Below are 55,415 nucleotides of genomic sequence, written 5' to 3' on the forward strand. Positions count from 1 at the left end.
TCACCGTCGTCGAGATGGCCGGGCTCGGCCGCAGCGAGTCGGCCCGGCTGCCGGAAGAACTCGGCACTCTCGCCGGGGACCTGTTCCCCCAGGCCCCGCCGGCCCCGGACGCCCCGCCCGCTCCCGACGCCCCCGCCCCTGCCCACGACACCGAAGACCCCGCGGAGCCCACTGACTCTGACGGACCTGCTGACCCCTCCGAAGGAGCGCGCGCGTGAACATCGCTGCCGCAGCCAACGAGACACTGGCGCACAACAGCAACATGCTGGTCTATTCCGCGATGGCGGTCTATACGCTCGCCTTCCTCGCGCACATGGCCGAGTGGGTGTTCGGCAGCCGCAGCAAGGTCGGCCGCACCGCCGCCGCCCTGACCGCACAGTCCACGGCGTCCGCGACGGTCTCCGTGCAGACCTCCTCCTCCGGCGGCACGGCCGTCCTGGAGCGGCCCAAGGTCGTCACCAAGTCCGTCGCCGGCAGCCGCGACGTCCCCGACGGGCCGGGCGCCGCGGGCGACACCGAGAAGGGCGACCTCTACGGGCGGATCGCCATCTCGCTGACCGTCCTGGCCTGGGCGCTGCACGTGGGCGGCGTCCTCACCCGCGCCCTGTCCGTGGAGCGTGCCCCCTGGGGCAACATGTACGAGTTCTCCACGACCTTCGCCGCGGTCGCCGTGGGCCTCTACCTCCTGCTGCTCGCGCTCGGGAAGAAGGTCCGCTGGATCGGGCTGCCCCTGGTCACCAGCGTCCTGCTCGACCTCGGGCTGGCCGTCTCGGTGCTCTACACCGCCAGTGACCAGCTGGTGCCCGCGCTGCACTCGTACTGGCTGTGGATCCACGTCAGCTGCGCGATCATCTCCGGCGCGGCGCTCTACCTCGGCGCCGTCTCCACCCTGCTCTTCCTGTTCCGCGACTCCTACGAGAGCAAGCTCGCCGACCCCGCGGGCAAGCAGCCCGGCGCCTTCGCCTCGTCCGTACTGGAGCGGCTGCCCTCGGCCGCCTCGCTCGACAAGTTCGCCTACCGCGTCAACGCCACCGTCTTCCCGCTGTGGACGTTCACCATCATTGCGGGCGCCATCTGGGCCGAGGCCGCATGGGGCCGCTACTGGGGCTGGGACCCCAAGGAGGTCTGGGCCTTCATCACCTGGGTCGCCTACGCCTGCTACCTGCACGCCCGCGCCACAGCCGGCTGGAAGGGCCGCAAGGCCGCCTACCTGGGCCTGATCGGTTTCGCCTGCTACCTGTTCAACTACTACGGCGTGAACATCTTCGTGACGGGCCTGCACTCCTACGCGGGAGTCTGATCCGCACACCCCCGGTGCCGTACGGGACGCCTCCACACGAGGCCGGCCCGTACGGCACCGTCGTTTCCCGGGGAGAGAAGGACATCCGGCCGGCTACCGCCGCCTGCGCCGCCCGCGCTCCTGGCGCGGCGGCTGCTGCCCCGCCCCCGGCAGCGTCGGCTTCGGCAGGTTCGCCACCTCCCACTGCGCCTCGACCAGCTGCTCGGCGGTGTCACGGGGCAGCCGCGGCGGGCGGGGCGCCCGGTGCCGGAAGCCGAACGCCGACGTCAGATCGCCGAAGGCAGCCCGCCGCCAGTCGCTGATGTTCGGCTCTTCCACACCCGTCCAGCGCTCCAGGAACTGCAGCACCGAGGTGTGGTCGAAGGGGTCGCCGGCGGCCCAGCCGCCCACCGTCCACGGCGAGATGATCAGACACGGCACACGGAACCCGCCGCCGATCGGCAGGCCCCGGACGAACTCGTCCTTGGTCCCGGCCGGCGGCACCGGCGGCGGCACATGATCGAAGAGCCCGTCGTTCTCGTCGTAGTTCAGGATGAAGACCGTCTTGGCCCACAGCCTCGGGTTGGACGCGATCGCCTCGATCTTCTTCGCGACATAGTCGGCGCCGGCGGCCGGCAGATAGTCCGGGTGCTCGGACTGGTGGCTGGTGGGGATCAGCCACGACACGGCCGGCAGCCGGCCGGCCCGGGCATCGTCCTCGAACGTCCCGGCCGGCAGCGCCCGCATCCCGCGCTCGTACAGCGGCTCACCCGGCTTGGCGTCCCGGAAGGTCTGGAACTGCTCCAGCAGGTTGCAGCCGTAGTCGTCCTCCTCCTGGTAGACCTTCCAACTGATCCCGGCCGCCTGCAGCCGCTCGGCGTAGGTCGTCCAGCGGTACGGCTTGGGCGCGGTGTTGTTCAGCACCGGACCGCCCAGGGTGCCGCCCGGGTCGAGGGTGCCGGTCATCCAGTACAGCCGGTTGGGCCAGGTCGGGCCGAAGACCGAACAGAAGTAGTTGTCGCACAGCGTGAACGCCTCGGCGAGCGCGAACTGGAAAGGGATGTCCGCACGCGTGTGATAGCCCATCACATACGGCCCGTTGATCCCGTCGGCCTTGCGGTGCGCGGGCAGCCAGCGGTCCATCTTGCCGCCGTTCCACGCCTCGTGCTGCACCGACCAGGCATGGCTGGTGGAGGGGATGGCCTGGGCGCTGGTGGTGTGCGTGTTGAGGCGGAACGGCAGCAGATAGCCGTCCGGGTTCTCCGCGTCCGGCTGATGGAAGACGGACCGGCCGTCCGGCAGCGTCAGCGCGTCCGGGTCGGCGAAGCCACGGACGCCGCGCAGGGTGCCGAAGTAGTGATCGAAGGACCGGTTCTCCTGCATCAGCATCACGACGTGCTCGACGTCGTGCAGCGAACCGTGACGCGCCGGTCCGGCGGCGACGGCCTTTTGCACGCTGGGCGGCAGCAGCGACAGCGCGGCGGCGCCGCCGACCGCGCCGGCCGCCGAGCCGAGGAGTCTGCGTCGGGTCATGTCGGGCATATGTGCCACTCTCCCTGAGTCGCGTGAGCCCTCAGTGGGCCGACATGACTGTGGCGGCGGGCGAGTTTCCCGGGCAGGGGGAGGTTGCTGAACGATGCATCAATTGGCTGTGAACGGTCGAGAGTTGGCCGGGGACCGCTACGTCCCGTACGTCACACGCACCAGTGCCCGGCGGACCGTGCGGCGGCCGGATCTACGCGTCCGGAAAGGTGTATCAGGACACGCGGCCGAGCCCCGGAGTTCCCCCGGGTGCCGGGTAGGGGCGCTCCTCGGGCAGCAGCGCGGCGGCCGCCGCCCTCTCCCCGGCACGCACCAGCGCATGGATCTCCCGGGCCAGCGGCGTGACATCCGTGATCGCCACCGTCCACTCGTCGGCATACCGGCGCGACGCCTCCCCCGCCAGCCCCAGCTGCAGCGACCGGTACGGCAGCGCCTGCAGCCGCAGATCCCGCTCCGGATCCCACTGCACCCGCGCCGGCGACTCCTTCAACTCCCGCTGCCAGGCCTTGCGGTCGGCGTGCTCGTCGGGGTCGTGATGCGACAGACAGGAGTTCCGCAGCGCCCAGTCGAACCCGGCCCGCTCGATCTCCACGGCGAGCACGGTCTCCTGGTCGGCCTTGGCACCCCACCCGCAGCGGTACATCATCCACAGGAACGAGGGCTTGATCCATGTCATCCGCTCCCGCTTCCAGGCCGCGGGGAACCGCCCGTCCCGCGCCGCCGGAACCCCCAGCGCAGGGGAGTACGCCTGATAGACGGTCACGGTCGCTTCGGTGTACAGGGCGCGGATGCGGCGGGATGGTTCGGTGGGGCGGGCGGGGATGTGCCCGGCCTCTACGGGGGCGTGCTCGGCCTGCGCGGGGGCGCCAGGGGCTTCGGGGGTGGTGCTCATGGTGGATCATCCTGGCGGAGGGCGGGTGTGCGGGCCAGCGAATTGCGGGGCTGCGGGTGCGGCAGGCCGAGAGCAGCCCTTGATCGTCGACGGCCGCCCGGTGACGTTCTGGCACTTGACCGAGGAGAGCGCCCGGAAGGCGACGTACCAGGAGCTGGGCGTGGTCCTCCGGGACCTGCACTCGCTCAGCCTGCCGGACCCGCTGTCCCCGGCACATCGAATTCTCGCGGGAAAAGCTACTCCGGTTCCGGGTAGATATTCAGGCGGCCAAGGTGGCGCTCCCCCAGCCATGACAAGGCGACGGCCCCGGTCGCTGCGCGCTCGCCCAGCTCCATTTTCAGGTGGCGCACACCCAGCAGGAAAGCTTGTAGGGAGTCAACCCCGAATGCTGCCATGACGCTTTCGTCGCCCAGGCCCAGAATCTGATGCGGACAGCACCAGTCTTCACCGGTCCCCAGAGGGTCCGGATGCGGTTTGCCGAGCTTCACCACCACGGGCGTGCGCTCGCCGTCGATGTTGATGGCCTCCAGCTCTCGCTCGGCTACCACCTCGCCGAGCTCATGGATCATCGTCATGGGTTCCCCGCCTCGTCGGCTCCAGCTCCGTGCCGCACGATAACAAGGGCCGGTCTTCGGCCCGGAAAGGGCGTCCAGAGGCATGGAAATCGCGGCCGGGCCGCCCTGCCCGACCGCCCCTCACTCGCCCCCGATGTCCTCCTGCCACAGCTCCGGCCGCTCCCCGATGAAGTCGCGCATCATCGAGGCGCAGTCGGGGTCGTCCAGGAGGATGATCCGGACGCCGTGGCGCGCCAGCCAGTCGTGGCCGCCGTGGAAGGTGCGGGCCTCGCCGATGACGACGCGGGAGATGCCGAACTGGCGGACCAGGCCGCTGCAGTACCAGCAGGGGGAGAGGGTGGTGACCATCGTGGTGCCGCGGTAGGTGCGTCGGCGGCCGGCGGCGCGGAAGGCCGCGGTTTCGGCGTGCAGGGTGGGGTCGTCGTCCTGGACGCGGCGGTTGTGGCCGCGGCCGAGGAGGGTGCCGTCCGGGCCGTAGAGGGCTGCGCCGATCGGGATGCCGCCTTCGGCGAGTCCGGTGCGCGCTTCGGCGATCGCGGTCGCCAGCATGGTGCGGGCCTGTTCCTGCACATGGGTGGGGTGGCCGGCCGGGTCGCTGTGGCCGTCGACGTGGCCGTGCAGCCGGAGTTCGTCGCGGTCCTGACCCCAGTCCTGCGTACGGTCCATGCGCTCACCGTACGCCGGGTGGCCGGTCCGGGCGTGTTCGGCGCGGACGGGCGGACGGGCGGACGACGAGCGGATGACGGGCGGAAGCCCTAACCGTGGGCGGGCGGCGGGGTGTCCTCGGGGCCGTCCGCCGCCCCGCCGCTCTTGCGCCGCAGTTCCTCCTCGCGGCGGCGCAGGTCCGCCTCCCAGTCCTTGAGCAGCGCCTCGTCCTTCTTGTTCTCGTGCCGGAGGGAGCGAAGGAACTCGGGGTTGTCGTCGGGCGCGACGAACTTCGTGCGGTGGTTGCGGTGCCAGGCGGAGGGCGTGGAGCCGCCGTCCGCCGCCGGCTGCCGCTGCTTGCCCGCCACCAGCCAGGCGACCGGGCCGACCAGCACCTCGCCGAAGAGCAGGATGATGATCACCCAGATGACCTTGGGCAGTCCGCGCACCTGGGATTCGGGGGTGTTCAGGCAGTCGATGAACGCGTAGATCCACAGTGCGAGCACCAGGAGGAACGGCAGATACCTGAGCATTGCGGACGAGCCCCCTGCGCGCGACGGCGGGCCCGCGGCGGGGCCCGGTGACCCGTCCAGGGTAGTGCGTACCCGATACTGGACGGCATGGCTTACGACGATCTTCGCTCGTTCCTGCGTGCACTGGAGCGGGAGGGCGACCTCAAGCGCATCAAGGCCGAGGTCGACCCGTATCTGGAAGTCGGCGAGATCGTGGACCGGGTGCAGAAGTCCGGCGGCCCGGCGCTGCTCTTCGAGAACGTCAAGGGCTCGGCCATGCCGCTCGCCATGAACGTCTACGGCACCGACCGACGGCTGCTGAAGGCGCTGGGGCTGAAGGCGTACGAGGACATCAGCGGCAAGATCGGCGGGCTGCTCAAGCCCGAGCTGCCGCAGGGCTTCGTCGGGGTACGCGAGGCGTTCGGGAAGCTCGCGGGGATGACGCACGTACCGCCGAAGAAGGTGAAGGGGGAGAGCGCGCCCGTCCAGGAGGTCGTGCTCCAGGGCGACCAGGTCGATCTGGACCAGCTGCCGGCGCTGTTCACCTGGCCCGAGGACGGCGGTTCCTTCTTCAACCTGGGGCTGACGCACACCAAGCACCCGGAGACCGGGGTGCGCAACCTCGGTCTGTACCGCCTGCAGCGCCACGACAAGCGCACCATCGGCATGCACTGGCAGATCCACAAGGACAGCCGCAACCACTACCAGGTCGCCGCCAAGCGCGGGGAGAAGCTGCCCGTCGCCATCGCCTTCGGCTGCCCGCCGGCCGTCACGTACGCCTCGACCGCGCCGCTGCCCGGTGACATCGACGAGTACCTTTTCGCGGGCTTCCTCCAGGGCAAGCGGATCGAGATGGTCGACTGCAAGACCGTGCCGCTGCAGGTCCCGGCGCACGCCGAGGTCGTCATCGAGGGCTGGCTGGAGCCCGGCGAGATGCTGCCCGAGGGCCCGTTCGGCGACCACACCGGCTTCTACACGCCGCAGGAGCCGTTCCCGGCGCTGACCATCGACTGTGTGACGATGCGTAAGCGGCCGCTGCTCCAGTCGATCGTGGTGGGCCGCCCGCCGACGGAGGACGGGCCGCTGGGCCGGGCGACGGAGCGGTTCTTCCTGCCGCTGCTGAAGATCATCGTCCCGGACATCGTGGACTACCACCTGCCGGAGTCCGGCGGTTTCCACAACTGCGCGATCGTCTCGATCGACAAGAAGTACCCCAAGCACGCACAGAAGGTCATGCACGCCATCTGGGGCGCGCACATGATGTCGCTGACCAAGCTGATCGTGGTCGTGGACGCGGACTGCGATGTCCACAACCTCCACGAGGTCTCCTGGCGGGCGCTCGGCAACACCGACTACGCCCGCGACCTCACCGTCGTCGAAGGCCCCGTCGACCATCTCGACCACGCCTCCTACCAGCAGTTCTGGGGCGGCAAGGCGGGGATCGACGCGACGGAGAAGTGGCCCGAGGAGGGCTATACGCGCGACGGGGGCTGGCCGCACATGGTCGAGTCCGACCCGCGGACGGCGGCGATGGTCGACCGCCGCTGGAAGGAGTACGGACTCTGATGAGCAGTGCATCCGCGGCGGTCCCGCAGCCGGGCCGCACCAAGGCCTTCCTGCGCCTGGTGATGATCGAGCACTCGGTCTTCGCGCTGCCCTTCGCCTATATCGCGTCCCTGACCGCGATGTACGAGTGGGACCGGCAGATCCACTGGGCCCGGCTGCTCCTCGTCACCCTCGCCATGGTCGGGTTGCGCACGTTCGCGATGGCCGCGAACCGGATCATCGACCGCGAGATCGACGCCCGTAACCCGCGCACCGCGCACCGTGAACTGGTCACCGGCGCGGTGTCGGTGAAGTCGGCGTGGACGGGCGCGGTGATCGCGCTCGTCGTCTTCCTGGGCGCGGCGGCGCTGCTGAACTTCCTGTGCCTGGCACTGGCGCCGCTCGCGGTGGTGCCGATGGTGGTCTACCCGTACGGCAAGCGGTTCACGAACTTCCCGCAGGCGATCCTCGGCCTGGCCCAGGCGATGGGCCCGATCGGCGCCTGGCTCGCGATCACCGGGTCCTGGTCCTGGGAGGCGGTGATCCTCGGCCTCGCGGTCGGCATCTGGATCGGCGGCTTCGACCTGATCTACGCCTGCCAGGACGTGGAGACGGACCGTGAGGTCGGGGTGAAGTCGGTGCCGGCCCGCTTCGGCATCCCGGCCGCGATCCGGGGCGCGCGTGGCTGCCACCTCGTCACGACGGCGCTCTTCGCCTGGTACGCGCTGGCGACCGGTGCGGGCGTGTTCTTCTGGCTGGGTCTGGTGATCGTGGCGGCGGCCTTCCTGTACGAGCACACGATCGTGAAACCGCACGACCTGACCCGGCTGAACCGGGCGTTCTTCCAGGTCAACGGCTTTATCGGCATCGCGCTCTTTGTGTGTGCGCTGCTGGATCTGCTGGTGCGGGGGCTGACGGTCTGAGGGGCTGAGGCTGCGGCGGTCTCTCCGTTCTTGGCGGCCCGTGCATCAGCGGGCCATTTTCACCAGGAACCGACGCTGTCCTCTCCGTGGTCTTGTCGGTGCTCTTGCCTTCCTGTGTGTGCGGCTCCCGGGGCCTCGCGTGGGCCTCTTTTACTCGCAACGATTACGGAGAGTAATCGGTTCCTGGTGAATCGGTTGCGTGGTCGGGCGTGGCCGGTCTATGTGCCGGGTCGGATACCCGCCCCGGCAAGGTCGTTGCCGCGCGGGCGCTCCCGGAAGACGAAGGCCGCCAGCACCCCGCCGATCAGCCCGAACAGATGCCCCTGCCAGCTGATCCCGTTGTCGGACGGCAGCGCGCCCCACAGGATCGACCCGTAGAGCACGCCGATGACCAGGCCGATGCCGATGTCGAGAACGCTGCGTTCGATGAAGCCGCGTACCAGCAGATAGCCGAAGAGGCCGAAGACGACGCCCGAGGCGCCCGCGGTGTTGCTGTCCGGCGCGGCGGTGAACCATACGCCCAGCCCGCTGGCGAGGATGATCAGCAGGACGACCGCGAGCAGCCGGCCGATCCCGCTGCGCAGGGCGGCGACGAAGCCGAGCAGCAGCAACGGCAGGGTGTTCGCGGCGAGATGGGCGAAGCCGAAGTGCAGGAACGCGGCGGGCACCACATCGAGCAGTTCGGCGGGCTCGCGCGGCTGGATGCCGAAGGTGTCCAGGCTGCCGCCGGTGGCGACGTCGACGCCCTCCAGCAGCCACAGCAGTGCGACCCAGCCCAGCATCAGGCAGATCGCGGGCTTCGCGCGTGATCTCATCTCCGGCCGTCCCTTCTCGTCCCCCCGGCGGGGCGGCCCTCGGCGGGGCCGCGCGCGGGGTGCACAGGTAAGAACGGCCGTGGTGGGGTCCGCGGTTCCGCCGGATAGGCTCGATGCGTGGAGCCGCCGCACAACGACACCAGTAAGCAGGGCCCGGGCCGACGCCGTCCGTGGGTCGTGGGGATTTCCGGCGCGTCCGGGACACCGTATGCGGCGTCCGTATTGCGCGGGCTGCTCGCCGCCGGGGAGGCGGTGGATCTGATCGTCAGCCGGGCGTCGCGACTGACCCTGCTGGACGAGACCGGCATCGCCTTCCGGGATGCCCACTGGCGCGCCGGCCTGCGGGAATGGCTGGCGCGCGGGGCGGACGGCAAACCGTCGACGTTTCCGGTGACGGAGGCGGACCTGGCGGAGGTGCGGTACTGGCCGGCCGGGGATCTGGCGGCCGGGCCCTCGTCGGGTTCGTATCCGGTGAAGGGGATGCTGATCGTCCCGGCAAGCACGGCGTGTGTGGCCGGGGTGGCGCTCGGGCTCTCGAAGGATCTGCTGCAGCGGGTGGCGAGCGTGACGCTCAAGGAGCGGCGGCGGCTGGTGGTCGCGGTGCGCGAGACCCCGCTGAACGGTCCGACGCTCAAGCATCTGGTGACGCTGGACGAGGCGGGCGCCGTGGTGCTGCCCGCCTCACCGGCGTTCTATGCGGGGGCGACGCACATCCAGGACCTGGTGGACTTCGTCGCCGGCCGGGTGCTCGATGCGGCCGAGGTGCCGCACGGGCTCTACCGGCGCTGGGAGGGCGAGCTGCGGGGCGGCTCCAAGGAAGCGGAGGAGGCCCCGGACGCCGGCTAGCGCTTCTTCGCTGCGGCGGCGCGGCCGAAGAGACTGCGGGTCCGCGGTGCCGCGGCCCGGTGGGCACGTGAACGATTGGCCTGGTCCTGCAGCTCACGCATGCGGGCGTAGGCCATCTCGATCGAGTACACGGTGACAACTCCTGAGATCGTCTGTGATTGTCGTGATCGGCTGAAAGATCGCAGGGTCAAGGCCCTGTATGCCTTAGATTCTACATGCAGAACCCGAATATGCGTAAAGATTGGAAGGCTTGAGGGCATGGACGCGGTGGATAGGCAGCTCATCCAGGCACTTCGCGAGAACGGCCGGGCCTCGTACGCGGAGCTCGGCCGGCTCGTCGGCCTCTCCGGGCCCAGCGTCACGGACCGGATCAACCGCCTCGAAGCGGCGGGTGTGATCACCGGTTACCGCGCGACGGTGGACGCCGCCTCGCTCGGCCTCGGCGTCACGGCGCTGGTGGGCATCTCGCTGTCGGACGCCACCGACCACGAGGACGTCGCGCAGCGGCTGCGCGACCTCGAAGAGATCGAGGACTGCTGGTTCATCGCCGGCGACGACTCGTACATGCTCAAGGTGCGCGTGGGGGACGTCGACGGGCTGGAGCGCACCATCCGGCGGCTCTCCGGCACCAAAGGTGTCTCCCGTACGCGCACCACGATCGTGCTCTCCACCAAGTGGGAGAACCGCGTCGGCCAGCTGCCCGAAGAGGCGGAGTAGGGCGCGTAGGGCGAATAAGCCGAGTAGGGCGAGTCGGCCCACCGGACGCCGGTCGGCGCCGGGTGGCGCCCGGGGCGGACGGGCGCGCCAAGGGGCCCCCGTCCGCCCCGGCCCTGGGGGAGTACGCTCGTCGGAGCCCGTTTCCGGCTCCGGACAGGCACCGGAACGGCACCGAATACGGCAGAGACTGGGAGGCGACCGGATGGCTGCGTCGATGGATGTGGGCCTCAAGCGTGAGCTGGAGGCGAAGGTCCACGCCGGGGAGCGGCTGACCCGCGAGGACGGTATCGCCCTCTACGAGTCCGACGACCTGGCATGGCTGGGCGGCCTCGCCCATGAGGTGCGTACGCGCAAGAACGGCGACGTCGTCCACTTCAACGTCAACCGCCACCTCAACATGACGAATGTGTGCACCGCGTCGTGCGCCTACTGCTCCTTCCAGCGCAAGCCGGGCGAGAAGGATGCGTACACGATGCGCATCGAGGAGGCCGTCCGCCTCGCCAAGGCGATGGAGAACGACAACCTCACCGAGCTGCACATCGTCAACGGGCTCCACCCCAACCTGCCGTGGCGCTACTACCCGCGCTCGCTCAGCGAGCTGAAGAAGGCCCTGCCGGACGTCTCCCTCAAGGCCTTCACCGCCACCGAGATCCACCACTTCGAGACCATCTCGGGTCTGTCCGCCTCCGAGATCCTCGACGAGCTGATCGACGCCGGCCTGGAGTCGCTGACCGGCGGCGGCGCCGAGATCTTCGACTGGGAGGTCCGGCAGCACATCGTCGACCACCGCACCCACTGGGAGGACTGGTCGCGGATCCACCGCCTCGCCCACGAGAAGGGCCTCAAGACCCCCTCGACGATGCTCTACGGGCACATCGAGGAGCCGCGCCACCGCGTCGACCACGTCCTGCGGCTGCGTGAGCTCCAGGACGAGACCGGCGGCTTCCAGGTCTTCATCCCGCTGCGCTACCAGCACGACTTCGTGGACATGCAGGACGGCAAGGTCCGCAACAAGCTCCAGGCCCGTACGACCATGGCGACCGGCGCCGAGGCCCTGAAGACCTTCGCGGTCTCCCGCCTCCTCTTCGACAACGTCCCGCACGTGAAGTGCTTCTGGGTGATGCACGGCCTGCAGACCACCCAGCTCGCGCTGCAGCACGGCGCGGACGACATGGACGGCTCGGTCGTCGAGTACAAGATCACGCACGATGCGGACAACTACGGCACGCCCAACAAGCTGACCCGTGAGGACCTGCTCGACCTGATCCGCGACGCCGGCTTCCGCCCCGTCGAGCGCAACACCCGCTACGAGGCGATCCGCGAGTACCCGGGCCCCGACCCGGACCGCCGCGAATCCCCCCAGCCGATGCGGGTCTGACCTGCGCGGGGGCGCTGCCACAGCGGAAGTTAGGGTCCGGGTCATGGACCTGCGTTTCGACCTGGACCCTTCCGTCACCCCCGGACTCCGCGACGGGATATGCGCGTTGTGGGCCGATGTCTCCAACGCCGGGGGCGCGGTCGGTTTCCTCCCGCCGGTGTCGCCCGAGGAGGTCCGCCCCGATCTGCTCACGCACCTGACGGCCATGGCCGAGGGCCGTACCCGTCTGATGGCCGGCCGGGACGCGGACGGCCGGGTGCTGGCCACGGCCTTCCTCACCTTCAACGGCCACCGCCTGATGACGCACTGGCTGTGGGTCTACACGGTCATGGTCCACCCCTCCCTCCAGGGACAGGGCGCCGGCCGCCGGCTGATGGCCGCGGTCGCCGACGCCGCCCGCACCTTCGACGGCGTCACCGCGCTCCGTCTCACCTGCCGCGGCGGCACCGGCGTCCACCGCTTCTACGAGGCCTGCGGCTACCAGGAGGTCGGCCGCGTCCCCGGCGCGATCAAGCTGGCCGACGACGACTTGCGCGACGACATCACCATGTGGCTGGAGCTGGGCTGACCGGGGGCGGGGCGGCCGACGGGGGCGCGGCCGGCCGGTTCGGGGCGGGTCTGCGGCAGGGGCCACGAAGATCGCCCGAAGCGCTGTGCTTGACTGGATGCAGACCCTTTAGGTTGCCGTTGAGGAGAAGGTCCCATCCGTGAGTAGCCACCACTTCGCCACGCTCCGTTACACCGCCCTTCGCATCGGCCTCTTCGTCGCCTCGTTCGCCGTGGTGTGGGCGCTGGCGTACGTCCACGTCATCCCGATCACCATCGGTGCCTCCAACACCGTCTGGCTGCTGCTGCTCGCCATCGTGATCTCCGCGCCGCTCAGCTTTGTGCTGCTGCGCAAGCAGCGGGATGCGATGTCCGAGCAGATCGTCGCGAAGGTCGACCGGCAGCGCGAGCGCCTGATGGCCAACGCCGGCCAGGAGGACGGGGCGCAGTAGCCCGCAGTAACCGGCCGCAGCAGCAGGCCGCAGTGACGGTCTGCCGTTAAAGGCCTGGACCTTATGTAAGACGCCTCACAGCCGCTTCTCCGCGACAGGCGCCCGGCGCCATGGATTCGCTCCATGGCCGGGCGCCTGCCGCGTTTTTGACGGAGGGTCCGGTGTGCCCGCCTCCCCGCCGGTCTCTCCGGAACTCAAAGATTTTCTTTGGGTTCCTCAAAGTTCAAGTGTTAATGTACTTGCCATGAAGACAGCAGCCGCGCCCTCGTCCCCCAGGAGCACTCCGCTCGTGGCGCGCCTGCACGTCGATCTCTGCCGCTGTATGTCCGCGGCCTGTTGCCGCCGCTGACCGCTTTCCCCAGCGGCCGGAGATCTTCTCCCCGACCCCTCCGGGCGGGAGAGGCCCCCGTCGCGCCTGCCCTGCAGCCGCTCCCCTCCCTGACGCGCTTCTTTTCGCCGTCCCCGCCGTCCCTGCCGTCCTTGACGTTTTTGGCGTCTCCCCTGTCCCCGGAGTGTGTCCGTTGTCCACGTCTGCCGACACCGCCGAGCCCTCACAGGCTCCCCAGCCCCCCAAGTCCTCCCGCATACCCAAGGTCCCGTTCTGGGTGCAGATCCTGGCCGGCCTCGCCCTGGGCGTGCTGCTCGGCTGGATCGCCAAGAGCGGTGACCTCGGCTGGCTCACCACCACGCTGCAGCACATCGGCGACCTCTTCGTCCAGCTGCTGAAGCTCGCCGTGGCCCCGCTGGTCTTCTTCGCGATCCTGGTGTCGATCACCAATCTGCGGCAGGTCAACAACGCCGCCCGGCTCGCCAGCCGCACCCTGCTGTGGTTCATGGCCACCTCGCTGATCGCCGTCGCGATCGGCCTGGCGATCGGCCTGCTCACGAACCCGGGCGCGGGCACCGGCCTGACCCCCAAGGACGGCAAGCTCCCCGACCACGCGGGCTCCTGGATCGACTTCCTGACCGGCATCGTCCCCACCGACATCATCACGCCGTTCACCGAGCTCAACGTCCTGCAGATCGTCTTCATGGCCGCCGTGGCCGGTATCGCGGCCCTCCAGCTCGGCGAGAAGGCCGAGCCGGTCCTCACGATCAGCCGCTCGGTCCTCGAACTGCTCCAGAAGGCCCTGTGGTGGGTCATCCGCCTCGCCCCGATCGGCACCGTCGGCCTCATCGGCAACGCCATCGCGACGTACGGCTGGAACCTGATCGGCAAGTACGCGACCTTCACCGTCGACATCTACGTCGGCTGCGCGCTCGTCCTCTTCGGCGTCTACCCGCTGCTGCTGTCGACCGTCGCCAAGGTCAACCCGCTGCAGTTCTTCCGCGGCGCCTGGCCCGCCATCCAGCTGGCCTTCGTCTCCCGCTCCTCGGTCGGCACCATGCCGGTCACCCAGCAGGTCACCGAGCGCCTTGGCGTGCCGCGCGAGTACGCCTCCTTCGCGGTGCCGTTCGGCTCGACCACCAAGATGGACGGCTGCGCCTCGATCTACCCGGCGATCGCCGCGATCTTCATCGCCCAGATCTTCGACGTCCCCCTCGGCATCGGCGACTACGTCCTGATCGCCTTCGTCTCCGTCATCGGCTCCGCCGCCACCGCCGGTCTCACCGGCGCGACGGTGATGCTGACGCTGACCCTCTCCACGCTGGGCCTGCCCCTGGAGGGCGTCGGCCTGCTGATGGCCATCGACCCGATCCTGGACATGATGCGCACGGCCACCAACGTGGCCGGCCAGTCGGTCATCCCGATCCTGGTCTCCGCCAGGGAGAAGATCCTGGACCGCGACGCGTACAACGGCGCCACGAGCATCACCCTCGATGCGACCGGCGCCGAGGGCCTGGAGGAGAACAGCCCCGTCCCCGCGCCGGCTGCTGCCTAGCCCGAGCTGCCTTCCGGCTGCGCCCCGGTCTCCTGGAAGCGCTGTGGCCCGCACCCTTCTTGGGTGCGGGCCGCTTGTTTTTCACTCATCGCTGGGCGGGCACAACTCACTTCTTCGAGTGCTCCAGAATGCAAGCGGACAACAGGCACGCCCCCACGACACCAATCGCCAGGCTGATGAGGGTGCTTGTCAGGCCGCGAGCCTCCGCAACGCCCAAGATGAATCCGCCGATACCTGCAAATGTTGCCATCCCGCCAAGGATGACCAGGTGGAAGGATCTGAGGTTCAGAAATGACCCAAGAATCTCGTTCAGAACCCACAGGGGGGCGAACCTCCTGTGTGGAGAGCTAGGTGATCGGTCCGCTTCCTCCACGAGATTTCCCCTCTCCGTACAGCGGGTTGAACCTATCGGGGCCTACGTTCCGACTCTGCTGTTCCAGCTTCTTCGAATCGCTCTCGGGGCTGTAAGCGTAGTCAACAAAGGTTGCGGCAATGGAGACAGGTATGCCGAAAATCTTCCCTGCCCCCTTGATGATCCCGTTGCCGATCTTGTTGGCCACAGGTCCGTCACCCGCGCCGATCTTCATACCTGCCGTTTTGGCCATTCCCGCGACAGCGTTCGGCGGGGTGCCGCCCACGAAGTAATCCCATGCTTCTCCGACCCTGCCGTGCAATAAGGAATCTCCAGCATTGATCCACGACTTATAGCTGAGGAATTCTGCCACCGGCTTGATGGTGTCACTACCCCAGGGCTTGGCTCCCAGTGTGTGCGTGCGGACGTGGTCAGGCTTTTGGAAAGCCTTCTTGTGAAGCCTTGGATCTTTTTCTTCTGCAGGGTGCGTATCTCTTCGTTGTCGGGGTCGTCCTGGTTGGGAAGGTCCTGCGTGGTGTCGTTGCGGGCCTCGACATGGCCGGTGCTGCTGACCACCAAACCCCGGTCCGGCGCCTCTACATCGGCGAGCTTGTGAAGGTCCGCTTTGTTCTTCTGCAGCCTGCTGTGGGCATCGCGCAAGATGTCATAGACGCCTTTCGCCTCAGTGACCGCATCCGTGATCTCCTTGTCTGCGTCCTCGATCTGGCCGGCTGCCGTCGCCGAGGTGAGGTCGAGACTGTTCCAACCGGCCTGACTGAATCTCTTCGAGACATCCTGTGTGAATGCGTCGTCCAGCGATTCGAGATGGTGGATCTGGGTGCGCCATGCCTCGACGGCACTCTCCAGCCTGCTCAGATCGAGGTGGTAGAGCTGTTCATAAGTCACCATGTACCGTCACCTCATCCGAAGGGCGTCTTGGGCGTGGACGTGAATTTCTCCGCGTTCTCGGCCTCCGTCCGCTCGTAATTTTCAGCGGTGTTGGTGCACTTGCTGTGTATCTCGCGTAATGTTCTGACGAGCCGTGCCACCTGGTCGTCCCAGATATCCACCGTCTGGTCCAGGGCCTTGCCCAGCCTTCCGTTCCATGAAGCGTTCTTGAAATCTGCGGCTGCATGCGCGGTCTCGTCCTTGGCGCCACGCCCCTTGGTGTGCAGCTCACCTGCGATTTCCAGGGAGTTGTTTCCGGCCTGACGCAGTTCCGCCGGGCTTTTGATCCGGGCAGCTCCGTTCCCTCCCGAATGGGGAGGTGTGGGTGTGGTTCCCCAGCCCATTACATGATCCCCCTTCATGTCGATGCTCTTTCTGTGGGTGCCCCGTAGTGCTGCGCGGAAATTTTGATCATACATGCGTTCCCTGTGTCGCCAATGGCGATTCGATAGGGTGCCGAAGGTTGGCTGGTAAGTGGGCTGGTGAGTGGTGGCCTCGCCGCCCCTTGGAGCTGCCCATTACGCAGTCGGGCGCGTAACTTTTTTATTTCGCCGAGGCTCTTCGTTCGGCTCGATTCGTACGCCTTCTTAGCGCATTTTTGAGGGCCGGTTGACCTCGGCTATCCATTCAGGGGCTTGACGGGTCTGCGGAGGCTTAGGCCTACCTGCCGGCCGCCTGGGGCCGCATCCGCCAAGAGGGGCTTGATTCACTCACTTCGCTCGTTCGGAGCGGCTGTCGGGTGGTGTTGGGCGGCATCGAGTGGCGTCGGGCGGCATCGAGTGGCTCAGCCTTTTGTCGCTCCCGTATGGGCCAGGATCGCCGTGGCGAGTGGCTCCAGTACGGCGGGCGGCAGTGCGTGCCCCATCCCCGGGATCTCGACGAGGGACGCGCCGCGGACGCACTGCGCGACGTGCTGGGGGTGCGGCGGCGGGAAGACCGGATCGGCGGGGGCGCAGACCACGAGCGCCGGCACCTCGTTTGTGGCGAGCCGGTCCGTGCGGAGCATCCCGTCGTGTTCCGCACGGCCGTGTGCGGTGCTCGTCCGGTAGTGCCCCGTGTGCTCGATGACGCGCTGTGCAAGCGTACGGAAAGAGTCGGTGTCGAAAGGGAGTTGGCCACCGGCGAGTACCCGACAGTGTTCGATCTGGCGCTGTACCTCTTCCGCCTGGCCGTGATCCTCGACCGGGCGGGCCCACAGCTCCAGGAGCTCGGGCGCGATGCCCGGCAACTCGTCGACCGGGACCGTGCCGCCGTCGGGGCGGGTGTACGGGGTGCTGCTGAGGGCGCTGGTGCTGATGAGAGTGGCGCTGAGCAGTCGGTCGGGGTGGTCGGCGAGCACCATCTGGGCCAGCATGCCGCCCAATGACATGCCGACGATATGAGCCCGGTCGATGCCCAGCCCGTCCAGGACCGCGATCACGTCATCCGCGAGATCGGCGATCCGGTACGGCTGCTCCTCGAAGGGCCAGGTCGAGCGGCCGGTGTCGCGGTGGTCGTAGCGGATGACCCGGTGGTGGGCGGCAAGCGCATCCACCAGTGGCTCCGGCCAGCCGATGCCGCTCGCCTGGGCGCCCATGATCAGCAGCAAAGGGTCCGTATCGGCGGCTCCGCGCTGCTCGGTCCACAGGCGAATGTTGGGGGCGGCGTCGATGAACTGCTGCATGGGGGCTGTCCTCCAGGAGGGGAGCGGGCGCACGGGCACCGCATCCGCGTCTGCGTCCGGATGTGCAGGCGCGTCAGTACGTGACGACGCGACGAGACGTATCGTCTCGCTATGGCGGGAACGCGTCAAGGGAGAGGGGTCGGGAGGCGAAGATCGTAAACTTACTTTGCAGTAAAGGGGCGGGACGGAGGGACATTCAGGGTGGGAGCTGTGAAGAGCAAGCGGGTGCCGCGCGCGATCCGGGAGCAGCAGATGCTGGACGCCGCGGTGCTGACGTTCGCACGGCGTGGTTATGCGGCGGCCTCGATGGACGAGATCGCCGAGGTGGCGGGGGTCTCCAAGCCGCTGGTCTACCTCTACCTGAATTCGAAGGAAGACCTGTTCAGTGCGGTGATCCGGCGGGAGTCGGAGGCGCTGGTGGCGGCCGTGACGGCGGCCGTCGAGCCGGGGGCGACGGCCGACCGGCAGCTGTGGAGCGGTCTGCGCGGGTTCTTCGCGCACACCGCCGAGTATCCGGACGGCTGGGCCGTACTCCATCAGCAGGCGCGGACGCACGGTGAGCCGTTTGTGCGCGAAGTGGCCGTGGTGCGGGCGGAGATCGTCGCATTTGTGACGGAGCTGATCGGTGCGGCCGCAAAGGAGGCGGGCTGCGTCGGCGAGCTGGCCGAACGAGAGGTCGCCGGCCTTGCCCATGCCCTGGTCGGTGCGGCCGAGTCCCTTGCCGGATGGGCCAATATCCGTACGGACGAAGGTCCTTCGGGGGAGTGTGAGCATCCGTCGGCGAAGGACACGGCGGCCACGATGATGAACTTCGTCTGGGCGGGCCTCGGCCGGCTGATGGAGGGCGAACGGTGGGTGCCCGGCGGGCTCATCGGCAGGCAGGGGCGTTCGGCGGCCAGGGGGTGAGGCGGTTGCTGTGCCTGTGCCTGCCTGCCTCCCTGGGCGTCCTGACTCTCTGACCGGCCCGACTCTCTGACCAGCCCAGCTCTCTGGCCGATCCAACTCTCTGACCGGCCCAGCTCTCTGGCCGATCCAACTCTCTGACCGGCCCAGCTCTCTGACCGATCCAACTCTCTGGCCGGTCCGGCTCGCTGACCGTTCCGGCTCCCCGGTCGGCCAGGCTATGGATCCGGCCCGGGTGGGTTCGGGCGGCGGCGCGGGCTGCGGCAGACCGGGACGGTCAGGGGCGAGGCGGGCGAAGGGGCGGCCCAGGGGCGCCCGATGGGGCGTCCGACGGGGTGTCCGGGCCCGGAATTGCCGAGATCAAGGGAGTTACGGCCATTGGCCAACTCCTGGTCCTCGCGTAGATTTACTTCGAAGTAAGGTTACTGTCAGGTCAGAAGCTGGGGCGAGGATGTGTTCCACGGATTCCCCCGCCGGGGGCGAGCCTTCCGCCATCGGCCGTTATCGCCGTTCCCGCGCTGCCGTAACGCACCCTGCTCCAGCGGGCGTCCGGACCTGACGTCCCCAACGCCACGATGACGTCCGGCAGTCCGGCAGTCCGGCCGTCCGGCGCCACGGACAGGACGAGCACGGGCTTCGTCTGCGGCTGCCCGGTGGGGGCGGCCCCCTTCACCTCCGTTACCCGTCGGCCTCACGGTGCGGGCGGCGGCCCTGGCTATCGGCGGGCCCCGCCATAGCCAACTCCGGCCCTGCGGACGGCCCGTGCATGCCCCGCCCCCTCTCCCACCCCCTCCCAGCCCCTCCCCGCACTCCACAGGAGAAACGAGGACCCGCTCGTGTCCAACCAGGAAAGTGCACCCCCCGCCTCAGCCGCCGCCCACCCGGCCGACACCCCCACTGCCCCCATCGCCTCCACCGGCCCCATCGCCCCTGCAGCCCCCACCGCCCCGCACCCCGCCCCCACCCTCGTAGAACCACAAAAAACCCTGGTGGACGGCACGGTCCGCGAGGTCTACGTCCCGGCACTGGCCCCGCCCGTCCACAGCGGCTCGCTCGGCGACCTCCCCTTCCACAACGCGGTCGAGGCCCCCGCCGACATCGTCCTGGCGCGCAAGCAGCCCAGCGGCACCTGGCGCGACATCACCGCGGCGGAGTTCGGCGTCGAGGTGCGCGCGGTCGCCAAGGGCCTGATCGCGCACGGCCTCCGCCCGGGCGACCGGCTCGCGATCATGGCCCGTACGACCTACGAGTGGGCCCTCATCGACTTCGCCGCCTGGGCGGCCGGCCTGGTCACCGTCCCCCTCTACCCGACGTCCTCCGCCCACCAGGCGCAATGGATCCTGCACGACTCCGGCGCCCGCGCCTGCGTCGTGGAGAACGTCGAGGAGACCCGGCTGATCAGCGGTCTGCGCAATGAGCTCCCCGGCCTCGACCACCTCTGGCAGTTCAACACCGGCGCCGTCGCCCAGATCGTCGCCGAAGGCCGCGCCCTGCCGGACTCGGTGGTGGACGAGCGCCGTGCCGCCACCGGCCCGTACGACCTCGCCACGCTCATCTACACCTCGGGCACCACCGGCCGCCCCAAGGGCTGCGCCCTCACCCACGCCAACTTCTTCGCGGAGGTCGACAACGCCGTCGAACTCCTCCACCCCGTCTTCAAATCGGCCAGCGAGGAGCCCGCCTCCACTCTCCTCTTCCTGCCCCTGTCGCACGTTTTCGGCCGGATGGTCGCCGTCGGCTGCCTGCGCGCCCGGGTCCGCCTCGGCCACGCCCCCAGCATCCAGACCGACGACCTGCTGACCGACCTGGCAGGCTTCCGGCCGACCTTCCTCCTCGGCATCCCGTACGTCCTGGAGAAGGTCTACAACACGGGCCGGGCCACCGCGGAGAAGATGGGCCGCGCCGCCTCCTTCGACCGTGCGGCCCGTATCGCCCGCTCGTACGGCGAAGCGGTGGAAGCCAAGGAGCACGGAACGGGCTCCGGCCCCGGCGTCGCCCTCAAAGCCGCCCGCAAGTTCTACGACCCGCTCGTCTACCGCCGTATCCGCGCGGCCCTCGGCGGCAAGGTCCGCTACATCCTCAGCGGCGGCTCGCCCCTCGGCCACCGCCTCGCCGCCTTCTACACCGGCGCCGGCATCGAGATCTTCGAGGGCTACGGCCTGACGGAGACGACCGCCGCGACGACCGTCACCCCGCCCCTGCGTCCCCGCATCGGCACGGTCGGCTGGCCGCTGCCCGGCACCGCCGTCCGCATCGCCGACGACGGCGAGATCCTGGTCCACGGCGGCCATGTCTTCTCCGGCTACTGGGACGCGGCCCTCGGCGCGGCCCGCCCCGTCACCGACCACGGCTGGCTGGCCACCGGCGACCTCGGTGCCCTCGACGCCGACGGCTACCTCACCATCACCGGCCGTAAGAAGGAGATCCTGGTGACCACGGGCGGCAAGAACGTCGCTCCGGCCCCCCTGGAGGACCGCCTCCGCTCGCACCCCCTCGTCGGCCAGTGCCTGGTCATCGGCGACAACCGCCCCTACATCACCGCCCTGATCACGCTGGAACCGGACGGCCTCGCCCACTGGTGCCAGATGAACAAGAAGCAGAATCTGCCGCCGGCACGCCTGGTCCACGACGAGACCCTGCTCGCCGACCTCCAGCGCGCCGTCGACGACGCCAACGAACTGGTCTCCCGCGCCGAATCCATCCGCAGGTTCGCCGTCCTCCCGGTGGATTTCACCGAGGAAACCGGGCATCTCACCCCGTCCCTGAAGCTCCGCCGCGCCGCCGTCACCCGCGACTTCGCCAAAGACATAGCGGGCCTTTACGAAAGCAGGTGACCCCTGCTCTGGAGCCCGAGCCCTCGGCGCGTCAAACTGGAACCCCGTGTCACCTCTGTGGGGGAGGTGGCACGGGGTCTGACGTGCGTTGTCGTGGCGTTTTACGCCCGGCTGACCTCGCAGGGCCGCCCGACCTCGCACCACACGGTCTTGCAGGCGCCCTCCCGCCGCACCCCCCACCGCAGCGAGACGGCCTCCATCAGGGCCAGGCCCCGCCCGCGCTCGTCGTCGCCGCCCGCCCGCAGCAGCACGGGCAGCGCCCGCGCGTCGGGGTCGGTGACCTCCACCCGGATGCTGTCGGCGGCCCCGCCGATGACGCGGATGACGACCGGGGTGCCCTCCCCGACGTGCCGGATCACATTTCCCACTATTTCGCTGACACAGAGCTGTACCTCGGCGCACGGCCCGCCCAGGTGCTCGCGCACGGTGCGCCGGAGCACAGGCACTTCCTTGGGCAGGGCAAGCAGCTCCAGCGTGAGCGGCCTGGAAGAGGGCTCGGAAGACGTGCTCATCGCGCGGCCGCCGCCTTACGAAGCGCCTCGGCCAGCTTGCGGGCGGTGGCCGTGTTGCAGTTACCGAGCGCGACAAGCGGCACCGCGTAACTGCCGGCGAACCCCGGCAGGTCGATCCCGAGGGACGGCAGCGTGATCCCGTTGTCCCTGAGCGCGCTACGCAGCAGCTCGGTGCAGTCCTGCACGTCGTCGTGGTGGTGGAGGTGGCTGGGCATGGGGCGTACGCCTTCCTGTGCGCATGGTGACGAAGTGCTCACAGCGTGACGTCACGGGGCGTAGCGTGGAAGGGAATCGGGTTGCGCAGAGCAACGTGCGGATAGTGGTGGTGAGTTGTGCCCCCTCGTAAGGATCCCGACGCTTCGGCGAGCGTTCCGGCCTTCTACGGAGCCGAGCTGCGCTATCAGAGAGAGGCGGCGGGCCTCACGCTCGAACAACTGGCGGAGGGCAGCTACCGCGGTATCTCGTTCCTCAGCCAGATCGAGCACGGCGAACGGCGGATGCCGGAGGACCTGGCCCGGCACGTCGACGACAGGCTCGGCACGGACGGCTTTTTCACCCGCCGCTGTGAAGATGCGCGGAAGGCGCGCAACGTGGGGCATCCGCTGTACTTCGCGGAGATCCCGGATATGGAGAAGGCCGCGACATCGATTGAGGACTGGGCGCCTGCTGTCATCCCGGGACTGCTCCAGACCGAGGCGTACATGCAAAAGCTCAACCAAAGAGTCACGCCCTGCGAGGAGCCTGCGGCTGTTGAGAAGCTGGTTCGTGCACGGGTGGGACGCGCAAAGCTCTGGCAGAACGAGAACCCTCCGACGTACTGGGCGATCGTGCGGGAGGCGCTGATCCGCCGGCCGTTGCTTCCGCCGGAGCACATGGCTGACCAGTTGGAACACATCCTCGACGTGATCCGGTCCACGAGGAGCGTTTTGCAGATCGTCCCGGAAACGACAGTGGCCCACCCGTTGATGATGGGGCTGGTGAAGATCATGACCTTTGCGGATGCACCACCGCTCGTCTGGACCGAAGCCGATCACAGTGGCCAAGTCGTGGACTATCCGCCGACCGTGACGAAGTATCGAAGGTCGTACGATCTGCTCAGGGCCGTCGCACTGCCGCCCGAGGCGTCCCTGGCCATCATCGAGGAAGCGGCAAGGGGTTACAGAGATGAAGCGCAGCACCCGGATTGATCTCAACTCTGCCCGATGGCGTAAGAGCAGCTACAGCAACGCTGAAGGGGCCGACTGCGTCGAGATCGCCGACGGCGTCCCCGGCGTCGTCCCGGTCCGGGACTCCAAGGCTCCCACGGGTCCTGCCCTCCTGATCCCCGCCGACGCCTGGTGCGGATTCATCACGGCCATGAAGGCCGGCTCGCTCGTCAACTGAACGCCCGCCCAACGACGTCGCCGGCCCTGCCCCATCCATCCCGCTCCGAGACGGCTCACTGCGGGGGCAGGGCCACAGCCGTCTGCATCTCACACGAGTTGCACCAGAACGCCCACCCATTGGCGTCCACGGACCGCGACCCGCACGCCAGGCAGGGGTCGCCCACAAAGCTGGCCGCCACCCACGCGCCGGCCGTCGCCGCGCGACGCCCCGCGGTCGCGCACTCATCCGCATAGCAGGGGATGCACAACCCGCCCTGCTGACCGGGCAGTTTCATCGACCGTATCCCGCAGGTCGCGCACGGAAGCCGGTCGACGTACTGCGCGTCCAGGCCGACCGGCTTGCCGTTCCTCTCGAAGGCCGCCACGCCTGCCTCCGCCTCCTCTACGCCAGGACGGTTCCGGTGCCACCGCACCCGGAACACTGCGTGGTGACCGCATCGCCCGTCGGCGTCTCCCACTCCACGGTGCCTTGGCCGCCACAGTCGGGGCAGGGCTTCTGTGGGGGCATGTCCTCGCTCATCTTGCCCAAGATAGGCCGCTCCATGTTGTCATGTGAGCACTTTCCGTGATCACTTCGTCCATGGGCACCGCCCCGGCAGCGGTCGGTTTGGCGTCGATGCTCGATCGCAGGTCGGCACTGTCATGGGCCCTCGTCGACGGTCCCGGCCGGGGAGAGGCCGTGCCAGGCGGGGGTGCCCAGGACGGCACCCGCTGCGCCTCCCGTCCCGCTGCTTCGGCGCGGGTGTTCTCGCAGGCTTAATCAGGCTTATTGGTCTTGAAGCAAGCGGATTCGACCGTTACCGCAATCAGGGACGTGTGCTTACTGCCTGCTGGCTCCTCCAGCAACCGTACCTTGACAGAGAACTCTCCTCCCTTGGAGTTCGCGATGATCTCCGGAGTCTTTGCCGGACTCTTATCCGGTCCGTCCTTCGCGATTTTCCAGCCATTCGCGGGGAGATTTCTCCTCAGTCGATCCATGGCTTGCTTCATGTCGTCGACCGGAACGCCGTACAGGCTCCAGGGGTGGTGAGCCCGGTACACACCTCCTGAGTACCCCGAGCGCGGCATGGTGAACGGCCCCGGTTCTGTTACCTTTCCCTTCAAATCGATGAGGCCAAGAACATCTCTGGAAGTCTTCTTGGTGCTCTCCTGGACTTCCCTGCCATCTCGCGTCTTCAGATTGTCTGCTTGCGAGCATCCTGCCATCAGTGCGCATATAATGAGCGTTTGGACTGTTCGTTGAACCTGCTTATTCATGCTCCCCCGTATTACCCTTCGCTGAGGTCATCCACGCGATTCTGTAAGGCGATCGATTCTCCGCCCTGGCAGCGAGTTTCACCGAATGGTGTGCGGGGCCTGCGGGCCCTTAAGGCTTTTCCGCGAAGCACCTGGAGTACAGAGTAATGTCCAGTAGTGGGGTGTGACTGTCGAGCCCCTTCAGCCAGGTTACTTCAAGCTGTGTGTGCGTCTTCAGGTGGACGGCCATCATTTCCAGATTTTGACTCCGGCTGGAGTCCTTTCCGTACTTCACCACTTTCCATCCCTCTTCCGGAAGTGCTCTGTGCAGGTTGGCCATCCCCTTCTCCAGGGCGTCGTTCCCTACGCCGTAGAAGGACCACGGATGACGGACTCTCTGATAGGTTCGCGAGGTGCCGTGGGGCACGTCGCATGGTGTGGCAGTGGGGCCAGGTTCGGTCGATTTTCCCTTGATGTTCAGCATCTCAAGGACTCGACTTGAAAGCGTCCCGACTTCGTGCACAACCTTTTCGCTGTCGCGTTTCTCGGGCTCGTGCTTAAGGCCGCTGGCATCGCTTTTCATCGTAGAACACCCAACTGTCAGCATCAGAGAGCCAAGGGAAGCGGAGATAGCTTTGAATTTCTTGCTCTTCAAGCCAGTCATTAATGCGCCTTACTTTCCAGGGCGACGCCGCCGTGGCGGCTCGTTGTCGCTCTGGCTTTTGTCACCCTGCAGGCGAACCAGTCACTCAAGTCATCACTGCCCATAGTCCACATATGCTTGGGGACGAATATCCAAGTACGTGGCGTGGGTCGCCTGCAACCATGACGTCGTCTGCAGGTATTGGTATCGTATTCCAGCTTGCGGTCTTGGCTGTATCGCCAATCAGCGTGCTGTCGTAGCTGTGCCCATCACGGTGGTGTTGGCCGTGATTGCTGGCCGCGCGCCGATAGTCAATGTTTTGCCTTCGAGGAAGGCGGTGGACCAGGCCACATGGCAGGGCGGCGGAGCCGTGCCACGGAGTCGACGTCCGTGGCTGAGGCTCACCATCGGTTGGGGTGATCGGTAGCCCACCGGCACTGCCCTTCGGTGAAGGAGTGCTTGTCTCGCCGTCTTGGCCTTACCTCAACGGCGGTTTCGGTCTGCTACTCAGGAGTTTTGGTCGTGAAGCACGCGGATTCGACCGTAACCTCAATCAGAGAAGGGTTTGTACTTCCTGCCGGTTCATCCAGCAACCGAATGGTGACGGAGAATTTATTCCCTTCAGAGTTCGCGATGATCTCCCGACTCTTTGACGGACTGGCGTCCGGGCCGTCCTTGGTGACCTTCCAGCCATTCTTGGGAAGGTCCCTCTTCAGTCGGTCCATGGCCTCCTTCATTTGAGGTACGGGGACGCCGTACACGCTCCACGGGTGACTGATCCTGTACGCCTTTTTGGAATATCCAGAACATGGTGCGGGTAGCGGGCCAGGCTTGGTTACTTTGCCGTTAAGATCGATGATCTTCAGGATCTTGCTGGACGTCTTGCTGGTTTCCTCCTCTACCTTTTCGAGGTTTTGGGGCGGTGGGTTTTTCTCCATCAGAGAGCATCCTGTCGTGAGCATGAATGGCACTATTACGCACGCTGCCAGCGACAGTCTCCTAATCAAGGGTTGCAACATCATGCCTTCCGGTGATGATGGCTGCCTGATTCTTCAAACTAGCCGACTCTTCGTCCCAGAAAGCGCCATGGTTCCCGGCGTCGCTTTTCAATATATTTCCGCCGAACGCTTGATCCGTGGGAATGACGCCATTGCCTCCGAGGCCCGCAAACTTGCCGCCGTAGCGGACCACGAGGTCGTCGGTTCCCCCGCCCATTGCCCACATGTGCCTTGGGTCGATGCCCAAGTCTGCGGCGCGGTCCACCTGCATGCCGGGGCTACCCGCGACCAAGATGTCATCCGCTGGGACCCCGGACTCTTTCCAGTTGGCGATCTTGGCTGTATCGCCGATCAGCGTGCTGCCGTAACTGTGGCCTATCACGGTAGTGTGGCCGGAATCCCCGGTCATTTGCTCGTGAGCGGTTCTATTGCCTTCGAGGAACTGCTGCAACTTTGGGCTGCCCTTTAGTGCGTACTCGTCACTGGTGGCCTCAGAGATGCCATCCGGGGCATCATAATCGAACCAGGTGATGGTGGAAATCTCTTTTCCGGGAAGGAGGCGGTTACTCTGCGTCCAGAGCCTTTCGCTCCGCCCGAGATCTGCATGATCAGCCCCGTCGCCAATGGTTTCGAGGCTCGTCTTGGTCCCGGGAACGTAGATGGCTGTATGGTCTGCCGTGTCGGGGTTCCCGTTGGCGATAATGACTCGGCCATTTCCTTCGCCGTCAGGATCGAACCCCAAGAGATAGCCCTCGGGTAGTCCGCGCCAGCCGGTCCGGTCGAATCGGTCCTGAATGGCGCGCATGCCGTTCAGTTTTCCCTTCAGGAGCTCATGTTCCTTGCCGTATTGACTGTTCCAGTCAAGCCATTCCGGGCTGTGCACTCGTGCACCTCGGGGGCCGGCCACAAATTTGGGTGACGGCTCCTTGGGAATCGCTTCCAGTCGCAGTTCGTACTGGCCACGGGTTTCCGCGAGGACCGTGCGGTTGGCCTCGTCGCGGGCATCGGCGGGCAGGCCGTTCATCGCCCCGATGCTCGCGGGGTGCAGGGAGATGTAGGCGTCCCGGTCCTCCGTGGACAGGTGTTTCCACCACTCCGCGTTGTCCACTGGGGAACCGTGCTGGGGCGGGGCCTTGATGCTGTCCAGATAGCGCTCGGCGCCGTCGCTTACACCACCCGTGTCCTTCTTGGCATCGACCCAGTCCGCGGCGGAAACCGTCAGATCGTCGTCAGCCTTGAGACTCCGCAGTTTGGGAGCCCACTTCTCGTCGGCCGTTGTGGCCTCTTCGAGGGCTGTGGTGATGCGGTCGGCGTAGGCCTGTGCCCGCGCGAAGTGGGGGTTGGGGTCGAAGTTGGCCGCCTGCCGGTTGAGCGCCTTGGCTGTCTCGTCCGTGACGCCGTTCGCCGTGCCACCCGGCGGGGTCTTGCCCCGGTACTCGTCACCCGCTGCCGGGTAGGTGACCGAGCCGTCGTTTCCCACAGTGAATTTCTCGCCCTCCGCATCCGCCACCGCCGCATCGAGCTTCTTCTTGGCGGTCTGCAGGTCGGCGGCAAGGGCGTTGAGCGCGGTGCTGATGACGCCGCACTCCACCTGGGTGTAGTGGAAGTCCTGTGCCAGCGAGCGGAGTTGCGTGAGAGCGGCCTCCGCTGCCTCGCCGGAGAGCGACTCCCGTAACTTGACGTTGATGCGCTGCTCAAGCGCGTCCTTGGCTGAACTCGCCATATGGCTGGCGGCGCGATATCCGTCCGCGGCGTCCTCGAACTCGGATGTCTTGAGGTTCTTGAGCGTCGAGTAGTCCATGGCTCGGGTCACTTCCCCTGCTGCCGGCCACCGACGGCGGGGGTGTCCGCGTACTGCTGGGAGAGCTTGCTGAACGAGCCCTTGACGGCTGCGTCGTTCCCGTACAGCTCGCCGCCCGCCTTCTCCATCCGAGCCTGGACGGCGCCGCACCGGCCGCTCAGGGCCTCCAGGTACCGCTTCCAGGAGCGGTAGACATCCTGCTGTGCCGCAGCGCTCTGCACGCCACTGCCGGCGGTGCCCAGACCATGCTGCTTCTGTTCCAGCTTCCCCAGGGCCTTTTTGATGTCTCCGCGTAACGACTGGACCTCGCGCCCCGCCGTGGTCCACACGGATCGCTTGGACTTCAAGTCGCCGGAGCCGCCATCCGAACCGCCTCCGCCGGCGCTCGCGAGCCGTAATCCGCGCCCTTCGCCGGCCTCCCGCTTGAGCGCGGCCCATTCTTCGTCCCAAGACACAGCGTCCCCCGTCATCCTCGCTGGTATACGGCTGGAAATCCTACGGCGATGGACCATGCGGGGCCTGAGTACGGCTACTTATGAGCCACGATGCCGAGCCGGATGGCCGTCACTCCCGCGACGCGCAGCGCTGCCATGCCTCTCCGTTTGCCCGCCGTGACGATGCGGATCGCGCGTCATCCGCTCTTGTGGCTCGGGTCCCTGGTGGAAAGACGCGGTCTCATGTCGACGACGTGGAAGGCCGAAAGGTGGTGATGTTGCCGACGCGCTGGCCCTAACCGGCGGCGGGGCATTTGAGTACAGGTACTCACGCACTGTCCTCACCTCCCCTGCTAACTTCGCAGCCGCGCGTGAGGCCGACGCACGCATGGACTGTCAGGGGGCGGAGTGACATTCGAAGCGGAGTGGGCGGAACTCAAACGGGAGAGTTCTGCCCGTATGAGCCTGGCCGGCGCAGGGGGAGAAGGCTGGAACTCGGACGGCGATACAGGGGATCTTCGTTCGTCCCGCCAGGCCTGGAGCGGAGGCGCGCAAGCCGTCGGGTCCGTCCGGGAGAACCTGAAGAGCGCTCTGCATGCGCTGGAGAGCAGGCACGATGTCTGGGAGAGCGGCGGCAGCGAAACCGAGGGCCTGCGGAGTGTTGCGTCGCATCTCAGCGCCTATCAGTCATGGCAGCGGCGGCTTGATCTGGTGAGCTGTGAGTGCGACGAGTTGAAGGACAAGCTGCAGAAAACCGGCGACGCCTTCTACAAGACCGATGCAGCGATCGGCGAAGCGTTCCATGAACAGAAGACCGTGCCGGTGAAGACGCCGGGCGCCGGCTCGCACGGCCGGGGGGAGTCCTGATGGTGAACATCTCGCAGCTGCGGAAGATCAAGCCTTCGGAGTTAGAGGAGGCTGCGGACGGGTGGCACAAGGTCAGCAGCGCCGCCGGCGATGCCAAGCATCGGGTGGACAACGAGATCGTCGGTCGGCTGCAGCGCGATCTGACAGGCAAGGCCCCTACCGCTGCGCTGGACCGGCTGCGGCGGCTGAGCCGCAACTTCCACTACACCCAGGTGGAGACCGGCCTGATCCGTACCGCATTGAACGGCCTGGCTTCGGAATTACGCGCGGCACAACGAAAGTTGAATGACGCAATAGCCGATGCCGAGACGGAAAAGTTCACGGTCAAGCCGGATGGCACGGTCCACTGGGTGTCTCAGCAAGTGAAGATGCCGTTCAGCCCCGAGCAGATCACCTCGGCGGACCGCCCGAAGGTGCTCCTCAACTCGGATCCGCAACGAGAAAAGGCCCAGGCCTGTGCGGATCGAATCGCCGCTGCCCTGGAGGAAGCCACCGAGGCCGACTCCCGCTACTCGCGGACACTCGACCGCCTCAAGGCCGATAACGACCTCAACGTCACCAGTGCGGACTGGGCCGATGCGCAGGGCGATATGAGCGCTCTTCGGAAAACTGCGGGGACGTATCTGCAGCGTGATGACATTCCAAAGGGGAAATCCCCAGTAGAGAATGCAAGGTGGTGGAAGGGACTCTCCGCGGACGAGAAGTCCGACTACGCTTCGCTGTTTCCAGCGAGCATCGGTGCGCTGGACGGAATACCATCAGAAGTTCGTGATGAAGCGAACCGCGCCATTTTTTCTGAGAAACGGGCGGAGTATAAGATCCGTCTCGGGGTAATCCCGCCGGAGCCCTGGCCCAAGTGGGTGTCCACTGACGGCCCTTACGCCAGCCAGGTGTGCAGCGATGAGTGGCAGGAGTGGAATAGAAAGTATCGCTTTGAAGAGCTCGATGCGGCCGACAAGGGAATGGATGCAATTCAGAAGCGCCTTGACGCCACAGGAGCGGATGACCTTCCCGAAGCCTACCTCCTGGGCTTCAGTCCGGCGGGCAACGGGCGCGCGATCATCGCCAACGGTAACCCCGACACGGCTGATCACACCGCGGTCTATGTGCCGGGTACGTCTTCGAATCTCAGTGGAGTCGACGGGGATATCCGGCGCATGACGAATCTGTGGAGGACAGCTGAACCAATGGCCGGCGGCCAGAGCGTTTCAACCGTTACCTGGCTCGGCTACGATGCGCCACAGAAGCTGGGCTACGCCACGCAGAGTCATTACGCGGATGATGGTGCGCCCGCATTCAACGGATTCATTGACGGCCTCAAGGCATCACATGAATCGGGGACCGGCGGGCACCTTACTGCGATTGGCCACTCCTATGGCACCACCCTGATCGGATCCGCGGCCCGTCAAGGGGAATTGAATGCCGATGACGTAGTTTTCGGTGGGAGTCCCGGTGTCCAAGTGGGAAAAGCGCTGGACCTGGACGTTCCTCAAGGGCATGTGTGGAATGAAGAAGCGGATGGTGACCCTGTTCCAGATATTGGTAAATGGGGTCATGGTGGAAGTCAATGGAGGGTTGGAGGTGGCGCTTTTATTATCCCTAGCGACGATCTCTTCGGGGCCAACCAGATGAGCACCGACACTACGGGGCACAGCGACTATTGGAAGTATGGGAGGCGTCCTACGGAGAGTCTTCAGAATCAGGCAGCCGTTATCCTTGGACAGTACGAAGAGGTGAAGCGTGCCCGTTAGCGCCATCTCGCTTCGACTGAAGCGTGCCAAGAGCCTCTTCGTCGTACTGCCCGTGGGGGCCTGGGTTATATTGACAGGATGTTCAAGCGTGAAAGACTCCGGAGCTGACCCTGGATCTGCGCCAGATATTCGCAATATCTCTGAAGTGAGGCGGGAGGCTCGGGAGATCTCAAGTGTCGTTCTCGATGTGATCGATCTGAAAGGTGAGGTGAGCAAACCTGGTCCGGGAGTTTCACCCTGCGGAGACAAGGGTTCAGACAAGTTCTATACGGTCCATCATCCCTGGTCTGTTACTGGCGTTTCGGTCGAGGACATGAAGAAGGCTATGGAACGCCTCAGAAAGAACCTCCCGGGGAAGGGGTGGAAGATTGTCAGTTACGGTCCTGACGCAAGTCCGAGCAAGAGTCTTGAGCTCGTGGCTGACTCCACGAAAAAGAAGTTCTCCATCAGCATCCGACTCCTCGACCGAACCAAGCGAGCCAACCCCGCTTCGCTCAAGGCGCTGATTTCTGCAGACCTTACTTCGGCATGCTTCCAGGTGCCGAAGGGTAAGGCTGTGGACGAGTACTGATTGCCCGGCTGTGATCCGCAGCTCACTCGTCGCAAACGGGCCAACCACCGAGGCGGACGTGCAGCGGTGGCACCTCATCGGTGCCCGAGCGCTGCATTGGAGCCGCGCGCGGCTAAATCCGTCTGAGGCCGCGCTTCCGGGTTTTGTTCTCGAATTGCAGTTGGGGTGGGTATACATCCGCTGCACACCCACCCCAAGCCACATCGGTAGTCTGTTGCTACTGGAAGAACCCAGCAGCCCGACGATCGGTGGCCCGGTAGTCGGCGCTGCCGGAGCGGATCTTGGTTGCGACCTCGTGCAGGGTGCTCTGGATGTGGCTCGCGCGGCTGTTCCACTGCCGTTCCGCGGCCTGGAAGGCCTGGTGGGCCTCGCCTTCCCAGGAGTTGGAGACGCGCTTGACCGCGCCCCAGATCCTGTCGAGTTCGGCTTGCAGTTCCTTGGCGGAACGCTCGATGTCGGCGGCGGTCTGCTCTACCGCGCCGTAGGTCACCCTGAGGTTCTCGTCGCCGGCCATTTCTCCCCCACTGCTGGTGGCTGATCGGTGGATGTCGCTTTACCTGGAGGCCTGCTCCTCAGGCGTAAGCACAGGTGCAGGCGCGGGTGTTCAGTAGTTGCTGATGCCGCTGGTGGAGCCGGTGTTGAGCTGGCCGCCGGGGGCGCCGCCGTTGACGTCGATGCCGCGGAAGCTGGAAAGCACCTCGGAGTCGTTGGACTGGCTGGTGGTGCCGGTCTGGGCGATCGCGTCGTTGATGCCGTCGAGCATGCGGCGCAGGGCGGCGTGGTCCTCGTTGAGGGCGTTCTGGGCCTGCTTGAAGGCGCTGGCGCCCTGGCCGGTCCACGCCGACTCGACGGCGGAGATGGCGTTGACCAGCGTCCGCAGCTGGGACGACATCGCCTGACTGCCGCTCTGGATCTCGTTCTTGAGCTTTTCGATCTCCGCATAGGTAAGTGCGGTATTCCCTGCCATGATCCACCTTCCCCCATGAGTGGGTTACAGAAGAGCTGAGTGAGAGGTCTTGGTTTTCAGCTCGGGTTGTTGGCCGTATCTCGAGAGGTACGGGTTTCTGCGCCGGCTGCTCGTGGCGTGGGCAGTCGGAAGTCTGGTTGCTCTGTAGCTCTGGTTGTTCTGTGGTGTTCGGCGGCCGTTACGTTCGTCATGAGGTCCGTCATTGCGCCCGCCGGCGTCGGACGATGATCAGTCCGCCGGCTGCCAGGGCCGCGACTGCTGCGGTCAGTCCGGCGGTGACGGGCCAGGGCAGTGAGCTGTCCGGCGTGCCGGCTGGCTTCTGGGCGGCGTCGGCTGCTGAGTTGTCTGACCTTGACTGCGGGGTCTTGGGCGGTGTGGTGGTTCCGCGGGCGGCGAGCAGCGGGTTGATGTCGGCGGGGCCGGGATCGCCTTCCTTGTCCAGCAGCACCTTCCGGGGGCGGACGATGCCGTAGCCGAGGTATTCGCTCGGGACCTTGCCGTCCTCCGGCTTGCCGGCGGTCTCCATCATGACCCGCAGGACCTGGTTGTTCGTCCAGGTGGGGTGGGCGGACCAGATCAGGGCGGCGGAGGCCGAGGCGATGGCGGTGGCGTCGCTGGTGCCCCACGTTGTGCAGTCCAGCAGCCTTTTCGTGCAGCGCGTGGGAACGTCGACTCCGGGGGCAGCCAGTGCCACCTGTGGGCCGTACACCGAGAACTTGGCAGCTTTCAATGACCTGGTCACGGCTCCGACGCCCACTACGCCGGGGAGGCTTGAGGGATAGTCGCCGATGTTATCTTCGGCGCCGTGGTTTCCGGTCGCTGCGAAGATCAGGGCCCCTTTTTCGCCGGCGTGGTCAATCGCCGGCTGTAGGTCGGCCCTGGCCGCTTCGCTGGCCGGCCCGCCCAGTGAGATGTTGATGACCTTCGCGCCGTGATCCGCCGCATAGCGAATGGACTTCGCCATGCCCGCACTGCCGTTGGCCCCGACGCTTCGCAGCGGAAGAATCTTCGATTCCGGGGCCAAGCCCCAGGTGCCGTCCCCGCTCCGTCTGCCGGCGATGACCATTGCCATACTCGTGCCATGGCCTTGGCTGTCATGGTTGGCGCCAAGCTGGGGTGCTGAGAAGTCCTTCCCCGGCATCAGCTGCCCGCGCAGTTCGGGTACGGAGCTGTCCACGCCGCTGTCGATCACTGCAACGGTGACGCCTTCTCCCGTGCTCGTCTGCCACATGCGCTCGGCTTGCATCGCATCCAGATACCACTGGCGCGCTCTCTTGTCCGCCGCAGAGGCATTCGGTGCGAATAACCCGAGGAACAGTGAGCTGAGGCAGAGGGCAAGTGCTAAGGACAGTCGGGTTTTCCGTCGCACGCGAATTCCCGCACGAGTCACGGTGCGGTACCTCCTACTCTGTTGCTCGACCACTGTCAGGGCTATTCGATCACTGGGGGCACAACTGAAGGGTGTTGTGCAGTCCAGGATCCGCCGTCTTCCTGGAGGTAGTCCGGCCTTTGGCTCGCAGCACTCTTCCTGCGCCGCGAAGACGGGGATCCTGACGCGGGCAGCAGGCCGCTGGACTGGGCGGTGCCCCGCGCCAGGCCAGCTCCGCCTGCCGTGAAGTCGCTCGCCCTGCCGGTCGATGTCGATGGTGCTCGTCCGCTTGCCCGGCCCGGCTCGGACGTCGAACTGCGTCCTGCGGTCGGTTCTTGGGCAACACCCCCGGAGCTGTTCCTGCCGTTGGTGGAGCCGTAACCCCCGGAGCGGTGTTCCTCACCTGCCACCACTCCACCTGGCCCGGTGCCCACGATGCCACCGGGCTCGTAGGCCATGCGGCGGCCCGGAACATTCGGTACGCGTTGCCCCGTGCTGCCACCCGTATTTCCTGAATGACTGCCCCCTGCGAGCCCACGGGGCAGAGAACCGCGTTCCTCGCCCATCACCGGTCCGCGAGGCCTGTCCACGGGCTCTCCGTACGGAGGGACAAGGCGCCGGCCAGAGTGGACCGCGCCTTCCTGAGCCATCGCCTTACCCGTCCGTCCAGGGCCGACCGGCCGGGGAGCGGTCCCACCGTGTTCTTCACCCACGACGGTCCCTGTCGGTAGGTGCGGTCGTCCGACGGTGGTGCGGCCACGCCGTGCGGTTCCACCGTTGATGCCCTCTTCCGTCGCACGGCCGGAAGGACCGGGCGTTGCGGCTCGGCGGTCGGCCGTTGGCTCCGACCCGCGTGCGGCTCTTCCGGGCCTGTCCGGGACAGCCACTGTGCCGGGGCGCGATGGGGGACCGGACAGGACAGGGCCAGGAAGGGGGCTAACTGTGCCAGTGGGGGGCTGAGCCGGAGTGCTGCCCTCGCGATGCGGCGCTGCTTGGTGCGAGGTGATGGGCGTGGCGGAATCGACGGACGTACCCACATGTCGCTCATGCTGTGCAGCATCGGCAGTCGGCTGCGATGCCCCCGCGTGGTGGCCCCCGCTGCCATTGCCGGCTGTGGGGGTGGCGCTGCCGAAGCCCGCTACTGCTTCCGGCCTTCCGTCTGTCACCGGGTCCAAGGTCTGGCCCGCGTCCTTCGGCTCCGGCACAAACCCAGAAGCCGGCCGGAAGTTGGGCGCCTCCTGCTGCGCGATTTTCTCCTGGGCCGTCCGGTAGTAGGACGCCAGCCGGCTCATCTCGCCGATGGCAGCTTCCCTGTCCGGGTCTTTGGTGAGGGCGGTGACCCCGTTCGCCTTTCCGGGGTCCGTCTCCACGAAATTCCGCAGTTCGGGAGGCTTGGGCATCAGTTTGGCCTGGCCCAGTGCGGTTGCGGCATCGACCATTGCCTCGCCGGTGTTTTTGGCGTAGTGGCCCAGTTTGCGGCTTTCCCTGGCGGTTTCCCTGGTCCAGTCGTCGAAAGCCTGGGCGCCCTCGCCTTTCCAGTGGGCCTGGGTCTGCCGGGCGTATGCCTCGAGGTCGTGGGTGATTCTGGCGATCTCTTTGCCTGCGTCGACCAGGTCGGATCCCATCACGATGATGTGCAGGTGATCGGCGTCGGCCACCATGTCGTAGAGCGTCTGATGGGACGCTTTCTCGAAGTTGGTGCAGCCCTGAATGCCTAAGTCGACGGTGTTGCCTGCCATGTCCGTTCCCCCCTTGCCTCAGATGCCGTCGGAGCCCGCGGACCGGCCGTCGCCCAGTTCCGGACCGGTGGTGCCGGCGGGCTGGTGCGGGGGCTGTGGTGCCTTGTAGAGGCCTTGGGTACGACGTTGGATCGCGGCCAGGCGGTTCCGGACGTCGGCATCCACCGCTTCGTAGTCCCGGCCGATGAACTCGGTTCCGAGGCTCAGCGCCTCGATCTGGTCGCCGAACACTTTGGAGAAAGTTTCGAGTTGGGACAATACTTTTTCGTAGGTGTCCGCGATGCCCTGCGCCTCGACGAATCCCTGGCCGAAGGAAGACGGAGGGATCTTGCGATGGCCGATCGCGCGGTGATCCGCATTTGATCCCTTGAGCTGGTCCAGCAGGTCGTCCACGCGCTGTTTCAGCTTCTTCAGCTCCTCGGGATCGACCTCGAACGACCCGCCTCCGGCGCCGGTGCCCGCGCCGTTCACCTGCACGCCTGTGTTCGCGTCGGACCCCATAGTGACTCCCCCGTAAGTCAGACCCGTAAGTCAGAAACTTCAGGAGTCACTGTAGTCACCACCTCTGACAACGAACGGTGGTGTTTGGCCGGTACCGTTCAGAATTCGCCAATGGCGCGTGCCTTCACCGCGAGCCCGGGGCGAAGGCAGCGGCAGCCGGTTTTCCCGGTCATGTGGTCTTATTCCGGTGAAACCTGAGTACGGCTACTCATTGACTTGTCCCGCGGCGGGCGCAGAGGGCGCCGCGGAAGCCGCCGCGTGGCGGCGAATGTCCCGTCGGACGACCGCCACTCCCACGATGACCGCGACCGCAACGCCCCCTGCCCCCACTCCGTATGTCGCATATCGCTCCCTCCGGTCCTGCGGAGTCTCACCGTCCACCGGGGTGACCGGGTCCGGGGGAGCGGCCCGGGGCGGGCCGTCGTCCGCGCTCGCGTGGTCGAGGGGGTGGTCGTCCTCGGTCAGGGCGCGTACGGGATCGACGACGCCCCAGCCCACGAAGCTGTCGCGGCCGTTGACGGAGCGCTCGGCGGTCTGCTCGATCTGGGCGACGATCTGGTACTCCTTCCAGTCGCGGTGCTTGGCCCGCAGGAGGGCCGCGATACCGGCGGCATAAGGAGCCGAGAAGCTGGTGCCGTTGTCGACGCACTGGCCGCCCTTGGGGACGGTGGAGACCATGTCCACCCCGGGAGCGGCGACGCCGATGAAGTCGCCGCTCTGGGAGAAGGCGGCGCGCTCGTTGTTGCGGTCGGAGGAGGCGACGGCCAGGACGCCCGGGTACGACGCCGGGTAGGTCTTCTTGAGGCGGCCGTCGAAGCCGTCGTTGCCGGCGGAGGCCACCACGACGATGTTCTTGCGCCGTGCCTCGCGGACCGCCTGGGCGAGGCGGGAGTCCGCAGGGACGGGCTGTGTCGTGTCCTGGGAGATATTGATGATGTCGGCCTTCGCGGCCACGGCCGCTTGGATGGCCGCGGTCAGCGTGCCGACGTTTCCGGTGCCCTTCTCGTCGTTCTGGCGGAGGGGGATGACGGTCGCCTCGGGGGCCAGGCCGACGAAGCCGGTGCCGGGGCGCGGGCGGGCCGCGATGATGCCCGCGACCTTGGTGCCGTGGCCGACCGGATCGTAGGTGCCGTCCTTGGGCGCCTTGGGATCCGCGTCGTCGCCCTTGCCGAGGAAGTCCCGGCCGGACGTGGCCTCGACGGCTTCGGTGAGCTGCGGGTTGGTGCGGTCGACGCCCGTGTCGATCACCGCGACCCGGACCGGACGGCCGTCTTCGTCACGGCCCTTGGTGCTCTGCCACAGGCGGTCGAAGACGATCCGCTGCAGGGCCCACGGCCGCTCCTTGATCTGCTGCTTCATGGGGAAGGTGCAGGCGCCGTTGCCTTCCGGGACCGGAGTGGTGCCCTCCGGTCCTGCCGCCGTCGCAGGGGCGGCGGCCAGCGCCACGAGCAGCGCGCCCGTGCCCCAGGCCGCGGTTGTCTTCCTCCGCACCGTGGTGACTCCGTTTCCCTACGAGCCCTGGGGCTGCCGTGCGGCGTTGGCGTCCAGCCGAGGGCCCATCGGCAGGAACTGCGACCAGTTCGCCGGGACACGCACGGGCTTGAGTCCCTTGTAACCGAGCAGCATCTGCGCCCGGTACGTCTCCTGCTGCGGCGCGCCCCGGCTCTGCCCGGTGTCCTTGGCGTCCGCACCGATGCCGGAGGGCTTGGTGCTGCTGTCGTTGTTCGTCTGTACGCCGTACCGCAGGCCGGTGTCCGTCACCAGGAAGCGCCCTCCCGATGTCCCGTCTCCGGCCTGGATCTGCTGGTAGAACAGCCCGGTTCCGGGCGTCACGTAGGCGCTGGTCCCGCCGTTGACGACCGGCTGGGGATAGTCCGTCCCGGCCCAGGTGCTGAGCTGGGTGCCGCCGGACGGGGACACGGTGCGCAGCACGCTGCAGACCGTGTCCCGTCGGCCCGGTGCCGCAGCGGTGTTGGCCTGCGCGGCGGCCGGCTGCGGCCACTTCTTCTCCGCGAAGAGGTTCCCGCCCTTCGGGGTGAAGGACTGCGCGTTCACCTCCGTCGGCTCGTTGTGCTGCTGGAGCCGGCCGGTCTGCGGGGAGAAGAGCAGCAGCCGTGCGACGAAGTCCGACACCGGCCGGACCTCGCCGGGCAGCACGACGTACTGCTGTGCTCCGGAGCCCGTCGTGGCGCGGAGCACCATGCCGACCCGGTCGTCTCGGGGGTCCAGGCCCTTGATGCCGGCCCGCCGCCCGACGGACCGCGGAAGGGAGGGGAAGCCGATCGGCGTGCCGTCGTGGAACGTGGCCAGCCAGTCCTTGGTGACCTGCTGCGGCGGCCGGCTCCCCACCAGTGCACGCAGCAGCAGTTCGGATTCCTTGCCGGAACTGCCGCCGTCGATGCGGTACTTGGTGCCCTGGGGGCCGATCAGATAGCGGGCGCCGGACGCGCCGGTTTCCTGGAGGTAGAGCACCTGGCCGCCGCGCAGCCGGCCCGGTCCCTCCACCTTGTGCTCGTCGCGGGCGGCGAAGAGGAACGTGGCCTTCTGTACGGCTTTGCCGTTGCTGCCAGGCTGCTCGCACACCGCCCAGCGCTTGCTCTTCTGCGCTTCCGGGGCCTCGGGGATGCGGTCGGGGGCGTACGGGATGCCCAGGGTCGGTCCGTGCGGGATCTTCCCGCTGTCGAGTTCGTGCTCATCGACCTTGAGGACGTCGAACTGTTCGGTCTTCAGCAGCAGCCGGGCGGAGGCCATGTTGAGGACGGGGTGGAGCTGCGGCTTGCCGTCCGTGGTGAGCACGACGTAGAGGGTGGCCGACTGGCTGCCCAGGAGGACGTGTGCGCCCGGCGTGTTCCAGCCCTTGGGGGCCTGCGGCCGGAACATGCCCCAGGCGCCGAAGCCCGCGAGCACGAGCGCGGCGATGACCAGGCCGGGAAGCACGGCACGCAGCGGATGCGGGGCACCCTCGTCGGTACGGTCCGGGGAGGGCTGCAGGAAGGCCGCCACGAGTCGTTTCTTGGCGAAGGTGTAGCCGTTGAGCTCGTCCCGCCGTGATGCCATGGTGCTGAGTTCCCCCTGAGACCGTTACCCGAGTGCCGGCCGTGTGTGCGTGCGGCCACGACCGTCCTTGCCGACGCGCCGCGTCACCCGCTGGTCATGCTGCGTGCCCGGCCGTACAGGTCCAGGACCGCCAGACACAGCGGCATCAGGGACAGCAGGAGCAGTCCGTCGGTGAGATCGAGAGCGCGCCCCCAGAAGGGCGTGAGCCCCCGCTTCGGCACGGTCAGCGCCACCAGGGTCACCAGCGCCACCCCGCCCGCCAGAGCGAGTGCCAGCCAGAGGGTGCGGAGGTCGAGCTGGGCACGGTCGCCCGCGGCGAAGTCGGTGAGCGCGCCGGCCGGCGGAGCGAGGGCCATCCCCAGGACGAGCAGGGCCAGCGCCCCGAACCCCGCGATGATCACGCAGGCCACCTGCGCGGTGTAGCGGAAGAGCCGGGCGCGCAGCAGCGTGGCGAGGCCGGCGGCGAGGGTCAGCAGACGTCCCCATGCCGATTCCGACGGACCGAGCACGGCAGCGGCCGCGATGACCACCGCACAGCAGCCGCCCAGCAGCCCCAGCAGCAGCTCATGGCCGCGGCGCGCCTGTGCGGCGATGCCGTCCATGTCCACGAGGTCTTCGGCGGACATCGCCCCGCCCGGGCCCGCTTCCGCCTCCCGCTCGGCCAGGCTGCGCGGTGTGGCGTAGCCGATGGGGAGCCTGGCCAGACGCGTGGCGAGGGCGGGAAGAAAGGCCATCAGGCCGATGGTCACCGGGAGGCAGACGGCCGCGGCCCGGGCGGCCGGGGCCTCGGTGACGAGGGCGAGGAAGGACGAGAGGGTGCCGGCGGCCGTCACGAACGTGGCCCCGATGAACGGGGCATCGCCCTGCGGCGAGAGTGCGACCAGCGCGACGGACACGACGAGTGCGGCGATGCAGCCCAGCAGGAACTGCAGCTGCCCGGCCCCCTGGCCGGCGTCGGGGCCGACGATCCCCGAGCCCGCGCACCACACGACCGGTAACGCTCCGAGTCCCAGTGCCACCGCCGACGGCTGGTCCCCGTAGACACGGGCGCGGACACCGGCGAACGCGGCCACCAGCAGGCCGGCGACGGCGGCGATCACGCCGGGCAGGCTGTGCATGTCATGACGTAAGGGGTCGGCGCACCACAGCACGAACCCCACGAGGGTGAGCAGCACGCCCACCCCCACCAGGCCGGCGCCGCGCAGCATGCCGTCGCTCCACAGGCGCCGGTCCCGGGCGACGGCACAGGCCACGGCGTCGGACACCTCGTCGTAGACGGCCGGCGGCAGGGACTGTGCGAAGGGCCTCAGGTGCAGCATCTCGCCGTCGACGACCCGCTGGTCGGCGAGCGAGCGGGAGCTGTCCAGCGCGCTGCCGTCGCTCCGGAAGAGGTAGTAGCCGGTGGGCGCGTCCGGGGGCTGGGTCTGACGGGTCAGCCGCAGTACTTCCGGATAGACGTCGGAGACGGCGATGTTCTCGGGCAGTGCCACATCGATACGGCTGTCGGGCGCGACCACGGTCACCCTGCGGAAACCGGTCCCCACGCTCGTTCGCACTTCTTCCCCCTGTCCGCCACCCGGTCCTGCGCCCGGCCGGCCGTGACACATGATCCTTCCCCGTTGGCCACATTAGTCGGCAGTAGGATCGTCCGATGCGGAAGGCGCCGTCGCCAGGGGGGTGAGCGGTACGGAGATTTCCCTTCCGTCGAGGGATGGGTGCGCGGTGAGCCAGATTGTCGTCAAGCGTCCGCCGCGGGCGCTGCCGCCCGTGGTCCCCACGGACGAGTTACGCCTCGAATCGCCGCCGGAACTCCCGCGTGGCCAGCAGGAGGGCGTGCTGATGCAGCTCCTGCCGATGATCGGCATGGGCTCGTCGGTGGTGTTCTTCTTCATGCCGGGCATGCCCGGCTTCATGCGCATCATGGGCGCGCTGATGCTCGCCTCGACGCTCGGCATGGTGATCGCACAGGTCGTCCGCTACCGCCGGGGCACCCAGGGAGAGATGGCGCAAAGTCGCCGTGACTACCTGAAGTATCTGGCGCAGACCCGGCGCCACATCCGCCGTACGGCAGCGTCGCAGCGCAACGCCCAGCACTATCTCCATCCCGCTCCCGACCAGCTGTGGGCGGTGGTCGCCGAAGGCCGCCGGGTCTGGGAACGGCGGATCGGTGACGCCGACTTCGGCCAGGCCCGTATCGGCCTGGGCACCCAGCAGCTCGCCACCCCGCTCATCGCTCCCGACACCGCGCCCGTCGACGAGCTCGAACCGCTCACCGCGGGGGTCATGCAGCGCTTCCTCACCGCCCATGGTTCGCTGCGGCACATGCCGGTCGCGGTCTCGATGCGCGCCTTCTACCACCTCACGGTCTCCGGCGACCCGGAGTCCGCCCAGGGCGCCGCCCGGGCCCTGATCGGCCAACTCGTCACGCTGCACTCGCCACAGGACCTCATGGTCGCCGTGGTCGCGTCCCCCGGTGCCCTCGCCCGGTGGGACTGGACCAAGTGGCTGCCGCACGCCCAGCTTCCGCACTGTGTGGACGGGGCCGGCACCAAGCGCCTCTTCGGCGACGACCTCGCCGAACTCGAAACCCTCCTGGGCGACCAGCTGGCCGACCGCCCGCGCTTTAGCCGGGACGCACCGCCGCTGCTGGACCGGCCGCACCTCGTGGTCGTCCTGGACGGCGGGATGGTCCCGCCGGACTCCGCCTTCGCCGCTCCCGAGGGGCTGCAGGGCGTCACCGTCGTCGAGGTCGTCCCGGGGGAGCTCGACGAGCCGCGCGGCGGCCTGTCCGTCCAGGTCCACCCCGCCCGACTCCGGCTGGAATCCGCCGTCTCCGTCTATGACGGCACTCCCGACACGCTCTCCCTGGAACGCGCCGACACCCTCGCCCGCCGGCTCGCCCCGTTACGGACCGAGGGCACCGACGACGACGAGCCGCTGCTCGCCAACCTCGACTTCACCGATCTGCTCGACCTCGGCGACCCCGCCTCGGTGGACACCGCCCGCACCTGGCGCCCCCGCTCCCAGGCCGAACGCCTCCGCGTGCCGCTCGGCATCGACGAGGCCGGACGGCCGGTCATGCTCGACCTCAAGGAGGCCGCGCAGAACGGCATGGGCCCGCACGGCCTGTGCGTCGGCGCCACCGGATCGGGAAAGTCCGAACTCCTGCGCACCCTCGTCCTGGGCCTGGCCGTCACCCACTCCTCTCAGACCCTGAACTTCGTGCTGGCGGACTTCAAGGGCGGCGCCACCTTCGCCGGGATGTCGGCTCTTCCGCATGTCGCCGCGGTCATCACCAACCTCGCCGACGACCTCTCCCTGGTCGACCGGATGGGCGACTCCCTCCGCGGTGAACTCCAGCGCCGTCAGGAACTCCTGCGACAGGCGGGCAACTTCGCCAACATTCACGACTACGAAAAGGCCCGCGCCGCCGGACAGGCGCTGGACCCGCTCTCCTCACTCGTCATCGTCATCGACGAGTTCAGCGAACTGCTCACCGCGAAGCCCGACTTCATCGAGATGTTCATCCAGATCGGCCGCATCGGCCGCTCCCTGGGCGTCCATCTGCTCCTGGCCTCCCAGCGCCTGGAGGAAGGCCGGTTGCGCGGCCTGGACACGTACCTCTCGTACCGCATCGGCCTGCGCACCTTCTCCGGGGCCGAATCCCGGGTCGCCCTCGGTGTCCCCGACGCCTATCACCTCCCCTCCGTCCCCGGCTCGGGCTATCTCAAGTTCGGCACGGACGAGATGACCCGCTTCAAGGCCGCATACGTCTCCGGTCCCGCTCTCCCGGGCGGCGCCGCCGCGGACGAGGGCCCGCACCCCGTCCAGCGGACCGCCGCCCTCTTCCAGGCTCCGCCCGTCCCGCTCGCCGAGGCCGCCCCGGAGCCGGACACCGCCACCGGCACGGGCACCGGGCCCGCACCGGGCGGCGGGCTCGCCGACACCGTCCTGGACGTGATCGTCGGCCGTCTGGAAGGCCAGGGCCCCGCCGCCCACCAGGTCTGGCTCCCGCCGCTGGACAAGGCCCCCGCCCTCGACCAGCTGCTGCCGTCCGCCCTGGTGACCACGCCCGAACGCGGCCTGCACGCCGGGTCCGCGCGCGCCACCGGCGGGCTGACCGTTCCCCTCGGCCTGGTCGACAAGCCCTTCGAGCAGCGCCGCGAAATCCTGCTGCACGATTTCTCCGGAGCCACGGGGCATCTGCTGGTCGTCGGCGGCCCCCAGTCCGGCAAGTCCACCCTGCTGCGCACCCTCATCGGCGCATTCGCGCTCACCCACACCGCCCGTGAGGTCCAGTTCTACGGACTCGACTTCGGCGGCGGCGCGCTGAGCTCGATGGCGGATCTCCCGCATGTCGGCTCCGTCGCCTCCCGCCTCGACCCCGAGCGCATCCGCCGTACCGTCGCGGAGGTGGCGGGCATCCTGGCCCAGCGGGAAGAGTTCTTCCGCGACCACGGCATCGACACCATCGCCACCTACCGCCGCCGGCGCGCCGAGGGCGGGTTCCCCGACCAGCCCTGGGGCGATGTCTTTCTCCTCATCGACGGCTGGGGCCCCTTCAAGGACGAGTACGAACTCCTCGAACCGGTCGTCACCGACCTCGCCGCCCGAGGCCTCGGCTTCGGCATCCACGTCGTCCTCACCGCCTCGCGGCACATGGAGGTGCGCGCCGCCCTCAAGGACCAGCTGCTCGGGCGCCTCGAACTGCGTCTCGCGGACCCCTTCGACTCCGAGTTCGACCGCAAGGCCGCCGCCAATGTCCCCCCCGGCGTTCCCGGCCGCGGCCAGACGCCCGCCAAGCTCCACTTCATGGCGGCCCTTCCGCGCACCGAATCGGCCGGCGCCGGCACCGAACTCGCCGACGCCACCGCCGCCTTCGTCCGGGCCGTCACCCAAGCCTGGCAGGGCCCGCAGGCGCCCGCGGTCCGCCTCCTTCCCCGTAAGGTTCCCGCCGGCCGGCTCCCCAAAGGCTCCGCCCACCCGGACCGCGGCATCCCCGTCGGCATCGACGAGACCCGCCTCGAACCGGTCTATGCCGACTTCGAGACCGATCCCTTCCTGCTGGTCTTCGGTGAAAGCGAATCCGGCAAGACCGCGGCCCTGCGCCACCTCGCCCACAAGATCTCCGAGCGGTACACGTCCGATGAGGCGAAGATCGTCGTCGGTGACTACCGCCGCACCCTGCTCGGTGCGGTCTCCCCCGGCCACCTCCTCGAATACGCCGCCACCGATACGGCGCTCACCGGCCACATGGAGGCCCTTGCCGGCCTCATGGAACGCCGCCGGCCGGGCCCCGAGGTCACCCCCCAGCAGCTCCGTGACCGCAGTTGGTGGACCGGCCCCCGGTTCTTCGTGATCATCGACGACTACGACCTGGTCACCTCGTCCGCCGGCAACCCGCTGGCCGTCCTCACCGACCACCTCCCCTTCGCCCGCGACGCCGGTATCCACTTCCTCATCGCCCGCACCACCGCCGGGGTCTCGCGCGCCCTCTTCGAGCCCTTCCTCCAGCGCATCAAGGAGCTCGGTGCCCAGGGCCTGATCCTCTCCGGCGATCCGCAGGAGGGGGACATCCTCGGCACCACCCGTCCCCACCCCCTGCCCGCGGGCCGCGCCCATTTCGTCTCCCGCAAGCGGGGCACGCCCTTGGTGCAGCTGGGGTGGCTGCCGGATCAGTAGCCGAGCACCGGTCGGTCGGTGGCTGAGCGGCGGCCGGCCCGTAGCTGCCGCTCGGCAGGGAGACGGACGGGCGCGCCGGACCGGTATTCCGTTGGCTTGTCAGTGCACCCGGTCCCTCGCCGAGAGGGCGCGCGGGCCGGGGTGCGCAATGCCTCGGGAATTCCGTATTGCGCCCGCCATTCGAGTGTGTCAGGTACCCGACGGTGAAAATTCATGCAGTTGGCATTTACCCCGCGGCAAACAAAAGGCAGGAGCCCCGCTCGCCACCGAAGTGGCGGAGCGAGGCTCCTTGGGTACTGCTTAGGGGCGACCTGGAAGGAATTCCGGGCCGGGCAACTTAGACCGGCGTGACGTTCTCCGCCTGCGGACCCTTCGGGCCCTGCGTGACGTCGAAGTTCACCTGCTGGTTCTCCTCCAGGGAGCGGAAGCCAGAGGCGTTGATCGCCGAGTAGTGGACGAAGACATCCGGGCCGCCGCCGTCCTGGGCGATGAAGCCGAAGCCCTTTTCAGCGTTGAACCACTTGACGGTTCCGGTAGCCATAAGCCCTCCTTGGGCCAAAGGGTTGCCCTGCTCCAGAACCTGCAAAGAAGTCTGAAACTACAAGAGCCTGCGGGGTCACATGCTCCGCAGGCTCTGTACTGCAAGGGAAACCAAACTGCAACTTGCGCTGAGCGTAGCATGTGCTGCTCCTGAGGCGGAAGAGCCAAAGATCACGTTTAACCGATGGCACTAACGTCCAAGCGCCGCCCCGCCGCTCTGCCCCCGGGGACACGGGTCTAGCCTCCGCATGTGGACAATTCAACCTTCGGAGACGCACCCGCGGGAGCCGACGCCGGCCACCGTCGCAGCCGGCCGCGAGTGGGCCACATCCAGTTCCTGAACTGCCTGCCCCTTTACTGGGGCCTCGCCCGTACGGGCACCCTGCTCGATCTGGACCTCACCAAGGACACGCCGGAGAAGCTCAGCGAGCAGCTGGTCCGCGGGGAGCTCGACATCGCGCCGGTCACCCTCGTGGAATTCCTGCGCGCCGCCGACGACCTCGTCGCCTTCCCCGACCTCGCGGTGGGCTGCGACGGCCCGGTGATGTCGTGCGTGATCGTCTCGCAGAAGCCGCTGGACCAGCTCGACGGTGCCCGGGTCGCCCTCGGCTCGACCTCGCGTACGTCCGTACGGCTGGCCCAGCTGCTGCTGGCCGAGAAGATCGGCGTGCGGCCGGACTACTACACCTGCCCCCCGGACCTCGGCCTGATGATGCAGGAGGCGGACGCGGCGGTGCTGATCGGTGACGCCGCGCTGCGCGCCAATCTGCACGACGGGCCGCGGCTGGGCCTGGCGGTGCACGACCTCGGCCAGATGTGGAAGGACTGGACGGGCCTGCCGTTCGTCTTCGCCGTCTGGGCGACCCGGCGCGAGTACCTGGAGCGCGAGCCGGCCGTGGTGCGGAAGGTGCACGAGGCGTTCCTCGCCTCGCGCGATCTGTCGCTGGAGGAGGTCGCCAAGGTCGCCGAGCAGGCGGCGCGCTGGGAGACCTTCGACGAGCCGGTCCTGGAGCGGTACTTCACCACGCTCGACTTCCGCTTCGGGCCCGAGCAACTGGGCGGTGTCACGGAATTCGCCCGGCGGGTCGGGCCGACGACCGGGTTCCCGGCCGATGTGAAGGTGGAGTTGTTGGAGCGGCCGGGCGGGTAGCCGGCGGGCTGGCGGAGCACCGGTGTCCTCCTGCCGCAGCGCCGCCGGGCCCAGCACCGGCGGCGCTGCCGTAACTGCAGGTCAGATGGTTGCCAGCAGGAAATCTTCGCCGCTGGACGGGCGGAGGCCGTCGGTGCGGTCGGCGAAGTAGCGCTCGGCGAGCACGTCTCCCGGCAGGTGCCGGGTGTCCTCCAGGCCCGCTTCGCGGGCCAGCGCCAGCATGTCCTGCGGGGCGTAGAAGCTGACGAACGGTGTGCCGGATGCTTGCGCTCCTGCCGTGCTCGCCCGGAGGCCGGGCCGGTCGGATGCGTCGACGAGGCCGGCCGGCAGCAGGAAGGTCATGGCGAGTGTCGATCCCGGCGCGAGGGCGGCGACCCGGCGCAGGGTGGCCGCGGTCGCGTCCTCGGTGAGGTACATGCTGACGCCGGTGGAGACGATGACCGCCGGACGGTGCGGGGTGAATCCGGCGGCGGCGAGTTGCTCCCACCACGACTCGCCCGCCTCGAAGTCGACCGGCACCAGGTGCAGCCACTCGGGGATGCCGTAGCCGAGTTCCACCAGGCGCCGGCGCTTGAAGGCCTGGGTCTGCGGCTGGTCGACCTCGAAGAGCTGCAGGCGGGAGGCGATCTCCGGTCTGCGCTGGGCGAAGGTGTCCAGGCCGGCCCCCAGCATGACGTACTGGGTGACGCCGTGCCCGGCCTGCTGGACGACCAGGTCCTCGATGAAGCGGGCGCGAGCCACCATGGCTGCCCGGAAGGCGCTGGTGGCCTCAGGGGCCATGTCCGGGCGGCGTGTCCAATCGGCGTCGGGCCCCACCAGCCGCAGGCCGACCTCGTCCTCCAGTACGTGGGGCGCCGCATCGACCCGGACGTGCATCGCCCGCCAGAGCGCGCAGCGTACGGCGGTGTTGTCCGGTGCCCTGGTGGCTTCGTCCTTCATGGTGCCGCCTCCCTTGCGGTCAGTTCCCGGCGGGAGCCTGGAGGTTCCACAGGCGCCCGTCGGGGTCACGGACGGTCGCCTGCCTGGTCCCGAAGTGGGTGTCCTCGAACGGCGTGACCACCTCGACGTCCGGACCGGGGCGGAACGCCTCGGCATCCGGCACCGTCAGCACGACCTGCATCCCGGGCTTGTGGTCCTCGGGCACCTCGGCGATGAAGACGTACGCGCCCTGACCATTGCGGAGCCGGCCGGAGCTGTGGTCGGTCGCGAAGTCCAGCTCGAAGCCCAAGGCCTGGAAGAACCTCGCCGACTTCCCCCAGTTGTGCGTCTCCAGGAAGACGGCCTCGATGCCATCAGTCGCCATTTCCGCTCTCCTTTCCGGTCGTCCGGGCTTGCTCGCCGGGATCGTCGAGGTAGGCGCGCAGCGCGTCGGCGACCAATGCCGACAAAGACCTGCCCGAGTCGATGGCGTGGTACTTGACCTGCTTGATCAGCGTGACCGGCAGATAGACGTTGAACTGCTTGACTTCCTCATCACCCACGGCCAGAAGCTAGCATGCTAGCAATCTGGTGTCGAGGGGTGGAGCGGCCGCCACGAGACAGGCAGGCGGGTGCGGGCCTTGTGCGTCTGGGGGACCGGCAGGCCCGGGTCATAAGCTGGGTGCGCCGTATCGAGGGGGAGGCGCCATGGAGGCGTTGGCAGCGGATGATCCACGGGTCCTGGGCGGGTACCGGCTGCTGGGCCGGCTCGGCGCGGGCGGGATGGGCCGGGTCTACCTCGGGCGCAGTGCGGGCGGGCGCACCGTCGCGGTGAAGGCCGTCCATGCGCATTTCGCCGCGGACGATCAGTTCCGGGCCCGGTTCCGGCGCGAGATCGAGTCGGCGCGGCGGGTGGGCGGCGCCTGGACCGCTCCGGTGCTGGACGCCGATCCGGACGCGGCCGTGCCCTGGGTCGCCACCGGCTATGTCGCGGGCCCCTCGCTCGCGCAGGCCGTTGCCGCCTTCGGACCGCTGGCAGAGCACTCCGTACGGGCGCTGGGCGCCGGGCTGGCCGAGGCGCTGGCCGCGGTGCATGCGCTCGGGCTGGTGCACCGGGACGTCAAGCCGTCCAATGTGCTGCTGACGCTGGACGGGCCGCTGCTGATCGACTTCGGGATCGCGCGGGCCATGGCGGGCACCGCGTCGCTGACCTCCACCGGGGTCTCGGTGGGGTCGCCCGGCTATATGGCGCCCGAGCAGATCCTGGGCAAGGGGGCCACAGGGTCCGCGGATGTCTTCTCGCTCGGTGCGGTGCTGGCTTTTGCGGCGACCGGCCTCAGCCCGTTCTCGGGTGATTCCTCCGCTGCCCTGCTCTACAAGGTCGTCCACGAGGAGCCCGAGTTGGGCCCCCGGCTCACCGGTGACCTGCGGGAGTCGGTGGCCGGCGCGCTCGCCAAGAACCCTGCGGACCGGCCCGCCCCGGAGGCGTTGGCGGCCTGCCTCGCGGGGGAGGGGAGCGGGGGCGCGGCGGGTTTGGTGCGGGCCGGGTGGCTGCCTGGCCCGCTGGTCGAACGGGTCAGCCGGCAGGCGGTGGAGCTGCTGAATCTGGATGCGGGGGAGGGGACGGCGGCCGGGGGCGCGGCAGGAATGGTGACGGCGGCGGGGACGGGCGCCGGTGGGGCGGGAGTGTCTCGGGGCGGGGTGTTCGGGCCGCCGGATTCCTCGTACAGGGCGGCGGATCCCTCCTCTGGGACGGCGTCCGGGCTGGTGCCGTTCGAGAACCCGCTTCCGGCCGGGCCGCCCGGTCAGCCGCCGGGCGCCGCCGGTCTCCCCGGTCAGCCGCCCGGCCCTCCGCCGCAGCCGCCGTCCTGGCCGGTGGCCGGCGCTGCGGCGTCCTCCGCGGCAGCCGGCCACGCACCTTCCGCGACGGCCGGCAGCCACCCCGCGACGGCCGGTGCCGGCCACCCCGCGGTCCCCGGCACGAACCGTCCGCCCGCCGCCTCCGGCATCGCCGACCTGCCCACCGGGGCGCCGCCTGCCGCCCCCGAGGAGCGGCGGATCGCGCTGTCCGCCGCGGTCGGCAGCCCGGGCCGGCCGCGGCGGATGAGCTGCACGCTGGTGCTGTCGGTGGCCGGTGCGCTCGCCGCCGCGACGACGGCCGGGTTCGTCTTCCACCTGCTGCCGGGTGGGGGCGGCGGCACGGACAGCGGGGCGCAGACGGGCGCCAAGCCGCCGGCCGGCGATGCACCGACGGCCCGCCCCACGAGCCCGGGCGACGCGGCCGGGCCCGCCACGGTGGCCAAGGCTTTCCTCGGCACCTGGTCGGGCAGCGTCACCACGGTGCACGGGATCCCCAACGGCACGATCACCAGCGTCATCAAGCCCGGTGGCAAGGGCGACTACGTCATCCACACCACCTACGACGCGGTGCTGGTGAAGTGTCAGGCGAAGGCGAAGCTGGAGTCGGCCACGGAGCGGCGGCTGGTGCTCATGGAACGGCCGGACGGCAAGCAGGGGCCCGGCTGTACGGGCAACGAGTCCCGTGTGACGTACACGCTCGGCAAGGGCGGCACGCTCGGCTTCGCCTCGCAGGACGACGCGGGCGGCACACCGAGGGCGACGCTGACACAGCGCTGAGGTGGTGTGGGCAGGGCCTGGGGCGCCGGGCCCTGACGCGGGCGCCCGCTGACCGGCGGCGAGGCTGTCGTACCCCTGACGTACGCTGGTTCAGTTCGTGATGCCCGCCTGCGAAAGGGACGCCCCGGTGACCGAGAACGCCGACCTCCAGTCCGTACTCGACCGCGCCGCGCAGGGCGGCCGCATCACGCCACAGGAAGCGCTCGACCTGTACCGCTCCGCTCCGCTGCATGCGCTGGGCCAGGCCGCCGACGCCGTGCGCCGCCGCCGCTACGCCGGCACCGAGCACATCGCGACGTACATCATCGAGCGCAACATCAACTACACCAATGTGTGCGTGACGGCCTGCAGGTTCTGCGCCTTCTACGCCGCGCCCAAGGACACCGCCAAGGGCTGGACCCGCGATCTCGACGACATCCTGCGCCGCTGCGCGGAGACCGTCGAACTGGGCGGCACCCAGATCATGTTCCAGGGCGGCCACCACCCGGACTACGGCGTCGAGTACTACGAAGAGCACTTCTCCGCCATCAAGAAGGCGTTCCCGCAGCTGGTCATCCACTCCCTCGGTGCCTCCGAGATCGAGCACATGGCCCGGATTTCCAAGGTGTCGGTCGAGGAGGCGATCTCGCGTATCCACGCCGCCGGCCTGGACTCCTTCGCGGGCGCCGGCGCCGAGCTGCTGCCGGCCCGCCCCCGCAAGGCCATTGCACCGCTGAAGGAGTCCGGCGAGCGCTGGCTGGAGATCATGGAGGCGGCCCACCAGCTGGGTGTCGAGTCCACCTCCACCATGCTCATGGGCACGGGCGAGACCAACGCCGAGCGGATCGAGCACCTGCGGATGATCCGGGACGTCCAGGACCGTACGGGCGGCTTCCGCGCCTTCATCCCGTACACCTACCAGCCGGAGAACAACCACCTGAAGGGCCAGACGCAGGCCACCCTCTTCGAGTACCTGCGCATGATCGCCATCGGCCGGATCTTCCTCGACAACGTCGCGCACATCCAGGGCTCGTGGCTGACCACCGGCAAGGAGACCGGCCAGCTGTCGCTGCACTACGGCGCCGACGACCTCGGCTCGATCATGCTGGAGGAGAACGTCGTCTCCTCCGCCGGCGCCAAGCACCGCTCCAACCGTATGGAGATCATCGACCTGATCCGCAAGGCGGGACGGGTCCCGGCGCAGCGCGCGACCACGTACGAGCACCTGCTCGTGCACGACGACCCGGCCAACGACCCGGTCGACGACAAGGTCGTCTCGCATCTGTCGTCGACGGCGATCGAGGGCGGCACGGCGCATCCGGAGCTGAAGTTCGTCGAGGCCAACTGAGCGGCCTGCGGGCGGCGTCGGAAGCGAGCTGAGCGGCCGTGCTGACGATTCACACCGCCGATGCGGTGTTCGGGGCCGGTCCGCGGTGTGACGCAGTGGCCGTCGGCGGCGGTGTGATCGCGGGCGTCGGGACGCTGGAGCGGATGGCGGCCGAGTGGCCGCAGGCCAGGGTGCGGCGTTGGCCTGGGCTGATGACGCCCGGACTGGTCAACCACCAGGCGGTGGCGCTGCTCGAAGCGGCCTACCACCCGGATCCGCGGGAGGCCGACGAGCTCGGCACCGACCCGATCACCGGCGACGCGCTCGCGGCGCTCCCGATGGGCGATGCGCGCTGGGGCGCGAGCGCCCGGCGCGGCTTGCAGCGCATGCTCCAGCACGGTACGACGGCGGTGGCCGGGCCCTTCCACCGGCCGCCGGTGCGCACGGCCGTGGCGCGCTCAGGCCTGCGGGTGCGCGATCCACGGCAGGGGCACGACGTCGCAGCCACGCTCGACGTCTTTGCCGTGCAGCCGCTGAGCGCCGTGCTGGGCGGCGACCTTGCCGAGGGCCGGCCGGCGGATCTCGCGGTCTTCGACGTACCGGTCGACGAGCTGCCGGCCCGCGCGCTACGGCTGTACGGGGCCACAACGTGCCTGGCCACCGTCCTCGCCGGCCGTCTGGTGTACCGCCGCCGCTGACGGCGGGCGTGCCGGGCCGTGCCCGGTGCGGGTACCGGCCCCGGCACGGTGGACAATGGCCGGGTGACCCGAGCATCCCTGGACAAGCAGCCGCACGAAGTCGCCGCGATGTTCGACGACGTGGCGGCACGGTACGACCTCACCAACGACGTGCTCTCCCTGGGGCAGGCGCGGCTGTGGCGCAAGGAGGTGGACCGTGCGGTGGCCGCCCGGCCCGCCGAGCGGGTGCTCGACCTCGCGGCCGGTACGGGCACCTCCTCGCTGCCGTTCGCGCGCAGCGGCGCGTACGTCGTGCCGTGCGATTTCTCCGTCGGCATGCTGGGGGAGGGCAAGAAGCGGCATCCGTGGCTGCCGTTCACGGCCGGTGACGGCACCCGGCTGCCGTTCGCGGACGGGGTGTTCGACGCCGTCACCATCTCCTTCGGGCTGCGCAACATCCAGGACACCGACGCAGCGCTGGCCGAGCTGTACCGGGTCACCAAGCCCGGCGGCCGGGTCGTGATCTGCGAGTTCAGCGAGCCGGCTTGGGCGCCGTTCCGGACCGTCTACACCGAGTACCTGATGCGCGCGCTGCCGCCGGTCGCCCGCGCCGTCAGCAGCAACCCGGACGCCTATGTCTATCTCGCCGAGTCCATCCGCACCTGGCCGAACCAGCCCGAACTCGCCGCCCGGCTGCAGGGCGTGGGCTGGACCGAGGTGGCCTGGCGCAATCTGACCGGGGGCATCGTGGCGCTGCACCGGGGGCGTAAGCCGGCCGGGAGCTGACGGCGGGACGCCGACGGCCGGGAGCCGGCGGGTGCGAGCTGACGGCCGGGAGCTGTTGGCGGGAAGCTGACGTCCGGGGGGCGACGGCGGCCGCCGGCCCCGTCGCCCCCCGCCGACCGCTCACACCTCCAGGCGGTGGCAGTAGGCGGTCCGTTTCCCGTTGGGCGTGATCACCCTCTCCGCCCGTCGCATCCCCAGCCGCCGGGTCACCGCGATCGACCGCTCGTTACGCGCATCGATCACGGAGACCACATGGCGGACGCCGGCCGCGCGGACGGCCTCCAGCGCGGCCTGCGCCGCGGCGGTGGCGTAGCCCTTGCCCCAGGAGGCGCGGCCCAGCCGCCAGCCGATCTCGATCTCGCCCGCCGGGCCCCAGTCCGACGGCCACGGCTGGGCGCCGGTGAAGCCGAGGACCGCGCCGTCCACCGGATTCACCAGCGTGTACAGGCAGAATCCGCGCTCCGCGTGGTGCCTGCGCTGGCGCGCGGTGAGCTCTTCGTAGACGGAGAGTTCCGCTGGTGTCCCGCCATGGAATTCCATGACGTCCGGGTCGTCGAAGACCCGGTGCCAGTTCAGCGCGTCCTCCTCGGTGGGCACGCGCAGTTCGACGGCGGGAACCGGCCGGTCCACGGGCGGGGTGTTCACAGACTTCACGGCACAACCCTTCAGGTTCTGATCACCACGGTCCCCATAGACTGACGTGCCCGGTGCCGGTCGGCACCCGAAAATCCAGATTTCGACTTCCGGGAGACAGCACCGTGACCGAGTCCGCGTCCGTGACCGATTCCGTGACCAGCGCCCGCTCGGAGCACAGCGCGGACGTGATCGTCGTCGGTGCCGGGCCCGCCGGCTCGGCGACCGCCTACCACCTCGCCAAGTCCGGTCTGGATGTGCTCCTTCTGGAGAAGACCGCCTTCCCGCGCGAGAAGGTCTGCGGCGACGGGCTGACCCCGCGCGCCACCAAGCAGCTGGTCGCGATGGGGATCGACATCTCCGAAGAAGCGGGCTGGCTGCGCAACAAGGGCCTGCGGATCATCGGCGGCGGCTCCCGCCTCCAGCTCGACTGGCCGGAGCTGGCCTCGTACCCCGACTACGGGCTGGTCCGTAAGCGCGACGACTTCGACGAGCAGCTGGCCCGGCAGGCGCAGAAGGCCGGGGCCCGGCTCCACGAGCGCTGCAATGTGGGGGCGCCGATCATCAACGAGCTGACCGGCCACATCACGGGCGTGCACGCCAAGCTCGGCGAGGAGAAGACCCCGGTCACCTTCCACGCCCCGCTCGTGGTCGCCGCCGACGGCAACTCCACCCGGCTCTCGCTGGCCATGGGGCTGCACCGGCGTGAGGACCGCCCCATGGGCGTGGCCGTGCGGACGTACTTCACCTCGCCCCGGCACGACGACGACTACCTGGAGTCCTGGCTGGAGCTGTGGGACCGCCGCGGCGCCCAGGACCGGCTGCTGCCCGGCTACGGCTGGATCTTCGGCATGGGCGACGGGACCAGCAACGTCGGCCTCGGCATCCTCAACTCCAGCTCCGCCTTCAAGGAGCTGGACTGGCGCGAGATCCTCAAGGCGTGGTGCGCCTCGATGCCCGCCGACTGGGGCTACACCCCGGAGAACATGACCGGCCCGATCCGCGGCGCCGCGCTCCCCATGGCCTTCAACCGCCAGCCGCACTACACCAAGGGCCTGCTGCTGGTCGGTGACGCAGGCGGGCTGGTCAACCCGTTCAACGGCGAGGGCATCGCCTACGCCATGGAGTCCGGCGCGATCGCCGCCGAGGTCATCGTGCAGGCGCACGCCCGCGCCACGTACGCGCAGCGCGAACTGGCCCTGCAGCGCTACCCGAAGATCCTCAAGGACACCTACGGCGGCTACTACTCGCTGGGCCGCGCCTTTGTGAAGCTCATCGGCAACCCCAAGGTCATGAAGATCGCCACCCAGCGCGGTCTGACCCACCCGCTGCTGATGCGCTTCACCCTCAAGATGCTCGCCAACCTCACCGACCCCACGGGCGGCGATGCGATGGACCGCATCATCAACGGCCTGAGCAAGGTCGCGCCGAAGGCCTGACCCCCAGGGCGTCATCAGGCTTCACGGGGCTCCGGCGCCGGGCGGGAGCCCTGGTGCCGGCCCCGGTCGGGGACGACGCCACGGACGGTGGGGACGCACACGACGCACACGACGCACACGACGCACACGCACCAAAGGGCCGTCCCTCCCGAGCGGCGAGAGGGACGGCCCTCATGGGGCACTGAGGGTGCGGTGGCTCAGAGGACGCGCACCGCGCCGGTCGGCATGTCGTAGTCGAGCGGGCGCTCGACGATTCCGGTGCTGGAGTTCTGGGCGCCGATGAACTTGCCGCCGCCGATGTAGACGCCGACGTGGTAGGCGCTGCCCGCGCTGCCCCAGTACAGGATGTCGCCGACCTGGAGGTTGTCCAGGCCGACCTGCTTGCCGGCGGTGGACTGGTCCTGCGACACCCGCGGCAGGTCGATACCGACCTGCTTGAACGCGGCCTGGGTCAGGCCGGAGCAGTCGTACGCCGAGGAGCCGGTGGCGCCGAGCACGTACGCCTTGCCGAGCTGCGCCTTCAGGAAGCTGACGAGCGTGGCCGTGCTGCCGGTGGCGCTGGACGA

The 55,415-nt window shown here is 68.4% G+C and carries 57 protein-coding genes (2 of these 57 cut by a window edge); 25 read left to right on the top strand and 32 right to left on the bottom strand.

The window, feature by feature from the left end:
• Positions 1–218, top strand: partial view of a cytochrome c biogenesis protein ResB gene (gene resB / locus OHS81_RS19790; protein WP_328386050.1) — the 3' portion only. The gene continues 1,612 nt to the left of window position 1, outside the view; only the last 218 of its 1,830 coding nucleotides appear in the window; the start codon falls outside the window, past its left edge; its stop codon occupies positions 216–218.
• Positions 215–1,300 (top strand): c-type cytochrome biogenesis protein CcsB, encoded by a 1,086-nt coding sequence (gene ccsB / locus OHS81_RS19795; protein ID WP_328386051.1) that lies wholly within the window; start codon positions 215–217, stop codon positions 1,298–1,300. The genes resB and ccsB overlap by 4 nt, the downstream gene beginning before the upstream one ends.
• 93 nt (positions 1,301–1,393) lie before the next feature.
• Here ccsB and OHS81_RS19800 read toward each other — a convergent pair whose 3' ends face one another.
• The 5 genes from OHS81_RS19800 to OHS81_RS19820 all read right to left on the bottom strand — a co-directional run bounded on the left by OHS81_RS19800 (position 1,394) and on the right by OHS81_RS19820 (position 5,466).
• On the bottom strand, positions 1,394–2,821 hold the full coding sequence (locus OHS81_RS19800) for an alkaline phosphatase family protein (protein WP_328386052.1): 1,428 nt from the start codon (positions 2,819–2,821) through the stop codon (positions 1,394–1,396).
• A 214-nt stretch (positions 2,822–3,035) separates the two neighbouring features.
• On the bottom strand, positions 3,036–3,713 hold the full coding sequence (locus OHS81_RS19805; RefSeq protein WP_328386053.1) for a DUF4291 domain-containing protein: 678 nt from the start codon (positions 3,711–3,713) through the stop codon (positions 3,036–3,038).
• Positions 3,714–3,949: 236 nt separating this feature from the next.
• Positions 3,950–4,288: a DUF6968 family protein gene (locus OHS81_RS19810; RefSeq protein WP_328386054.1), complete on the bottom strand. Its 339-nt coding sequence runs from the start codon at positions 4,286–4,288 to the stop codon at positions 3,950–3,952.
• A gap of 120 nt (positions 4,289–4,408) precedes the next feature.
• Positions 4,409–4,954: a nucleoside deaminase gene (locus OHS81_RS19815; protein WP_443058731.1), complete on the bottom strand. Its 546-nt coding sequence runs from the start codon at positions 4,952–4,954 to the stop codon at positions 4,409–4,411.
• Positions 4,955–5,043: 89 nt separating this feature from the next.
• On the bottom strand, positions 5,044–5,466 hold the full coding sequence (locus OHS81_RS19820) for a PLD nuclease N-terminal domain-containing protein (RefSeq protein ID WP_328386055.1): 423 nt from the start codon (positions 5,464–5,466) through the stop codon (positions 5,044–5,046).
• Between the two features lie 87 nt (positions 5,467–5,553).
• On the opposite strand from OHS81_RS19820, the gene OHS81_RS19825 reads away from it, so the two are divergent.
• Positions 5,554–7,011, top strand: a complete 1,458-nt coding sequence (locus OHS81_RS19825) for a menaquinone biosynthesis decarboxylase (protein WP_328386056.1) — start codon at positions 5,554–5,556, stop codon at positions 7,009–7,011.
• Positions 7,011–7,913, top strand: a complete 903-nt coding sequence (mqnP, locus tag OHS81_RS19830; protein ID WP_328386057.1) for a menaquinone biosynthesis prenyltransferase MqnP — start codon at positions 7,011–7,013, stop codon at positions 7,911–7,913. Before OHS81_RS19825 ends, mqnP begins: the two co-directional genes overlap by 1 nt.
• 218 nt (positions 7,914–8,131) lie before the next feature.
• Here mqnP and OHS81_RS19835 read toward each other — a convergent pair whose 3' ends face one another.
• Positions 8,132–8,728: a rhomboid family intramembrane serine protease gene (locus OHS81_RS19835; protein ID WP_328386058.1), complete on the bottom strand. Its 597-nt coding sequence runs from the start codon at positions 8,726–8,728 to the stop codon at positions 8,132–8,134.
• A 117-nt stretch (positions 8,729–8,845) separates the two neighbouring features.
• On the opposite strand from OHS81_RS19835, the gene OHS81_RS19840 reads away from it, so the two are divergent.
• Positions 8,846–9,574, top strand: a complete 729-nt coding sequence (locus tag OHS81_RS19840; RefSeq protein WP_328386059.1) for a UbiX family flavin prenyltransferase — start codon at positions 8,846–8,848, stop codon at positions 9,572–9,574.
• Here OHS81_RS19840 and OHS81_RS19845 read toward each other — a convergent pair.
• Positions 9,571–9,705, bottom strand: a complete 135-nt coding sequence (locus OHS81_RS19845) for a hypothetical protein (protein ID WP_328386060.1) — start codon at positions 9,703–9,705, stop codon at positions 9,571–9,573. The two genes, OHS81_RS19840 and OHS81_RS19845, sit on opposite strands and share 4 nt — an antisense overlap.
• Positions 9,706–9,832: 127 nt before the next feature.
• Between OHS81_RS19845 and OHS81_RS19850 the strand changes: the two genes are divergently transcribed.
• The 5 genes from OHS81_RS19850 (at position 9,833) to OHS81_RS19870 (ending at position 14,550) form a co-directional block, all read left to right on the top strand.
• A complete protein-coding gene (locus OHS81_RS19850) occupies positions 9,833–10,291 on the top strand; it encodes an Lrp/AsnC family transcriptional regulator (RefSeq protein ID WP_042155701.1) in 459 nt (152 codons plus the stop codon).
• A gap of 214 nt (positions 10,292–10,505) precedes the next feature.
• Complete coding sequence (mqnE, locus tag OHS81_RS19855) at positions 10,506–11,669, top strand: aminofutalosine synthase MqnE (RefSeq protein ID WP_328391276.1); 1,164 nt, start codon at positions 10,506–10,508, stop codon at positions 11,667–11,669.
• Positions 11,670–11,712: 43 nt separating this feature from the next.
• Positions 11,713–12,237, top strand: coding sequence for a GNAT family N-acetyltransferase (locus tag OHS81_RS19860; RefSeq protein ID WP_328386061.1), 525 nt, complete (start codon positions 11,713–11,715; stop codon positions 12,235–12,237).
• Positions 12,238–12,376: 139 nt separating this feature from the next.
• Complete coding sequence (locus OHS81_RS19865; RefSeq protein WP_328386062.1) at positions 12,377–12,667, top strand: DUF4229 domain-containing protein; 291 nt, start codon at positions 12,377–12,379, stop codon at positions 12,665–12,667.
• Between the two features lie 521 nt (positions 12,668–13,188).
• Positions 13,189–14,550 carry a dicarboxylate/amino acid:cation symporter gene (locus OHS81_RS19870; protein ID WP_328386063.1) on the top strand — a complete coding sequence of 454 codons (1,362 nt, stop codon included), beginning with the start codon at positions 13,189–13,191 and terminating at the stop codon, positions 14,548–14,550.
• A gap of 347 nt (positions 14,551–14,897) precedes the next feature.
• Here the strand turns inward: OHS81_RS19870 and OHS81_RS19875 are convergent, their stop codons facing one another.
• From OHS81_RS19875 to OHS81_RS19890, 4 genes are all read right to left on the bottom strand, one after another.
• A complete protein-coding gene (locus tag OHS81_RS19875) occupies positions 14,898–15,137 on the bottom strand; it encodes a hypothetical protein (RefSeq protein ID WP_328386064.1) in 240 nt (79 codons plus the stop codon).
• Positions 15,134–15,811, bottom strand: a complete 678-nt coding sequence (locus tag OHS81_RS19880) for a hypothetical protein (protein WP_328386065.1) — start codon at positions 15,809–15,811, stop codon at positions 15,134–15,136. The genes OHS81_RS19875 and OHS81_RS19880 overlap by 4 nt, the downstream gene beginning before the upstream one ends.
• Before the next feature lie 11 nt (positions 15,812–15,822).
• A complete protein-coding gene (locus OHS81_RS19885) occupies positions 15,823–16,269 on the bottom strand; it encodes a WXG100 family type VII secretion target (protein WP_328386066.1) in 447 nt (148 codons plus the stop codon).
• A gap of 365 nt (positions 16,270–16,634) precedes the next feature.
• Positions 16,635–17,513, bottom strand: coding sequence for an alpha/beta fold hydrolase (locus OHS81_RS19890; protein WP_328386067.1), 879 nt, complete (start codon positions 17,511–17,513; stop codon positions 16,635–16,637).
• Positions 17,514–17,714: 201 nt separating this feature from the next.
• On the opposite strand from OHS81_RS19890, the gene OHS81_RS19895 reads away from it, so the two are divergent.
• A complete protein-coding gene (locus OHS81_RS19895; protein WP_328386068.1) occupies positions 17,715–18,419 on the top strand; it encodes a TetR/AcrR family transcriptional regulator in 705 nt (234 codons plus the stop codon).
• Between the two features lie 920 nt (positions 18,420–19,339).
• Positions 19,340–21,250 (top strand): AMP-dependent synthetase/ligase, encoded by a 1,911-nt coding sequence (locus tag OHS81_RS19900; RefSeq protein WP_443058860.1) that lies wholly within the window; start codon positions 19,340–19,342, stop codon positions 21,248–21,250.
• Positions 21,251–21,351: 101 nt separating this feature from the next.
• Here the strand turns inward: OHS81_RS19900 and OHS81_RS19905 are convergent, their stop codons facing one another.
• Positions 21,352–21,762 (bottom strand): ATP-binding protein, encoded by a 411-nt coding sequence (locus OHS81_RS19905; RefSeq protein ID WP_328386069.1) that lies wholly within the window; start codon positions 21,760–21,762, stop codon positions 21,352–21,354.
• Entirely contained in the window at positions 21,759–21,977 is a 219-nt protein-coding gene (locus OHS81_RS19910; protein ID WP_328386070.1) for a hypothetical protein, read from the bottom strand. Before OHS81_RS19910 ends, OHS81_RS19905 begins: the two co-directional genes overlap by 4 nt.
• 117 nt (positions 21,978–22,094) lie before the next feature.
• On the opposite strand from OHS81_RS19910, the gene OHS81_RS19915 reads away from it, so the two are divergent.
• Both OHS81_RS19915 and OHS81_RS19920 read left to right on the top strand, forming a co-directional pair.
• The gene (locus OHS81_RS19915; RefSeq protein WP_328386071.1) at positions 22,095–22,949 is read left to right on the top strand and encodes a helix-turn-helix domain-containing protein; all 855 of its coding nucleotides are present in this window, start codon (positions 22,095–22,097) and stop codon (positions 22,947–22,949) included.
• On the top strand, positions 22,927–23,145 hold the full coding sequence (locus tag OHS81_RS19920; protein WP_328386072.1) for a DUF397 domain-containing protein: 219 nt from the start codon (positions 22,927–22,929) through the stop codon (positions 23,143–23,145). Before OHS81_RS19915 ends, OHS81_RS19920 begins: the two co-directional genes overlap by 23 nt.
• Before the next feature lie 55 nt (positions 23,146–23,200).
• On the opposite strand, the gene OHS81_RS19925 is transcribed toward OHS81_RS19920, so the two are convergent.
• From OHS81_RS19925 to OHS81_RS19950, 6 genes are all read right to left on the bottom strand, one after another.
• The gene (locus OHS81_RS19925) at positions 23,201–23,512 is read right to left on the bottom strand and encodes a hypothetical protein (RefSeq protein WP_328386073.1); all 312 of its coding nucleotides are present in this window, start codon (positions 23,510–23,512) and stop codon (positions 23,201–23,203) included.
• A 391-nt stretch (positions 23,513–23,903) separates the two neighbouring features.
• Entirely contained in the window at positions 23,904–24,404 is a 501-nt protein-coding gene (locus tag OHS81_RS19930; protein WP_328386074.1) for a hypothetical protein, read from the bottom strand.
• Between the two features lie 109 nt (positions 24,405–24,513).
• Positions 24,514–25,047: a hypothetical protein gene (locus OHS81_RS19935; RefSeq protein WP_328386075.1), complete on the bottom strand. Its 534-nt coding sequence runs from the start codon at positions 25,045–25,047 to the stop codon at positions 24,514–24,516.
• Positions 25,048–25,529: 482 nt separating this feature from the next.
• Entirely contained in the window at positions 25,530–25,988 is a 459-nt protein-coding gene (locus OHS81_RS19940; RefSeq protein ID WP_328386076.1) for a hypothetical protein, read from the bottom strand.
• A gap of 37 nt (positions 25,989–26,025) precedes the next feature.
• Positions 26,026–27,825, bottom strand: coding sequence for an alpha/beta hydrolase (locus tag OHS81_RS19945; RefSeq protein WP_328386077.1), 1,800 nt, complete (start codon positions 27,823–27,825; stop codon positions 26,026–26,028).
• An 8-nt stretch (positions 27,826–27,833) separates the two neighbouring features.
• Entirely contained in the window at positions 27,834–28,172 is a 339-nt protein-coding gene (locus tag OHS81_RS19950; RefSeq protein ID WP_328386078.1) for a hypothetical protein, read from the bottom strand.
• 495 nt (positions 28,173–28,667) lie between these two features.
• On the opposite strand from OHS81_RS19950, the gene OHS81_RS19955 reads away from it, so the two are divergent.
• From OHS81_RS19955 to OHS81_RS19965, 3 genes are all read left to right on the top strand, one after another.
• Positions 28,668–29,126 (top strand): hypothetical protein, encoded by a 459-nt coding sequence (locus OHS81_RS19955; protein ID WP_328386079.1) that lies wholly within the window; start codon positions 28,668–28,670, stop codon positions 29,124–29,126.
• On the top strand, positions 29,126–30,877 hold the full coding sequence (locus OHS81_RS19960; RefSeq protein ID WP_328386080.1) for an alpha/beta hydrolase: 1,752 nt from the start codon (positions 29,126–29,128) through the stop codon (positions 30,875–30,877). Before OHS81_RS19955 ends, OHS81_RS19960 begins: the two co-directional genes overlap by 1 nt.
• A gap of 88 nt (positions 30,878–30,965) precedes the next feature.
• Positions 30,966–31,448, top strand: coding sequence for a hypothetical protein (locus tag OHS81_RS19965; RefSeq protein ID WP_328386081.1), 483 nt, complete (start codon positions 30,966–30,968; stop codon positions 31,446–31,448).
• Between the two features lie 217 nt (positions 31,449–31,665).
• On the opposite strand, the gene OHS81_RS19970 is transcribed toward OHS81_RS19965, so the two are convergent.
• From OHS81_RS19970 to OHS81_RS19980, 3 genes are all read right to left on the bottom strand, one after another.
• Positions 31,666–31,962, bottom strand: coding sequence for a WXG100 family type VII secretion target (locus OHS81_RS19970; RefSeq protein WP_328386082.1), 297 nt, complete (start codon positions 31,960–31,962; stop codon positions 31,666–31,668).
• Positions 31,963–32,052: 90 nt separating this feature from the next.
• Positions 32,053–32,415, bottom strand: a complete 363-nt coding sequence (locus OHS81_RS19975) for a WXG100 family type VII secretion target (RefSeq protein ID WP_328386083.1) — start codon at positions 32,413–32,415, stop codon at positions 32,053–32,055.
• A 199-nt stretch (positions 32,416–32,614) separates the two neighbouring features.
• A complete protein-coding gene (locus tag OHS81_RS19980) occupies positions 32,615–33,805 on the bottom strand; it encodes a S8 family serine peptidase (RefSeq protein WP_328386084.1) in 1,191 nt (396 codons plus the stop codon).
• A gap of 1,016 nt (positions 33,806–34,821) precedes the next feature.
• On the opposite strand from OHS81_RS19980, the gene OHS81_RS19985 reads away from it, so the two are divergent.
• A complete protein-coding gene (locus OHS81_RS19985; protein WP_328386085.1) occupies positions 34,822–35,502 on the top strand; it encodes a hypothetical protein in 681 nt (226 codons plus the stop codon).
• Positions 35,503–35,541: 39 nt separating this feature from the next.
• On the opposite strand, the gene OHS81_RS19990 is transcribed toward OHS81_RS19985, so the two are convergent.
• The 4 genes from OHS81_RS19990 to eccD all read right to left on the bottom strand — a co-directional run bounded on the left by OHS81_RS19990 (position 35,542) and on the right by eccD (position 40,688).
• Complete coding sequence (locus tag OHS81_RS19990; protein ID WP_328386086.1) at positions 35,542–36,024, bottom strand: hypothetical protein; 483 nt, start codon at positions 36,022–36,024, stop codon at positions 35,542–35,544.
• A 204-nt stretch (positions 36,025–36,228) separates the two neighbouring features.
• Complete coding sequence (gene mycP, locus OHS81_RS19995) at positions 36,229–37,515, bottom strand: type VII secretion-associated serine protease mycosin (RefSeq protein WP_443058732.1); 1,287 nt, start codon at positions 37,513–37,515, stop codon at positions 36,229–36,231.
• Between the two features lie 18 nt (positions 37,516–37,533).
• On the bottom strand, positions 37,534–39,081 hold the full coding sequence (gene eccB, locus OHS81_RS20000; protein ID WP_328386087.1) for a type VII secretion protein EccB: 1,548 nt from the start codon (positions 39,079–39,081) through the stop codon (positions 37,534–37,536).
• Positions 39,082–39,164: 83 nt separating this feature from the next.
• Complete coding sequence (eccD, locus tag OHS81_RS20005; protein WP_443058733.1) at positions 39,165–40,688, bottom strand: type VII secretion integral membrane protein EccD; 1,524 nt, start codon at positions 40,686–40,688, stop codon at positions 39,165–39,167.
• 115 nt (positions 40,689–40,803) lie between these two features.
• Here eccD and eccCa point away from each other — a divergent pair, with 115 nt between their 5' ends.
• Positions 40,804–44,763 carry a type VII secretion protein EccCa gene (eccCa, locus tag OHS81_RS20010; protein WP_328386089.1) on the top strand — a complete coding sequence of 1,320 codons (3,960 nt, stop codon included), beginning with the start codon at positions 40,804–40,806 and terminating at the stop codon, positions 44,761–44,763.
• A gap of 337 nt (positions 44,764–45,100) precedes the next feature.
• On the opposite strand, the gene OHS81_RS20015 is transcribed toward eccCa, so the two are convergent.
• Positions 45,101–45,304 (bottom strand): cold-shock protein, encoded by a 204-nt coding sequence (locus tag OHS81_RS20015; RefSeq protein ID WP_003984261.1) that lies wholly within the window; start codon positions 45,302–45,304, stop codon positions 45,101–45,103.
• 249 nt (positions 45,305–45,553) lie between these two features.
• On the opposite strand from OHS81_RS20015, the gene OHS81_RS20020 reads away from it, so the two are divergent.
• Positions 45,554–46,453 carry a menaquinone biosynthetic enzyme MqnA/MqnD family protein gene (locus tag OHS81_RS20020; protein WP_328386090.1) on the top strand — a complete coding sequence of 300 codons (900 nt, stop codon included), beginning with the start codon at positions 45,554–45,556 and terminating at the stop codon, positions 46,451–46,453.
• An 81-nt stretch (positions 46,454–46,534) separates the two neighbouring features.
• Here OHS81_RS20020 and OHS81_RS20025 read toward each other — a convergent pair whose 3' ends face one another.
• Genes OHS81_RS20025 through OHS81_RS20035 form a run of 3 tightly spaced genes read right to left on the bottom strand, consistent with a single transcriptional unit; the run spans position 46,535 to position 47,934 of the window.
• Positions 46,535–47,392: a class I SAM-dependent methyltransferase gene (locus OHS81_RS20025; RefSeq protein ID WP_328386091.1), complete on the bottom strand. Its 858-nt coding sequence runs from the start codon at positions 47,390–47,392 to the stop codon at positions 46,535–46,537.
• A gap of 19 nt (positions 47,393–47,411) precedes the next feature.
• Positions 47,412–47,756 carry a VOC family protein gene (locus tag OHS81_RS20030; RefSeq protein ID WP_328386092.1) on the bottom strand — a complete coding sequence of 115 codons (345 nt, stop codon included), beginning with the start codon at positions 47,754–47,756 and terminating at the stop codon, positions 47,412–47,414.
• A complete protein-coding gene (locus OHS81_RS20035) occupies positions 47,746–47,934 on the bottom strand; it encodes a CopG family transcriptional regulator (protein WP_328386093.1) in 189 nt (62 codons plus the stop codon). Before OHS81_RS20035 ends, OHS81_RS20030 begins: the two co-directional genes overlap by 11 nt.
• A gap of 145 nt (positions 47,935–48,079) precedes the next feature.
• Between OHS81_RS20035 and OHS81_RS20040 the strand changes: the two genes are divergently transcribed.
• The 4 genes from OHS81_RS20040 to OHS81_RS20055 all read left to right on the top strand — a co-directional run bounded on the left by OHS81_RS20040 (position 48,080) and on the right by OHS81_RS20055 (position 52,777).
• The gene (locus OHS81_RS20040) at positions 48,080–50,008 is read left to right on the top strand and encodes a serine/threonine-protein kinase (protein ID WP_328386094.1); all 1,929 of its coding nucleotides are present in this window, start codon (positions 48,080–48,082) and stop codon (positions 50,006–50,008) included.
• Between the two features lie 127 nt (positions 50,009–50,135).
• Entirely contained in the window at positions 50,136–51,335 is a 1,200-nt protein-coding gene (gene mqnC / locus OHS81_RS20045; RefSeq protein WP_328386095.1) for a cyclic dehypoxanthinyl futalosine synthase, read from the top strand.
• A 38-nt stretch (positions 51,336–51,373) separates the two neighbouring features.
• A complete protein-coding gene (locus OHS81_RS20050) occupies positions 51,374–52,012 on the top strand; it encodes a hypothetical protein (protein WP_328386096.1) in 639 nt (212 codons plus the stop codon).
• 63 nt (positions 52,013–52,075) lie between these two features.
• Positions 52,076–52,777, top strand: coding sequence for a demethylmenaquinone methyltransferase (locus OHS81_RS20055; RefSeq protein ID WP_328386097.1), 702 nt, complete (start codon positions 52,076–52,078; stop codon positions 52,775–52,777).
• A gap of 120 nt (positions 52,778–52,897) precedes the next feature.
• Here OHS81_RS20055 and OHS81_RS20060 read toward each other — a convergent pair whose 3' ends face one another.
• Positions 52,898–53,431: a GNAT family N-acetyltransferase gene (locus OHS81_RS20060; RefSeq protein ID WP_328386098.1), complete on the bottom strand. Its 534-nt coding sequence runs from the start codon at positions 53,429–53,431 to the stop codon at positions 52,898–52,900.
• Between the two features lie 53 nt (positions 53,432–53,484).
• Between OHS81_RS20060 and OHS81_RS20065 the strand changes: the two genes are divergently transcribed.
• Positions 53,485–54,849 (top strand): geranylgeranyl reductase family protein, encoded by a 1,365-nt coding sequence (locus tag OHS81_RS20065; RefSeq protein WP_328386099.1) that lies wholly within the window; start codon positions 53,485–53,487, stop codon positions 54,847–54,849.
• Positions 54,850–55,046: 197 nt separating this feature from the next.
• Here OHS81_RS20065 and OHS81_RS20070 read toward each other — a convergent pair whose 3' ends face one another.
• Positions 55,047–55,415, bottom strand: partial view of a C40 family peptidase gene (locus OHS81_RS20070; protein ID WP_328386100.1) — the end only. The gene runs 432 nt beyond the window's last position; only the last 369 of its 801 coding nucleotides appear in the window; its start codon lies beyond the right edge, outside the window — the gene reads right to left on this strand; the stop codon is at positions 55,047–55,049.

Origin of the sequence: Streptomyces sp. NBC_00400, from assembly GCF_036048035.1 — a bacterium.
Taxonomy (GTDB): Bacteria; Actinomycetota; Actinomycetes; order Streptomycetales; family Streptomycetaceae; genus Streptomyces.

What these genes read in the sequence shown, in the direction of transcription:
- OHS81_RS19815 (WP_443058731.1), bottom strand. Translation starts at nt 4,954, where the DNA reads ATGGACCGTACGCAGGACTGGGGTCAGGACCGCGACGAACTCCGGCTG.
- OHS81_RS19970 (WP_328386082.1), bottom strand. Translation starts at nt 31,962, where the DNA reads ATGGCCGGCGACGAGAACCTCAGGGTGACCTACGGCGCGGTAGAGCAG.
- OHS81_RS19990 (WP_328386086.1), bottom strand. Translation starts at nt 36,024, where the DNA reads ATGGGGTCCGACGCGAACACAGGCGTGCAGGTGAACGGCGCGGGCACC.
- mqnP (WP_328386057.1), top strand. Translation starts at nt 7,011, where the DNA reads ATGAGCAGTGCATCCGCGGCGGTCCCGCAGCCGGGCCGCACCAAGGCC.
- OHS81_RS20015 (WP_003984261.1), bottom strand. Translation starts at nt 45,304, where the DNA reads ATGGCTACCGGAACCGTCAAGTGGTTCAACGCTGAAAAGGGCTTCGGC.
- OHS81_RS19860 (WP_328386061.1), top strand. Translation starts at nt 11,713, where the DNA reads ATGGACCTGCGTTTCGACCTGGACCCTTCCGTCACCCCCGGACTCCGC.
- OHS81_RS19885 (WP_328386066.1), bottom strand. Translation starts at nt 16,269, where the DNA reads ATGTATGATCAAAATTTCCGCGCAGCACTACGGGGCACCCACAGAAAG.
- OHS81_RS19935 (WP_328386075.1), bottom strand. Translation starts at nt 25,047, where the DNA reads ATGACTGGCTTGAAGAGCAAGAAATTCAAAGCTATCTCCGCTTCCCTT.
- eccD (WP_443058733.1), bottom strand. Translation starts at nt 40,688, where the DNA reads ATGTGTCACGGCCGGCCGGGCGCAGGACCGGGTGGCGGACAGGGGGAA.
- OHS81_RS19805 (WP_328386053.1), bottom strand. Translation starts at nt 3,713, where the DNA reads ATGAGCACCACCCCCGAAGCCCCTGGCGCCCCCGCGCAGGCCGAGCAC.
- OHS81_RS19835 (WP_328386058.1), bottom strand. Translation starts at nt 8,728, where the DNA reads ATGAGATCACGCGCGAAGCCCGCGATCTGCCTGATGCTGGGCTGGGTC.
- OHS81_RS19820 (WP_328386055.1), bottom strand. Translation starts at nt 5,466, where the DNA reads ATGCTCAGGTATCTGCCGTTCCTCCTGGTGCTCGCACTGTGGATCTAC.
- OHS81_RS19975 (WP_328386083.1), bottom strand. Translation starts at nt 32,415, where the DNA reads ATGGCAGGGAATACCGCACTTACCTATGCGGAGATCGAAAAGCTCAAG.
- OHS81_RS19875 (WP_328386064.1), bottom strand. Translation starts at nt 15,137, where the DNA reads ATGAAGATCGGCGCGGGTGACGGACCTGTGGCCAACAAGATCGGCAAC.
- OHS81_RS19960 (WP_328386080.1), top strand. Translation starts at nt 29,126, where the DNA reads ATGGTGAACATCTCGCAGCTGCGGAAGATCAAGCCTTCGGAGTTAGAG.
- OHS81_RS19930 (WP_328386074.1), bottom strand. Translation starts at nt 24,404, where the DNA reads ATGAATAAGCAGGTTCAACGAACAGTCCAAACGCTCATTATATGCGCA.
- OHS81_RS20040 (WP_328386094.1), top strand. Translation starts at nt 48,080, where the DNA reads ATGGAGGCGTTGGCAGCGGATGATCCACGGGTCCTGGGCGGGTACCGG.
- mqnE (WP_328391276.1), top strand. Translation starts at nt 10,506, where the DNA reads ATGGATGTGGGCCTCAAGCGTGAGCTGGAGGCGAAGGTCCACGCCGGG.
- OHS81_RS19880 (WP_328386065.1), bottom strand. Translation starts at nt 15,811, where the DNA reads ATGGTGACTTATGAACAGCTCTACCACCTCGATCTGAGCAGGCTGGAG.
- OHS81_RS19945 (WP_328386077.1), bottom strand. Translation starts at nt 27,825, where the DNA reads ATGGACTACTCGACGCTCAAGAACCTCAAGACATCCGAGTTCGAGGAC.
- OHS81_RS20030 (WP_328386092.1), bottom strand. Translation starts at nt 47,756, where the DNA reads ATGGCGACTGATGGCATCGAGGCCGTCTTCCTGGAGACGCACAACTGG.
- OHS81_RS19890 (WP_328386067.1), bottom strand. Translation starts at nt 17,513, where the DNA reads ATGCAGCAGTTCATCGACGCCGCCCCCAACATTCGCCTGTGGACCGAG.
- OHS81_RS19910 (WP_328386070.1), bottom strand. Translation starts at nt 21,977, where the DNA reads ATGCCCAGCCACCTCCACCACCACGACGACGTGCAGGACTGCACCGAG.
- eccB (WP_328386087.1), bottom strand. Translation starts at nt 39,081, where the DNA reads ATGGCATCACGGCGGGACGAGCTCAACGGCTACACCTTCGCCAAGAAA.
- OHS81_RS19825 (WP_328386056.1), top strand. Translation starts at nt 5,554, where the DNA reads ATGGCTTACGACGATCTTCGCTCGTTCCTGCGTGCACTGGAGCGGGAG.
- OHS81_RS19940 (WP_328386076.1), bottom strand. Translation starts at nt 25,988, where the DNA reads ATGCTCACGACAGGATGCTCTCTGATGGAGAAAAACCCACCGCCCCAA.
- OHS81_RS19850 (WP_042155701.1), top strand. Translation starts at nt 9,833, where the DNA reads ATGGACGCGGTGGATAGGCAGCTCATCCAGGCACTTCGCGAGAACGGC.
- OHS81_RS19920 (WP_328386072.1), top strand. Translation starts at nt 22,927, where the DNA reads ATGAAGCGCAGCACCCGGATTGATCTCAACTCTGCCCGATGGCGTAAG.
- OHS81_RS19800 (WP_328386052.1), bottom strand. Translation starts at nt 2,821, where the DNA reads ATGCCCGACATGACCCGACGCAGACTCCTCGGCTCGGCGGCCGGCGCG.
- OHS81_RS19985 (WP_328386085.1), top strand. Translation starts at nt 34,822, where the DNA reads ATGTCGCTCATGCTGTGCAGCATCGGCAGTCGGCTGCGATGCCCCCGC.
- OHS81_RS19905 (WP_328386069.1), bottom strand. Translation starts at nt 21,762, where the DNA reads ATGAGCACGTCTTCCGAGCCCTCTTCCAGGCCGCTCACGCTGGAGCTG.
- OHS81_RS19810 (WP_328386054.1), bottom strand. Translation starts at nt 4,288, where the DNA reads ATGACGATGATCCATGAGCTCGGCGAGGTGGTAGCCGAGCGAGAGCTG.
- OHS81_RS20025 (WP_328386091.1), bottom strand. Translation starts at nt 47,392, where the DNA reads ATGAAGGACGAAGCCACCAGGGCACCGGACAACACCGCCGTACGCTGC.